This window comes from Pseudomonas sp. B329, assembly GCF_023127835.1.
Classification (GTDB): Bacteria; Pseudomonadota; Gammaproteobacteria; order Pseudomonadales; family Pseudomonadaceae; genus Aquipseudomonas; species Aquipseudomonas synxantha_A.
In genome coordinates this window covers 63048-120718 of record NZ_SPKP01000039.1, presented here as the reverse complement: position 1 = coordinate 120718, position 57671 = coordinate 63048, and the positions used below count along the sequence as shown (strand labels likewise).

Sequence of the window (57671 nt, the reverse complement as noted above, 5' to 3'; positions counted from 1 at the left end):
GTGGCCTGGCGATTCCCGTGGTGGAAGTTCCTGCCGGGCAGGCCAAAGACACCGTGACCCTGTTCCTCTCCGGTGACGGCGGCTGGCGTGACCTGGACCGCGATGTGGCCGGCGAGATGGCGAAGATCGGCTACCCGGTGGTCGGCATCGACACACTGCGCTACTACTGGCAGCACAAGAGCCCGGAGCAAAGCGCCAAGGACCTCACTGAGCTGATGCAACACTATCGGCAGAAGTGGGGCACCAAGCGCTTCGTGCTGACCGGTTATTCGTTCGGCGCCGATGTACTGCCGGCCATTTACAACCGTATGCCGGAAAACGAACAGCAACGCGTCGATGCGATCATCCTGTTGGCATTTGCGCGCACCGGCAGCTTTGAAATCGAAGTGGAAGGTTGGCTGGGCAACGCCGGCAAAGAAGCCGCCACCGGCCCGGAAATGGCCAAGCTGCCACCTGAGAAGGTCGTGTGCATCTATGGTGCAGAGGAAGTCGACGAGAGTGGCTGCACCGACAAGACCGCAGTGGGCGAAGCCATGAAGCTGCCGGGCGGGCATCACTTCGATGAGAACTACCCGGCGCTGGCCAAGCGCTTGGTGGATATTATCGTCAAGCACCAGGCCAAAGCCGAGTAGCTCCAGGCTGCACACAGGACCCAATGTGGGAGGGGGCTTGCTCCCGATAGCTGAATGTCAGTCAATGATTTAGTGACTGATGCACCGCTATCGGGAGCAAGCCCCCTCCCACATTTGTCTTGCATTGTCAGGAATATCTAACGTGGTTCGATGTGCGCAATCATCAGCTGCACAGTCTCATTGCCACGAAACTCATTCACATCCAGCTTGTAGGCCAACTCCACCCAACGCACCGTCGGGTTCGGCCACACCTCGCGGTCCACGCCGAAGGCGATGCCATCAAGCTTCACTGACCCGCATTCGCTCTTGAGCACCACCTTCAGGTGCCGCTCGCCGACCACGCGCTGTTCCACCAACTGGAACACCCCGTGAAACAACGGCTCGGGAAAGTGCTGCCCCCATGGGCCGGCATGGCGCAGGGCGCGGGCCAGCTCCAGGTGGAACTCTTCCACGGCCAAGGTGCCGTCGGAGAGCAGGCGGCCGGTGAGGTCCTCTTCACGCAGCTGCCGACGCACTTCGGCATCGAAGGCTTCGGCAAACAGCGGGAAGTTCGCCTCGGGCAGGGTCAACCCGGCGGCCATGGCGTGACCGCCGTACTTGCTGATCAGGTTGGGATGCTGGCTTGCAACAACCGCCAGCGCATCGCGGATATGAAAGCCTTGCACCGAACGCCCAGAACCCTTGAGCAGGCCGTCGCCCGCGTCAGCAAAGGCAATGGTCGGGCGGAAGTAACGTTCTTTCATGCGCGACGCGAGGATGCCGATCACCCCCTGGTGCCACTCCGGGTCGAACAAGCACAAACCGTACGGCATCGACTCCACCGGCAAGTCCTTGAGCTGGGCCAGGGCCTCGCGCTGCATGCCTTGTTCGATGGATTTACGGTCCTGGTTCATGCCGTCCAGTTGCGCAGCCATTTCCCGTGCGGCGCCAGCGTCGGTGGTGAGCAGGCATTCGATGCCCAGGCTCATGTCATCCAGGCGCCCGGCCGCGTTCAGCCGCGGGCCGAGGATAAACCCCAGGTCGGTGGAGGTGATGCGAGCGTGGTCGCGCTTGGCCACTTCCAGGATCGCCTTGATGCCAGGCCGCGCCCGACCGGCACGAATGCGCTCCAGGCCTTGATGAACGAGGATGCGATTGTTGGCGTCCAGCGGCACCACGTCGGCGACGCTGCCCAACGCCACCAGATCAAGCAGTTCACCGATGTTCGGCTGGGGTTTGTTGTCATACCAACCCAGGCTGCGTAACCGCGCGCGCAGGGCCATCAACACGTAGAAGATCACGCCGACACCGGCCAGGGCCTTGCTGGGAAACGTGCAGCCCGGCTGGTTCGGATTGACGATGGCGTCGGCGGCCGGCAGTTCATCGCCGGGCAAGTGGTGGTCGGTGACCAGCACCTTCAGCCCCGCCGCTTTCGCCGCCGCCACGCCTTCGACGCTGGAGATGCCGTTGTCCACGGTAATCAGCAACTGGGGCTCGCGCTGCAACGCCACCGCGACGATTTCCGGCGTCAGGCCGTAGCCGTACTCGAAACGGTTGGGCACCAGGTAATCGACATGGGCCGCCCCAAGCAAGCGCAGGCCCAGGGTACCTACGGTGCTCGCCGTGGCGCCGTCGGCGTCGAAGTCACCAACGATCAGGATGCGTTGGCGCTGCTCCAGGGCGGTCACCAGCAAGTCCACCGCCGCGTCGATCCCTTTGAGCTGCTGGTAGGGAATCAACCGCGCCAGGCTCTTGTCCAGCTCAGCTTCCGATTGCACCCCGCGCGCGGCATAGAGACGGGTCAACAGCGGCGGCAATTCACCGAGAAAAGGCAGGACGGCGGGCAATGGGCGGGGATCGATACGCATGGGGTGACGGGCGCTTCTCTTCTAATACATCGGTTAAACACAGATATTGAACGCAACAAAGATCAAGTGTGGGAGCTGGCTTGCCTGCGATGGCATCCACTCGGTGTGTCTGATGTACCGAATGGTATGCATCGCAGGCAAGCCAGCTCCCACCTTTTCAACCGCGCTCGCCAACCAGCCATTGCAGTTGCACTTCATGCTGGCCACGGTCGTCGGTCACGAAGATCGTACCTTCGCTGATCATCACATCCCACTTGATCACCCGCGGCATGTCCTTGGCCAGGGTCTCCAACACTTCCTGGGGCACGGCAGCGATGTGCACGTTCTTCAGGTTATTGGCCACCGGCACTACCTTGCCTTCCCACACACGCAGGCTGCCATAGGCCAGCAGGCTGGTGCGCTCGGTGCGGCGCGAGCACCAGGTCAGGCGATCGGCATCCGGCTGGCCGACTTCGATCCAGTGCAGGACCCGATCATCCAGGCTTTTTTCCCACAGGGCTGGTTCGTCTACATCCGACAGGCCACGCCCGAACGCCAGTTGCTCGTTGTACCAGAGGGCGTAGGCCAGCAGGCGCACGGTCATGCGCTCTTCGGTTTCCGAAGGGTGGCGGGCAATGGTCTGTTTGACACTCTCGTACACCGAACGGTCGAGGTCGGTGAGGTTGAGTTCGAACTTGTAGGTCGTGGACGGCTGGGCCATGAACGGGCCTCTAAAGACAAGGAAAGGCGGCCAGTCTAACCGATGGCGAGGTCATTCAACGAATACTGCGCTGCATCCGGGCGGCTCGCCTATGTTAAAAAGCAAGACACCATCGTCCCGCGCTTGTAAGGATCCCCATGTCGCTCAACGCCAAACCACTTGCCGGCCTGAAAGTCATCGAACTGGGCACCCTGATCGCCGGCCCGTTTGCCTCACGCATTTGCGCTGAATTCGGTGCCGAGGTGATCAAGGTCGAATCCCCGGACGGCGGCGACCCGCTGCGCAAATGGCGCAAGCTGTATGAAGGCACCTCGCTGTGGTGGTTCGTACAGGCCCGTAACAAGCAGTCGCTGACCCTCAACCTCAAGCACCCCGACGGCCTGGCAATCCTCAAAAAACTATTGGCCGACGCCGACATCCTGATCGAGAACTTCCGCCCCGGCGTGCTGGAAAAACTCGGCCTGAGCTGGGAAACCCTGCACGCTCTAAACCCCAAGCTGGTGATGGTGCGCCTCTCGGGCTTCGGCCAGACCGGGCCGATGAAGGATCAGCCAGGGTTTGGTGCCGTGGGTGAATCCATGGGCGGCTTGCGCTATATCACCGGCTTCGAAGACCGCCCGCCGGTGCGCACCGGGATCTCCATCGGCGACTCGATTGCCGCGCTGTGGGCGGTGATCGGCGCGCTGATGGCGCTGCGTCATCGCGAGGTCAACGGCGGCTTGGGCCAAGTGGTGGATGTGGCGCTGTACGAAGCCATCTTCGCCATGATGGAAAGCATGATCCCCGAGTTCGATGTGTTCGGATTTATTCGCGAGCGTACCGGCAACATCATGCCCGGCATTACACCGTCTTCGATCCACACCAGCGCCGACGGCAAGCATGTGCAGATCGGCGCCAATGGCGATGCAATCTTCAAGCGCTTTATGGCGACCATCGGCCGTGACGACTTGGCGAACGACCCGCAATTGGCCAGCAACGATGGGCGTGACAGCCGCCGCGACGAGCTGTATGGCGTGATCGACCGCTGGGTCAACTCGCTGCCGCTGGAGCAGGTGATTGAGCAACTGAACAGGGCCGAAGTACCCGCCAGCCGTATCTACAGCGCCGAAGACATGCTGGGCGACCCGCAATTTCTGGCCCGGGAGATGTTCCTCAAGGCTCAGCTCCCGGACGGCAAGGACTTCAAGATGCCGGGCATCGTGCCCAAGCTTTCGGATACACCGGGCAGTTGTGAATGGGTGGGCCCGCAGCTGGGTGAACACAACAATGTGCTGCTCAATGCCCTGGGCTACGACGCGGCAGCTATTGCGCGTCTGCGTGAGAATGGCGCGATCTGAGAATCGCAGGCAAAAAGAAACCCCGAGCAGTGGGGAGACAACTCGGGGTTAAACGTGGCCTTAACAAGGCACGCACAGCAAGCGACAAACACCGGAGCACAATGATTGCTCTTGCTGTTACGGACTCTGACTGACCGCCGCGTAGGAAGGTTCCGAAGAAAAATAATGTTTCATGCGAGTGCGCCGCCACGGGTTTGGGCAGCATTGCGCAAGGCAGCAATGACCGAGGGTTCCAGGCGCCCTTCGGCGATTTTCACGTCGCGAAGCAGGCAATCCGCGACATCCACCAGCGCACGCTTGTCGGACAATTGCGCGCGATCGACGTCGCGCTCGACCACAATCGCGCCGCCGGGATTCTTTACGGTTACCAGGCAGTCTTCCCGCACACCAGAAGTGGTCAGCGTAACCTGATAAGGGCTCAGTGCTTCACTGAGCAATAGGTGGATACTTTCCATCTCGATCACCACTCAATCATTCGAAAAAGGTTCGAAAAACAAAAATGTCACGAAGAGGCTGACATTCAAGTGACCCGTGCTCAAAGCAGAAAGTTCTACCTTTTGTGTAATCCACTGCTTGAGGAAAACGAGCATGCACGGAAAAGATGACAGAGAAAAAACACAGGCTCACACGCTAGAATCCCTGGATTACCTGGGAGCCTGCCTTGAGAGCTGCGTCTGAAACACCTTTGCGCGTCGTCATTGCCGACGATCATCCGATTTTCCTGATTGGCCTGCGCGCCGTGCTTGAGCGTGACCCGCACATCAGCATCGTCGGGGAGGCCAACTCGCCGCAGGCCCTCAATGCGTTGCTGCAAGACTGTGCCTGCGATGTGCTGGTGACCGACTTTATGATGCCTGCCGAGCCCCATGCCGACGGGTTGCGCCTGATCGACCAACTGCGCCGACACTACCCGGACCTGCCGATTGTGGTGGTCACCATGCTCAACAATGCCGGTTTGTTTCACTCGATTCTGACATTGGGCGTGATGGGCCTTTTGAGCAAGGCCAGCCTGGCCGATGAACTGCCGCAGGCGATTCGTCAGGTCCGCCAGCAACGCACCTACGTGGCCCAGACCATTCGCCAGGCGCTGAGCCTGGCCGGAGAAGCCGGTGCCGATCGCCTGCACTCCCAGGAACAGTTGTCACCCCGGGAGCTGGAGGTGATTCGCCTGTTGGCCACTGGCATGACGGTGGGCCAGATCGCCGCGCATCTGCATCGCAGCAAGCAGACCGTCAGTGCGCAAAAAGTCAGCGCCATGCGCAAACTGGGGCTGACCAATGATGCCGCCCTGTTTATTTATGTGCAGGAACACGGGCTGGCCTAGCCTGGAACGCAATCCACTGCTTGAGCGCCTCGGCCTCCATCGGCCGGGCAATGAAGCAGCCTTGCAGCCACGCCGCCCCCAGCTCACCCACAGCGTGGTAGTCGGCAGCACTTTCAACCCCGGTGACGACCACGGCGATATCCAGGCGCGCGGCCATGCTCATGGCCCCCGCCACCACCGCCGCCTTGCGATCGTCATCGGCCATTCCGCAGGCAAACGCTGGGGGGATTTTCAGTTCGGTGAAAGGCAACTCCAGCAAATGTTGCAAGTTGGTGCCACCCATGCCGAAATCCCCGATGGACAACTGGCAACCCAGCATCCGCAGGCGCAGCAAGCCAGTGAGGTGGGCACTGTCGGTTTTCAGCGTTGAGGTTTCCACCAGCTCCAGGGTGAGGCTATGGGCGGGTATGCCGTGAAGTTGCAGCAGCCCCTGCAATATCTGTGGGAAGTGTGTGCGCTCAAGCATACGTCCGGGAATGTTCACCGCCACCGGCAGCACCTGGCCGGTCTCGCCCATGACCTGGTTGGCCAGGCCAAGTGCCTGTTCCAGCACATGCCAGGTAAAGGCCTCTTCCATGCCGGCAAACTCCAACACCGGCAGGAACTCTTCGGGCAGCAGCAATTGAGCGTGCGGCAACTGCCAACGCGCCAGCGCCTCCACCCCTTGCAACACCCCGGCCTGGCTGACGATGGGTTGGTACCAGGCCCTGCCGCAGGCTGCGATAGTGGCCTGGCTGACATCCGCCGACGGTGGCAGTTGTTCTCGCGCGCTCAACCCCAGCAACTGGCGCACACGCTCCCAGGACAGCACCGCTGGCCCCGGGCGCAAGTGCCGCTGACAATCGGCCAACACCTGCCCGATCAGCGTTGCCGAAGCCGGCTTGGGCAAGCACGCCAGCACGTTGAGGCCCAATTGCCGGGCCATGTTCGCCACGCCTTCGAGCACATCGGGCTCAGCATTGCTGAGCAGAACCAGCACTTGAGCCAAACGGCGCTCGGCGAGTTCGCGGATCAACTCCAGCCCATCGCCCTGCTCCAGATACAGATCGCAGATGGCGATATCCACCGGGCCTTTGCTGTCCAGGGACTGGCGAGCCGTTTCAACATCTTCAGCAGTTAGTACATTAAACACGCCATTGGCATTGAGCATCTGGTGCAGTGCCATCAGCTGAAACGGGTTGTCTTCGAGGATCAGGACATTGAGAGAGCGCATGGGTCATGGAGTCGGTACTGGGAAAAGTCCTTCACAGTAGCCATAAGACGCGAAGCGTCCCATAGGACGTGTCCGAAATGCTGTCGAGCGGAGCGCACAACTTGGTTGACGCCACCGCTAACCACGATGCGAAGCAAGCCGATCTTGATCTTGACCTGCTTTTGATCTTAGGCGCCCCGTCAAACCACGCTGGCCGGAATTCGACAGGGATTTGGGGGGTAAACCGGCAGGGATGCCGGTTTTAGCCGCCCCGCGCCATGGATGGCGCGTGGCGGCGGCCCCCCAAATCCATGGCGGATTACGGGCACACCGAGCCCAGGCGAGGTGCCGAGTGGTGGGGCAAGGGCCCTTTGGTTACTTTGGGGCTTTTTTTTTCCAAAGTGACCCGCCGTAAGGGCGGAACCAATAGCAGCCGTTACCCAAATAACGGATATGTACTCGGTCTGATCCAGCATCCCAACCAACCCTGAGGCCGCCATCGGGGCAAGCCCCCTCCCACATTTGGGACCGATACCATCAGGTAGATACTCATCTGCTGCCAAGCCGTCACGGGAGCAAATCTCCTCCCACATTGCATCGCGTCAGCTATCAGTCCAGATAAGGCTGCAGATCGCGACGAAACACCTTCAACACCTCAGACAACCTCAACCACGGCTCCTCAAGCTCAGCCCCACGCTGCTCCCGCGCGCATTGCTCAAGCACCACACAAGCCTTGGCCAACGGCAGCGCATCCACCAGCGAACAAATACCCTTGAGCCGATGCAGCGCCGCATTCAAGCGCGCCACATCACGCTCGGCCAATGCGCTGGCCAATACCTCATGCTCGTGGTCCAGGCTTTTTGCCAGTTCTTGCAACATGCTATGCAGCACAGGCCCGTCAGCCTGGGTCATGGTACGCAGGGCCTGGATATCAAACGAACGCTGCGGCGCCACCCGCGCCAGCACGCGCGTCCAATCCTCCAGAGTCACCGGTTTGACCAGCAGCTCATCCATACCCGCGTCCTCGCAGCGTCTTTGTTCATCTTTCATCGCGTTCGCCGTGCAACCGATCAACGCACAACGGGGCCGTTGTTCTTCGGTTTCGATACGCCGGACCGCCTCGCTCAAGGCATAGCCGGACATACCCGGCATCTGGCAATCGGTCACCAGCACGTCGAAACGCTGCTCACGCCAACGCTGCAACGCGGCCTCGGCCGAATCCAGAGCAATCACCTGATGCCCCAGGAACTGCAACTGCTGCGCCAGCACCAAGCGGTTGGCCGCCAAATCATCCACCACCAGCACCGACAGGCTACGCCCCGCTGGGGGCAACGCTGGCGCTGGCGTGGCCGGCACATCGTCGGTGCTGACCCGATCAAGGCGCAGGTCGATGCACACCTCGGTGCCCTCACCCACCACGCTTGCCAAGTGAATGCGACCGCCCATCAACTCCACCAATTGCTTGCAGATACTCAGGCCCAGCCCGGTGCCGCCATGTTCCGCCGCGGTCAATGCGCTCACTTGGGTAAACGGCTTGAACAACCTTGGCTGCTGTTCGGCGCTGATCCCCGGGCCGCTGTCTTCGACGCACAGGTGCAGGTATTCGGTATCAGACTCATCCCGCTGGCAGGTGACGCTGAGCCGCACCCCGCCCTGCTCGGTAAACTTCAGCGCATTACCCAGCAGGTTGTGCATCACTTGGCGTAAACGCAGCGGATCGAACCAGTAATAGCCCTTGGCCGCAGGATCAAACGCCAGGGTCAAATGCAGGCCCTTTTTTTGCGCCGTGGCTTCGAACAGACGCTGGATGCCTTCGAAAAAACCCTTCAACTCGGTGGTTTGCGGAACCAGTTGCAGGTGACCGGCCTCGATCTTGGCCAGGTCCAGGCTGTCGCCCATCAGCGCGATCAGCTCGCGCGCCGAACGATGGGCCACCTGTAATGCTTCAGAGACGGGCTGGCCGCTTGCCAGGCAGCGTTCCTGCTCCAGCTCGAGCAAACCGATGATGGCGGTCATGGGTGTGCGAATTTCATGACTTAGCGCAGAAAGAAATGCACTTTTGGCGTAGTTCGCTTCGTCGGCAGCCTGGCGGGCATCCATCAGTTGGTGCTCCAGGTCTTTGCGTTCGTTGATATCGATCCAGCCGCCCAGCAGCCCCTGCAAGCGGCCCTGGGCATCGAAGAACGGAACCGTCCACTGGTAAACGTGAAAGCTGCCGCCGTTGAACTCCAGCTCGCGATCGACAAACAACGACTGTTGCGTGGCCAGTTGTTCCATATGGCCGGCGTGCAGGCGCGCCGCCGTGGCCTCGGGCATTACCCCACTTTCCAGCAGCGTCAGCCCCTGAATCAGCTCAAGCCGGGTCGCCAGTTGCTGTTCATAGCTTTTGTTGCAGGTCACCAGCCGCCCGGCCAGGTCGCGCACAAACAGCGGGTTGGGCATGCCGTCGAGTAACGCACGTTTGAACGCCAATTGGTCATTGAGCCGCTGCTCGGCCTCCAGCCGCTGGCGAATCTGACGCTTGAGCCGGCTGTTCCACACCAGCGATACCAGCACAAACAGCAGCGCCGTGGCCACCATCCAATACGCCCAGGGCGGCACCCGTTGCCAGGCCGGCAGGGGGATCGCCACAGCGCCGATCCAGCGCAGGCGCAGTGCGCTCAACTCGGCCACCGGCAAGGCTTCCAGGGCCTTGTTCAGGATACTCAGCAGCTCAGGCTGGTCCTTGCGTACCGACAAGCAATTGGATGACCACTTGCCGTCGACACTGCGGCCAATACGCAAGCCTTCCTGGGAGTAACTCTGGACCTCCACCTCAGTCTGCAACGTGGCAGCGGCCTCGCCCCGTTGCACCAGTTCGCGGGCCTGGGCGTAATTGTCCACCAGGCGCAGCTTGATCTGCGGGTGCATCTGGCGGATGTAACTCTCCAGCACATGGCGCGCCGGCAGCGCCAGGACCTTGCCTTCCAACTGCTTCAACCCAGTCAGCGGCGTGGCATCGGCGCGTTCGACGAACACCCAGCCGGAGCCGCCAAAGCCATGACTGAAGTCGAGCAGCGCCCTGCGCTCCTGATTCGACGCCAGGGTGGTGTTCATCTGCGCCCTGCCGGTTTCCAGCCATTCCAGGGTTTGCGCGGTGGAGTGCACCTCTTCGAAGACAAACTGCAAACCGGTCATGCGCGAAATGCGGTGCAGCAGGTCGACATTCAAACCCACCCAGTGACCGTCCTTGTCCTTGAATATGTAAGGTGACATCTGCTGCGCCACCACCACGACATGGGGATGCTGCAACAGCCAGGTGCGCTCCGAGGCCGACAATTCAACGCGCTCACCCCTGAAGCCGACGCCGAGCCCTGTGGTCCAGCGGCCCAGGATCTCCCGCTGCACCGACTCGTCAATGCTCGCCAAGGCGCGGTTCATCATCGCCCCCAGCAATGGGTCGGCCTGGCGGGTGGCGAAAGCAAAGCCGATGGGCGCCAGCCGACTTTGTTCCTTGATCTGCAACCCCAGGTAAGGCCGCAGCGATTTGTAGGCCCGCACAATCACTTCATTGCCGATAAACGCATCGGCATCACCTTGCTTGAGCGCCTCCAGGCCGCTGTAGAGGTTGGGCGCGAGCATGATGTGGCTATCGGGGTAGGCCGCCTGCACGTTGTGCACATTGGCGTAGCCATCGAGCAATACGACTTTCTTGCCCGCCAGGTCGTCCTCTTGAAGCTCATCGCGACGCAGCACCACCACTGACCGATCGGGCATGTAGTCCTGGGTGAACTGCAAGCCGGGCACATCGCGCTCATAGCCGTTGGCGCTGGTCAGGATATCGATGGATCCACTGCGCAGCGCCTCGACCGCCTGGGCCCGCTCGGCAAAGCCCAGCACCTGCATCGGCACCTGCAAGCGCGCGCCGACCAGGCTCAGGTAATCGGCACTGATACCCTGGTAGCGGTTGCGGTCGCGGGTGATATCGATCGGCTGATAGTCATCAATGGAAATACCCACCTTCAACGTCCGATGCGTCGCCAGCCACTGCTGCTCTGCGGGCGCCAGGGGCAAAGGCTCAAGCGGGATAAACGCCGGCACCAGCTTGAAAGGCAGGCTGACGGCCGCCAGGCTTACCGGTAGTTGGGTAAGCCACAGCATGCACATCAGCCGCACTGTCCATTGAATCAAAACCTGCACCGATTTGGCTTCCTTGATTGGGCGAAGGAACAAGTATGGCTCGCCAAAATAAAAAAGCCCGTCACGAGGACGGGCTTGGCCGACTGCAAAAAAGCTAACTGCCGGATGTAATCTGATCAACCGCGGGCATCAGAGCGGCTTGCCACGATTGCCATGCTGGCTGACAAACGCCTGCACCGCCTTCAGGTCGTTAGCCAGCACGGTGCAGCGCTCTTCACGCTCGAACAGGTCGGCCAGGTGCTCCGGCAATTCCAGTGCCTTGCCAACACCGGCCTTCTCCACCGCTTCGGGGAATTTGACCGGGTGCGCGGTACCCAGGATCACCATCGGAATATCCAGGCTACGGCGGCATTCGCGCGCAGCCTTCACGCCGATAGCTGTGTGGGGGTCGAGCACTTCGCCGGTCTGGGCATAGACCTCGGCAATGGTTTCGCACGTCTGCGCATCATCCACGGCCAGGGAGTCGAACAGCTTGCGGGTTTCGGTCCAGCGCTCTTGCTCGACGCTGAAACCGCCACCCTGCTTGAAGCTGCTCATCAACTCGGCCAGCGCCGCGCCATTGCGACCGTGCATGTCGAACAGCAAGCGTTCGAAGTTAGACGACACCATGATGTCCATGGATGGCGACAGTGTGGCGTGCAGGGTTTCCTTGACGTACTGGTTGCCGCTCATAAAGCGGTGCAGGATGTCATTGCGGTTGGTAGCAACGATCAACTGATTGATCGGCAGGCCCATGTTGCGTGCCAGATAACCGGCGAAGATGTCGCCGAAGTTGCCGGTCGGCACCGAGAACGACACCGAACGCGCCGGGCCGCCCAGCTGCAGGGAGGCGTGGAAGTAGTAGACGATCTGGGCCATGATCCGCGCCCAGTTGATCGAGTTCACCGCCACCAGGCGTGTGCCCTTGAGGAAGCTCTGGTCAGCGAAGCTGTTCTTGACCATTTCCTGGCAGTCATCGAAGTTGCCTTCGATGGCGATGTTGTGGATGTTCTCACCGAAGATGGTGGTCATCTGGCGACGTTGCACCTCCGACACGCGCTTGTGCGGGTGCAGGATGAAGATGTCGACGTTTTCGCAGTGCTTGCACCCTTCGATGGCCGCCGAGCCGGTATCACCGGAGGTGGCGCCGATGATCACCACGCGCTCGCCGCGCTTTTCCAGCACGTAGTCCAGCAGGCGCCCCAGCAGTTGCAGGGCGAAGTCCTTGAACGCCAGGGTCGGGCCGTGGAACAGCTCCAGCACCCACTCGTTGCCGTTCAGCTGGCGCAAAGGCGCGATGGCGCTGTGGGCAAACACGCCGTACGTCTCTTCCAGGATCTTCTTGAAGTCCGCATCCGGAATGCTGCCGGTGACGAACGGGCGCATTACCCGGAACGCCAGCTCGTGGTACGGCAGGCCGGCCCAGGAAGCGATTTCCTCCTGGGTGAAGCGTGGCAGGTTTTCCGGCACGTACAGGCCGCCGTCGGTGGCAAGGCCTGCCAGCAGGACGTCTTCGAAATTCAGGGCCGGTGCCTGGCCGCGGGTGCTGATGTAACGCATGACTGGCTCCTCAAAAACATTCTCGAACAGAGGCCGCCGAAGGTGCGGGGCCCCTGGAACAAATCGGTTAGTTCAAGTGCTCGACGCGAATGCGCACCACCGGGCCGACCACACCTTGCAGGGCTTCGAGGGCGTGGATGGCATCGTTGATATGCTGCTCGAGCACGCGATGGGTCAGCAGGATCATCGGCACCTGGCCGTTTTGCTCCTCGACTTCCTTCTGCATGATCGATTCGATGTTGATACCGCGCTCCGACAGAATGCTGGCGACCTGGGCCAGCACGCCCGGATGGTCCTGGGCCTGGATGCGCAGGTAGTAGGCGCTTTCGCAGGCTTCGATCGGCAGGATCGGGTGGGCCGACAGCGAGTCCGGCTGGAAGGCCAGGTGCGGCACGCGGTTTTCCGGGTCGCTGGTCATGGCGCGAACCACATCCACCAGGTCGGCGATCACCGACGAAGCGGTCGGCTCCATGCCGGCACCGGCGCCGTAGAACAGGGTGGAACCGGCGGCGTCACCGTTGACCATCACCGCGTTCATCACGCCGTTGACGTTGGCGATCAGGCGGTCGGCTGGAATCAGCGTCGGGTGCACACGCAACTCGATACCGGCCGGGGTGCTGCGCGCCACGCCCAGGTGCTTGATGCGGTAGCCCAGGGCTTCGGCGTAATTCACGTCGGCGGTGGTCAGCTTGGTGATGCCTTCGGTGTAGGCTTTGTCGAATTGCAGCGGGATACCAAAGGCGATGGAGGCCAGGATGGTCAGCTTGTGTGCCGCGTCGATGCCTTCCACGTCGAAGGTCGGGTCGGCTTCGGCGTAGCCCAGGGCCTGGGCTTCGGCCAGTACGTCTTCGAAGGTACGGCCCTTCTCGCGCATTTCGGTGAGGATGAAGTTACCGGTGCCGTTGATGATGCCGGCCACCCAGTTGATGCGGTTGGCAGACAGGCCCTCACGGATCGCCTTGATCACCGGGATACCGCCGGCCACCGCGGCTTCGAACGCCACGATCACGCCCTTCTCGCGAGCCTTGGCGAAGATCTCGTTGCCGTGCACGGCGATCAGCGCCTTGTTGGCGGTGACCACGTGCTTGCCGTGCTCGATGGCCTTGAGCACCAACTCGCGGGCCACGGTGTAGCCGCCTACCAGCTCGATGACGATATCGATCTCAGGGTTGGTGGCCACGGCGAATACATCGTTGGTAATCGCAATACCGGTCGTTTCGAACTGAGGCTTTGGCGAACGCGTGGCAATTTGCGCCACTTCAATCCCGCGACCTGCGCGGCGGGAAATTTCTTCAGCGTTACGCTGAAGTACGTTGAAGGTACCGCCACCGACGGTCCCTAACCCACAGATGCCTACTTTGACCGGTTTCACTGAAGAACTCCCCATGAAACGGCCGACGCTAGGTCGGCCGTGAAAACAGCCGCACAACTGCGGCTCTCAATTAATGACCCGTCGACAGTTCGGCGAGTCATGATCGTCAAAGGCTCGACGATTAATGCTTACTTGGCACCCAGTGCCAGTTTGGCAACTTGCGGCGCCGGCTGGTAGCCCGGAATCACCTGGCCGTCGGCCAAAACGATGGCCGGTGTACCGTTCACACCAATGGACTGACCCAGGGCGAACTGCTTGGAAACCGGGTTGGCGCATTTGGCCGATTTGATTTCCTTGCCGTCGACCATTTTGTCCATGGCGGCCTTCTTGTCGGCCGAGCACCATACGGCTTGCAACTGCTCGTCACCCGGCGAACCCAGGCCCTGGCGCGGGAACGCTACATAGCGCACTTCCACACCCAGCTTGTTCAGTGCCGGTATCTCGGCGTGCAGCTTGTGGCAGTACGGGCAGGTGGTGTCGGTGAACACGGTGATGTGGGTCTTGGTTTCGCCGATGGCGGGGTAAACCACGGTTTCAGCCACCGGGATGCCGTTGATCAGCTTGGACACGCCCAGGCGCTCGGCTTTTTCGGTCAGGTTGACCGGCTTGCCGTCCTTGAGCTGGAACAGGTAGCCCTGCACGATGTACTGGCCATCGGCACTGGCGTACAGCACACGGCTGCCCTTGAGCTTGACTTCATACAGGCCGGCCATGGGGCTGGCGCTGATGCTTTCGATCGGGGTGTCGAGCGCCAGGTTGGCCAGGCTCTTGCGAATGGTCTGCTCGGCCGCATCATCGGCGACAGCAAAGGTGGAAACCAACGCAATGGCTGCGGCGGCAATAATCTGGGTCAAGCGCATGGGAACTCCTGAAGGCAGAGGCAGGGACGGGAGCAGAATACTGATCTGGAACACAACGGGTGCCGTCCCCTTTGCGAACCGGCAAAGCCTACCACAGTTGGGCGGGAGGGCAGACCGCGACAAGTAAAATGGGCCATTTCTGACGTTTTTATCCGCGCGGGTGATGCTTGGCGTGCATATCCTGCAAACGTGCGCGTGCCACATGGGTGTAGATCTGGGTTGTGGATAAGTCGCTGTGCCCGAGCAGCATCTGTACCACACGCAAATCGGCACCATGGTTGAGCAAATGGGTGGCGAACGCATGGCGCAGTGTGTGAGGCGACAGGGCCTTGCCGATTCCAGCCACTTTGGCCTGGTGCTTGATGCGGTGCCAGAAGGTCTGGCGGGTCATCTGCTCGCCGCGCAGGCTGGGAAACAGCACATCACTGGGGCGCCCACCGAGCAATTCGTGGCGCGCATCGCGCATGTAGCGCTCGACCCACACAATCGCCTCCTCGCCCATGGGCACCAGCCGCTCCTTGCTGCCCTTGCCCATCACACGCAATACGCCCTGGCGCAGGTTGACCTGCTCCAGCGTCAGGCTGATCAGTTCGGTCACGCGCAGGCCGCAGGCGTAGAGCACTTCCAGCATGGCGCGATCACGTTGGCCGATGGCTTCGCTGAGATCCGGCGCAGCCAGCAAAGCCTCCACGTCAGCTTCCGACAAAGACTTGGGAAGAGGCCTGCCTAATTGCGGCATATCGACTTGTAGAGTTGGATCGGCCGCGATGAGTTTTTCCCGCAACAGGTAGCGATAAAAGCCACGCACGCCGGAAAGGAATCGTGCAGTAGAGCGTGGCTTATAGTTCTGCTCCAGGCGCCAGGCCAGGTGATCGAGGATCAGCTCGCGCCCGGCGTTGATCAGCTCAAGGTTTTTCTCCTGCAACCAGCCGTTGAACAGGGCCAGATCACTGCGGTAGGCCTGGCGCGTGTTGTCCGAGAGGCCTTTTTCCAGCCAGAGGGCGTCGAGGAAACGGTCGATCAAAGGGTGGTCGATGGCGGGCATGGGTACTCAAAGCGGCGCAGCATGGGGGCTGTGCGAATTATTTAGTGAACTGTGGCAAGGGCCGCTAGTCTTTCATAGCCCGCTACTTCAAGGAACAGGAAGCTTCAATGAATGAACAACAGATTTTGCTGGCCTTTGGTGGCATTGGAGTGGCGGCGCTGGGCTGCCAATGGCTGGCCTGGCGGCTCAAGCTGCCGGCGATCCTGTTTCTGTTATTGACGGGTATTTTGGCAGGGCCGGTACTGGGCTGGCTCGACCCGCAGGAGATGTTCGGCCCTCTGTTAATGCCGTTGGTGTCCCTGGCCGTGGCGCTGATCCTGTTCGAAGGCAGCCTGACCCTGCACCTGTCGGAATGGAAGGAAATCGGCAGCGTGGTGCATCGCCTGGTCACGGTTGGCGCCCTGTCGACCTGGGCAGTGATCACCCTGGCCACTCACTGGCTGTTGGGCTTTGACTGGATGCTCGCGCTGCTGTTCGGCACGCTGACCCTGGTGACCGGGCCAACCGTGATCGTGCCGATGCTACGCGTGGTGCGCCCCAAAGCCTCCATCGCCAATATCCTGCGCTGGGAAGGCATCGTCATCGACCCGATTGGCGCGTTGCTGGCGGTGGTGGTCTACAGCTTCATCATTGCCCGGGCTTCCGGCGACGGCTTGAGCCACAGCCTGCTGACCTTTGGCGGCGTCATCCTCTGCGGCAGTTTGTTCGGGATCGCCGGCGGCTGGGTACTGGGGCAGATCATGCGTCGGCAGTGGTTGCCGGAATACCTGCATAACCTCGCGACGCTGGCCGGTGTGCTGGGCATCTTTATCGCTGCCAACCAGGTGATGCATGAGTCCGGCCTGCTGGCGGTCACGCTGATGGGCATGTGGATGGCCAATATGAAGGGCGTGGATGTCAGGCATATCCTGCACTTCAAGGAAAACCTCAGTGTGCTGCTGATTTCCGGGCTGTTCATCCTGCTGGCGGCGCGCCTGGACCTGAATGCCTTGATCGCCCTGGGGCCATTCGTACTGATTCTGCTGGTGATCATCCAGTTTATTGCACGCCCACTGAACGTAGCGCTCTCAACCTTTGGCTCCGGACTGAACTGGCGCGAGCGCGCGCTGCTGGCCTGGATCGCGCCACGGGGCATTGTGGCGGCGGCGGTATCGGCGATCTTTGCGATTCGCCTGGACGAGGCAGGGCATGAAGGCGCGTTATTGCTGGTGCCGCTAACCTTTGCGGTAATCATCGGCACCGTGGTGCTGCAAAGTGCCACGGCGCGCCCCTTGGCGCGCCTGCTGAAAGTCGCCGAGCCTGCGCCCAGCGGTTTCCTGATCGTCGGCGCGAACGGCCCGGCGCGGGCACTCGGCAAGGCGTTGCAACAATTGGGCAGCCGCGTGTTGTTGACGGATTCCAGCTGGGAAAATATCCGCGCCAGTCGCATGGAGGGCCTGCCGACCTACTTCGGCAACCCCGCCTCCCAACATGCCGAGTCCCATCTGGATCTGGTCGGCCTGGGGCATTTGCTCGCGCTCTCCCCGTCCGGCGAGCTGAACGCCTTGGCGACCATGCGTTTTCGCCATGATTTCGGCCATCGCCTGTTCGCCCTGGCCAGCAGCCAGGAAAGCCGCCGCACCGACAAACACAAGGCCAGCCACGAACACCGCGGCCACCTGCTGGGCAGCCAACCCCTGAGCTATACCAAACTGGCCAGCCTGTTGGGTCAGGGCGCCGAACTGTATAGCACCAACCTCACCGACGGCTTTGGCTGGGAGCAGTACCAGGCGTTGCACGGGGAGCGCGCCACCTTGCTGTTTGCCCGGGACACCAGCGGCTGGGTGCATGTGGTCACGCCCGAGAGCAGCTTGAAGCCGGCGGCCGGCTGGACCCTGCTGGCGGTGATTCAGCCGGAGAACGGCAGCGCCACGTAATCAGTCGGCAAACCCAGGCAGTACCGGTACAGGGCGTTTGTCCGCGTCAATCGCGACAAAGCTGAACACGCCCTGGATCGCCTTTTCACGGCCATCAGCGCTCATGCTCTCGACAAACACTTCCACTTCAACCTTGAGGCTGGTGTTGCCGACTTTGATCACCCGGCCGATCAGCTCAACGATGGAGCCGGCCGGGATTGCGTGATTGAAGTCGATACGGTCGGTGGAGACCGTCACCAAAGGCAAGCGACAGAAGCGCGTGGCGGCGATGAACGACACTTCGTCCATCCATGCCAGGGCGGTGCCGCCGAACAGGGTGTTGTGGTGGTTGGTGGTCGGCGGGAACACGGCCTTGGTCACGCGGGTGACGGACAGGTCGGTGCGGCGCTGGATTTCTTCGAGACGGGTGGTCATGGTCAATACCGGCAAATGGACAAATTTCAGACACAAAAAAGCAGCCCGTAGGCTGCTTTTTTCTGCATCGGGAAGCTGGACTTAAGCCAGTTTTTCCTTGATGCGAGCTGCTTTACCGGACAGGTCACGCAGGTAGTACAGCTTGGCTTTACGTACGTCACCGCGACGCTTGACGGCCATGCTGTCGATTTGCGGGCTGTAGGTCTGGAAAGTACGCTCTACGCCAACACCGTTGGAGATTTTACGAACAGTGAAAGCACTGTTCACACCACGGTTACGCTTGGCGATTACCACGCCTTCGAACGCTTGCAGACGCGAACGGTCGCCTTCCTTCACTTTCACCTGAACGACAATGGTGTCGCCCGGGGCAAAGGTAGGGATCTCTTTGGTCATCTGCTCTGCTTCGAGTGCAAGGATGATTTTGTTAGTCATGCTGTGCTCCTAAGGTAAGTCAATGGACCTACCATCGATACGTTGTTAACTATCGTCCCGCGCGAGGATGTATTCCTCGAGCAGCTTCTTCTCTTCTCCAGAAAGCGAGCGGCTTTCCAGAAGATCGGCACGTCGTTCATAGGTCCGACCAAGGGACTGCTGTAAACGCCAACGCCGGATGTGTGCGTGATTGCCACTTAGCAATACGTCGGGAACACGCTGATCCGCATACACCTCCGGTCGGGTGTAGTGCGGGCAATCCAGCAAACCATCCGTGAAGGAATCCTCCTCCGCAGAGTCCACATGCCCTAAAGCTCCAGGCAGCAGTCGTGTAACCGCATCTATCAGGACCATTGCCGGCAGCTCGCCGCCAGACAATACATAGTCCCCAATCGACCACTCTTCATCGACATGAGCTTCAATAAAACGCTCGTCAATGCCTTCATAGCGACCGGCAATCAGGATCAAACTTTCCTCATTCGCCAGTTCGCGTACCGCCGCCTGTTTCAGCTGACGGCCTTGAGGGGACAGGTAAATTACCTTCGCCTTCTCCCCGGCGGCTGCCTTGGCCTGAACCAATGCATCTTCCAGGGGCTTGATCTTCATCACCATGCCCGGGCCACCGCCAAATGGGCGATCGTCCACAGTGTGATGTCGATCCGTCGTGTAGTCTCGCGGGTTCCAACAGGTGAGCTGCAACAGCCCCTGTTTCACCGCCCGACTGGTGATGCCGTACTCGCTGATGGCGGAAAACATCTCGGGAAACAAACTGATCACTTCAATGCGCAAATTAGCCACGCTTAGAAGTCCGCGTCCCATTCCACCTTCATCTCGCCCGCTGCCAGGTCGACGGCCAACACGCATTGCTCGGTATAGGGCAACAGGCGTTCGCGATCATCCAGGCTGCCAGCGCAAGGCTTGACCACCATTACATCATTGGCGCCGGTTTCCAGAAGATGATCGATTTTCCCCAGCAATTGCCCGAGTTGATCAATAACCTTCAGACCTTCCAGCTGGTACCAGTAGTACTCGCCGTCGGTCAATTCAGGGAACAGGTTGCGCGGCACGCAGATCTCGTAACCGGCCAGAAGACGAGCTTCTTCACGATCATCAAGACCCTTGAGCTTTGCGACCAGGAACTTGTCGCTCCCGCGTCCACTGACCAGCTCGACCTGTTTCACACTCCCTTCGCGCTTGAGCGTCCAGGTTTTGTACTGCAACAGGTTTTCAGTCGGATCAGTAAAGGAATACACCTTCACTTCGCCGCGAACGCCATGAACAGAATAAATCTTGCCGATAACGATCAAATCATCAGCAACAGCTGGCGTCGCGTTCATATTGCTCAGGCTGCGGCCTTAGCCGAGTCCTTCAACAGTTTTGCAACGCGCTCGGATGGCTGTGCGCCAACGCTCAGCCAGTAGGCTACGCGCTCTTGGTTCACGGACAGACGAACTTCTTGACCACGAGCAACAGGGTTGAAGAAACCAACCTGTTCCTTGTGCGAACCGTCACGCGGGTTGCGGCTGTCGGTTACGGTCAAGTGGTAAAACGGGCGCTTTTTGGAGCCGCCAAGGGCAAGACGGATTGTTAGCATGTGAACATCGTTCCTGTAGTCGGTGCTGCAAATCTAAATGCACAGCGGGCATAGGTGCCCGAAAGGCCGCATATTCTAAGGAATATCCGGACTTTTGCAAATGTCTTTTTCTGGCGCCTATCAGCGTGCCATTCAGATCTGCTATAGAGCCGTCGGTTAAAACGGCGAGTCAGCCCCCGCCAACGGCGGGTTTGCTGGAGATCCCACATCCCTGTGGGTCGGAGCAGGAGCTGGGCTCCCGCTCGAATACTTTACATTTTCGGCATGCCGCCGCCGGGCAACATACCGCCCATGCCGCGCATCATCTTGGCCATCCCGCCTTTGGCGGAGAATTTCTTCATCATCTTCTGCATCTGCTTGTGCTGCTTGATCAAGCGACCGATGTCCTGCACCTGGGTGCCGGAACCCATGGCGATCCGGCGTTTGCGCGAACCGCTGATCAGCTCAGGGTCGCGGCGCTCGGCCGGGGTCATGGAGTTGATGATGGCTTCCATCTGCTTGAACTGCTTCTCTGCCGCGCCTTGGGCATTGCCCATTTGCGCCAGGTTCACACCGCCGATGTTGGGCAGCTTGTCCATCAGGCCGCCGAGGCCGCCCATGTTCTTCATCTGTTGCAACTGGTCACGGAAGTCTTCGAGGTCGAAGCCCTTGCCCTTCTTCAGCTTCTTGGCCAGCTTGTCGGCCTTGTCCTTGTCGAGCGTGGCTTCGGCCTGTTCGATCAGGCTGAGCACGTCACCCATGCCGAGGATACGCGAGGCGATACGCTCAGGGTGGAACGGCTCGAGCGCGTCGCTCTTCTCACCCATACCGATGAACTTGATCGGCTTGCCAGTGATGGCACGTACCGACAGCGCGGCACCGCCGCGGGCGTCGCCGTCGACCTTGGTGAGGATCACGCCGGTCAGCGGCAGTGCGTCACCAAAGGCCTTGGCAGTGTTGGCCGCATCCTGGCCGGTCATGGCGTCGACCACAAACAGCGTCTCGACCGGATTGATCGCGGCATGCAGCGCCTTGATCTCGCCCATCATCTCTTCGTCGATGTGCAGGCGACCGGCGGTATCGACGATGACCACGTCGATGAACTTGAGCTTGGCTTCTTTAATAGCGGCGTTGGCGATGTCGACCGGCTTCTGGCTCAGGTCGGACGGGAAGAAGGTCACGCCTACTTCGCCAGCGAGCATTTCCAACTGCTTGATGGCCGCCGGACGGTACACGTCGGCCGACACCACCATCACGGATTTCTTCTTGCGCTCTTTAAGGAAGCGCGCCAACTTGCCGGCGGTGGTGGTCTTACCCGCACCTTGCAGACCGGCCATCAATACGACGGCTGGCGGCACGGCGCTGAGGTTCAAGTCTTCGTTGGCCGCGCCCATCAGGCTTTCGAGTTCGGCCTGGACGACCTTCACGAAGGCCTGGCCCGGGGTCAGGCTGCGGGACACTTCGGTGCCGACCGCGCGCTCTTTGACCGAGTTGACGAAATCCTTCACCACCGGCAAGGCCACGTCGGCTTCCAGCAACGCCATGCGCACTTCACGCAGGGTGTCTTTAATATTGTCCTCGGTCAGCTTGGCCTTGCCGGTAACGTGGCGCAGCGTCTGCGAGAGACGGTCAGTCAAGTTTTCAAACATGCGCGATCCTTTCAGGCCCTACTCATCGAAATGCAGGTAGACCGAGGTAATGGCGGCCCAGGCTGTGGTCAATCGCTATTAAAAACAGCGCTCGCCGAGCCTGCGGCGTGGGCAGGTCGCGGATTATAGCGAAGACTGCGCCCATGCACACCCGCTGTCTGGCCCGGGAGTCTTTCTTGCAACGCAGGTGTGTGCCAAACTCAACGCCTTTCGGGCTTGCCTACCAGGATTTATGCTCCCCTTGTCACCCAGTTTGCTACCCAGCCTCGCCGCCGCCATTCTGTATGCCGCTGCGACTCTCTATCAGGGCACTCGTCTGGCCCAAGGCGCCAAAGCGGACAAACGTCTGCTCGTCGGCCTTGGCGTGCTGGCCCTGCTGGCCCATGCCGCCAGCCTGTTCACTCACCTGATGACGCCGGTGGGCCTGGGCCTGGACTTTTTCAGCGCCGCCAGCCTGATCGCCGCGGCCGTCATCGCACTGACGTTGCTGGCCTGCTACCGGATTCCGGTGGAGAACCTGCTGGTGCTGCTATTCCCCCTCGGAATGCTGACGGTGCTGCTGGCGCAGTTCACCCCCACTGGCACCGTACAGGTGATCGACGAGGAGCCGGGCATCCTCGCCCACATCCTGCTGTCGATCCTCGCCTACGGCATGTTCACCATCGCGGTGTTCCAGGCCCTGCTCCTGTTGCTGCAGGATCACCAGCTCAAGCACAAGCACCCCTCAGGGCTGATCAAGAACTTCCCGCCGCTGCAAACCATGGAAAGCCTGCTGTTCGGATTCCTGTGGGCCGGTTGGACCCTGCTGTCGCTGTCGCTGATTTCCGGCTGGCTGTTCGTCGAGAACCTGTTCGCCCAGCACCTGGTGCACAAGACCCTGCTGGCGTGCCTGGCCTGGGTGGTGTTCAGCGTGCTGCTGTGGGGCCGCAACCGCCTCGGCTGGCGTGGGCACAAGGCAATACGTTGGACCCTGGCCGGGTTCTGCCTGCTGATGCTGGCCTATTTCGGCAGCAAGCTGGTTCGCGAATACATCCTGCATATCTGACGGGCAGCGATCATGGATAACTTGCCTTTGGAGCCGATGCTCGCCGTCATTGCCTTGCTGATTTTATGGGCGGCGCTGTTTACCGCCATCGAAGCAGCACAACAGCATCTGTTGGCCCTGCGCCCCGGTACCCGCCAGGGCGATAAGGCTGCCGCACGCCTGAGCTTCCCGCGCCATAGCCTGATTCTGTGCAACAGCCTGTGCCGCGCCGCCGTGGTGATCCTTTGCACGCTGCTGGCAATCTATGCCTGGGCGCAGAACGGCCCATGGCTGGGTTGGCTGGTCTCTTGTGCACTGCTGCTGATTCTCGCCGACTACCTGCCTCGCATCCTGGCCACCCGCCATCCGCAAGCGGTGTTGGGTTTCGGTAACGCCCTGCTGGGCGTGCCGCTGAAAATCCTCTACCCGCTGGCCTGGCTGCTCAACGGCATCAGCCTGTTGCTGCTGCGCCCGTTCGCGCGCAAGTCCGGTGTGGTGAAAAACAGCGATGAGCCGCTGCCGGACCATGACGACCAAGCCCCGCCCGAGGCCGACGAAGACCGCGCGCCCGGTATGCCCGGCATCCACGCGCTGGATAACATCACCGTCAACGACATCCTGGTGCCCCGCAGTGAAGTGGACGGCATCAACCTGGATGACTCGATCGACGAGATCATCGAGCAGCTGCGCAGTTCCCAACGCACGCGCCTGCCGGTGTTCCACAGTGATATCAACCAGGTCGAAGCGGTGCTCAACACGCGCCAGGTCCAGCACCTGCTCCCCGACGCCAGCCTGACCAAAGAGGCGCTGCTCGCTGCCTGTCACGAACCCTATTTCGTTCCGGAAAGCACACCATTGCAGCTGCAACTGCTGAATTTTCACAAGCAGCAACGGCGCCTGGGCATGGTGGTGGACGAATACGGCGAAGTGCTGGGCATCGTTACCCTGGAAGATATCCTGGAAGAAATCGTCGGCGAGTTCGAAAGCGATCAGGCTGTGGATAACCCCCACATCGAGGCCCAGCCCGATGGCCGCTACATCATTGACGGCGCCGCTTCGATCCGCGAACTGAACAAAAGCCTGGGCTGGCACCTGCCCAGCGACGGCCCCAAGACCCTCAACGGCCTGGTGACCGAAGCGCTGGAAACCATCCCCGATTGCGCGGTGTGCCTGAAGATCGGCCGCTATCGCCTGGAAATCCTCGAAACCGAGGACAACCGGGTGAGCAAGGTGTTGATCTGGCATACCAGCCATGTGCCCGTCGCTGCCTGACCTCAGCAGGCTCAACCCGGTCAATGTGGGAGCTGGCTTGCCTGCGATGCAGGCGACTCGGTCCTTCAGTTGAACCGAGGTGATGCTATCGCAGGCAAGCCAGCTCCCACATTGATCCAGTTCCAGGCCATAGATCCTCACCAGCCCCTTGTTGGATCCTTAGCCCCCTTCCTATAATCCATCCGGCTTACCCAAGCCCCGCCCGACCGCGTGCTACCCGCACTCAGCGTGTCCAGGCACCGCTTTATCATGTCCGACCGGTGTTTGCTCCCATCCCGAGCCGCCCCGCGCACAACCCTGATCCATGGGTGTTCGACCAATAATAATCCGCGTCCAAACGCGCAATGACCGTCAGGGATACTGCCATGAGCACCACCTACCAAGAGGCTGCGACCGCCGCCCCGACCAATTCGACCGCCCGCGTCGCCACGGCGAGCATCGTCGGCACCGCCATCGAGTTCTACGACTTCTATATCTACGCCACGGCTGCTGCGCTGGTCATCGGCCCGGTGTTCTTTCCCCAGAGCTCCGGTACGGCGCAGATGCTGGCGTCGTTCCTGACCTTTGGCATCGCCTTTATCGCACGCCCGCTGGGGTCGGCGCTGTTCGGCCATTTCGGCGACCGAATCGGGCGCAAATCCACTCTGGTGGCCTCGCTGCTGTTGATGGGTGTGTGCACCACCTTGATCGGCTTGCTGCCCGGCTATGACAGCATCGGCGCCTGGGCACCGATTCTGTTGTGCGTATTACGCTTCGGCCAGGGCCTGGGCCTTGGCGGGGAATGGGGCGGCGCGGCATTGCTGGCGACCGAGAACGCGCCCAAGGGCAAGCGCGCCTGGTTTGGCATGTTTCCGCAATTGGGCCCATCGATTGGCTTTCTGGCGGCCAACGGTTTATTCCTGATCCTGGCCATGAGCCTGAATGACGAGCAGTTCCGTAGCTGGGGCTGGCGTATTCCGTTCATTCTCAGCGCCGCACTGGTGATGGTGGGCCTGTATGCACGCCTGAAGCTGCATGAAACCCCAGTATTCGCCAACTCCGTAGCCAAAGAAGCACCGGTGAAGGTGCCACTGGTGGAACTGTTCAGCCAACATTGGCTGCCGGTGCTGCTGGGCGCTGCGTCGATGGTGGTGTGCTACGCGCTGTTCTACATCACCACGGCGTTTTCCCTGAGCTACGGCGTTTCCACACTGGGCTACAGCCGCGAGACGTTCCTCGGCTTACTGTGCTTTGCCGTGCTGTTCATGGGCTTGGCGACGCCGCTGGCAGCGCTGGCCAGTGATCGTTATGGACGTAAGCCGGTGCTGATCGTTGGGGCGATCCTGGCGATTCTCTCGGGCTTTACCATGGAGCCACTGCTGACCCACGGCTCGACCTGGGCCGTGGCGCTGTTCCTGGCGTTGGAGCTGTTCTTGATGGGCGTGACCTTCGCGCCGATGGGCGCCCTGCTGCCGGAGTTGTTCCCGACGCGTGTGCGTTATACCGGTGCTTCGGCGGCGTATAACCTGGGTGGGATTGTCGGGGCGTCTGCAGCACCGTTCTTCGCGACCAAGCTGGTGGCGATGGGTGGGCTCAGTTATGTCGGTGGGTATGTGTCGGCGGCAGCGTTGCTGAGTTTGATTGCGGTGCTGTGCCTGAAAGAGACGCGGGATAATGATTTGAACAAGGTCGCCTGATAAACCGCTATCGGGAGCAAGCCCCCTCCCACATTCGACCGCATTCCAAAGGTTATACGCGGTTAAATGTGGGAGGGGGCTTGCTCCCGATGCTTTTAGAGCTCTACAACAACCGCTTGGGAGGCCCGGGTCGCCTTGGCACGAGCCGCTTCAATCGACTCATCCCGCGCCAACGCCACACCCATGCGGCGCTGGCCGTTGACCTCTGGCTTGCCAAACAGACGCAACGCCGTGTCCGGCTCGCTCAATGCAACGCCGAGGTTGGCAAACGCCGTCTGGGTCGACTGCCCTTCCACCAGGATCACCGCCGATGCCGAAGGCCCGAACTGACGGATCAACGGGATCGGCAAGCCCAGGATGGCGCGAGCGTGCAGCGCGAACTGCGACAGGTCCTGAGAAATCAGTGTGACCAAACCGGTGTCATGTGGGCGCGGCGACACTTCGCTGAACCACACCTGATCGCCCTTGATGAACAACTCCACACCAAACAGACCACGGCCGCCCAGGGCTTCGGTTACCGCCTTGGCAACGCGCTCGGATTCGGCCAGGGCGATCGGGCTCATGGCCTGTGGCTGCCAGGACTCCTGATAGTCGCCCTTCTCCTGACGATGGCCAACCGGCGCGCAGAAGGTGGTGCCGCCAATGTGGCGCACGGTCAGCAGAGTGATTTCGTAGTCGAAATCGATAAAGCCTTCGATGATGACTCGACCCTTACCGGCACGCCCGCCTTCCTGCGCGTAATCCCAGGCTTTCTGCACGTCATCAGTGCTGCGCAACAGGCTCTGGCCCTTGCCCGACGAACTCATCACCGGCTTGACCACGCAGGGGAAGCCCAGGTCCTGGACGGCCTTGCTGTAGTCTTCGAAGGTGTCCGCGAAGTGGTACGGCGAGGTCGGCAGGTCCAGTTCTTCGGCGGCCAGGCGACGGATGCCCTCACGGTTCATGGTCAACGACGTGGCGCGGGCGGTCGGGATAACCGTGAAGCCTTCAGCCTCCAGTTCCACCAGAGTGGCGGTGGCGATGGCTTCGATTTCCGGCACGATGAAGTGCGGCTTCTCCGCCTCGATGACTGCACGCAGCGCCGCACCGTCGAGCATGTTGATCACGTGGCTACGGTGCGCCACCTGCATGGCCGGCGCGTTGGCGTAGCGATCCACGGCAATCACTTCAACGCCCAGGCGTTGCAGTTCGATCACCACTTCCTTGCCCAGCTCACCGCAGCCACACAGCAAAACGCGGGTCGCGGTTGGCGACAATGGAGTTCCGATTCGGGTCATCTCAGGTCCTCAGGGGAGCGGATCATGGGGAGAAAGGCCGGCATTTTACATGAACTGCAAGAATTGGCCTCAGTTGGCGACGGCACGCTTGCGCAGGCGCCAAGCCATGATCAACCACACCACCGTGACCCCGGCGAACTTCGACACCAGCGCCGTGCCCGCCACCGCCGGTGTGAGCGCACCGATCAAGCCGAAGAAAATAAAGGTGTCGAGGGGAATGCTCAGTGCCGAACTTATCCACAGGCGATCATGCAGCGGGCGTTTGGTGATGCTGAACACCAGCCAGTCGATGCACTCGGACACCGCGAACGCCGTAGCACTGGCCAGGGCGATGGACGGGTCGGAAGTGATATACGACAGCACCAGCGCCGCCAGCATGGCGATGATCGCGCCGTGGCCGAAGCGGGTTTGCACCATGTCGCGAAGGATAAATACCAGGCCACCCCAGGCGGACCAGATGACATCCAGGTGCGGGGCGGTGGAGAAGGCGAAGTTGATCAGCACGACGCTGCTGATGTAGGCGATCAGGAAAAACATGGATGAATGACCTGTGAACAAGGGACACAGGGTACTTCACAATTAGACATATGTCGTCTGGGAGGGCTTCATCGGGGGCAAGCCCCCTCCCACATTTTGATCTGTGAACACATTCAAGTGTGGGAGGGGGCTTGCTCCCGATAGCAATCGATCAGGCACCCGAGCTTTTGGGCGTCATCCATACCAACCCACCCGCCACCGCCCGCTCATGACACAACCCCAACACCACCCGGCGTTCGGCATTATCCATGCGGCCCCAACGCGTAATCTCGTCCACGTTGCGCTGGCAGCCGGTACAGATATCGTCCTCGTCCAGCGCGCAAATATTCACACAGGGCGAGGCTACAGGCCGTTCAACTGCACTCATTCTTCCTGCTCAACCAAGTCTCGGGCATAGCGCTGCGAATTGTGCACATAGTGCGCGGCGCTGGCTTCGAGCATACGTTTCTGCGCCTCAGTCAGCTCACGTACCACCTTGCCCGGCGAGCCCATGACCAGCGAGCCATCGGGAATTTCCTTGCCTTCACCGATCAGCGAGTTCGCGCCGATAATGCAGTGCTTGCCAATCTTGGCGCCATTGAGAACCACCGCGTTAATGCCGATCAGGCTGTAGTCGTCGACGCTGCAGCCGTGCAGCATGGCGTTATGGCCGATGGTCACGCCGGTGCCGAGGGTAAGCGGGTAGCCCATGTCGGTGTGCATTACGCTGCCGTCCTGCACGTTGCTGTTCTTGCCGATCAGGATCAGTTCGTTATCGCCGCGCAACACCGCGTTGAACCAGACGTTGGCGCCCTCCTCCAGCTGGACCTTGCCCACCAGCGTGGCATTGGGTGCGACCCAACTGTTGGGATGGGTCTCGACGCGGGCATCGCCCAGGCGGTATTTCATGGTTTTCCCTCACGGCTTGCCATTCATGCGATGGCTTAGATATTGATAAAACTCTTGGGCGGCTGGTGCAGGCTGATCTTGGCATCGTCATAGAGCAGGTTGATCAGCTCGACAATCATGATCGCCGTCAGCCCCCAGATCTTGTATTCGCCGAAGCGGTAGCTGGGCACATACCAACTTCGGCCCTGGTAATCGATGCGGTGGGTATGTTCGCGTGGGTCCTGTCGGAAAAACTCCAGGGGCACACTGAAGACGGCGGCGATTTCGGCGTCGTTGGCCAGGTATTCGACGTAGTCAGGGATCACGCCCACATAGGGCGTTACACGGATGCCGTGCAGGGAAATCAGCGGGCTCAACGGGCCTATGACCTCAACCAGCCCCGGCGGCAGGCCGATTTCTTCTTCGGCTTCGCGCAAGGCGGTAAAGATCAGGTCCGGGTCTTCAGGGTCACGCCGCCCACCAGGAAAGGCCACTTCGCCACCATGGGTCGACAGGCCGCTGGCGCGCAGAGTCAGGATCAGCTCAGGTTCGTCAGTGCGGGTAATCGGCACCAGCACTGCGGCCTCGGGGAAACGCCCGTCAGTTTCCAAGGTGTGAGGGGTGTGATTGCTTACCCGGCGAAGTAGCTCGTCCAGCATGAGTCATCTCGGTCTGTTGGCTACCTTGCATCATGCACCAAAGCGTGCGGGCGCCCAAGCCCAAAACCCGGTGCATGTCGCGAAACGACAACTTGCAGGAACGCCCGGCACCAAGCCAAGATGTGCCCATTCTCCAGGAACCCCAGCATGAATTTCTGCAGCCAGTGCGGTAAACCGGTTACCCAACGTATTCCCGAAGGCGACGCACGCCTGCGTTTTGTGTGTGATCACTGTTCGACCATTCACTATCAAAACCCCAATATCGTCGCCGGCACCGTACCGGTGTGGGGCGATCAAGTGCTGCTGTGCCGCCGTGCCATCGAACCGCGCCTGGGTTACTGGACCCTGCCCGCAGGCTTTATGGAAAACGGCGAGACCGTGGAACAGGCGGCCATGCGTGAAACCCTGGAAGAAGCCTGCGCCCGCGTGCGCAACCTGAGCATCTATACCCTGATCAATGTGTCGCACATCAGCCAGGTGCATATTTTCTACCGCGCCGAGCTGATCGACCTGGACTTTGCCGCAGGCCCGGAAAGCCTTGAAGTGAAGCTGTTCGATGAAGCTGATATCCCTTGGTCCGAGCTGGCTTTCCGCACGGTCGGGCGTACCTTAGAATGCTTTTTCGCTGACCGTCGCCAACAGGTGTACCCGGTGCGCAGCGAGTCGGTCCCGCCGATGACACGCCCAACCAAATAACCTTCCAGGCAGCACCTTTATCAGGGATACCGTTTCAATGCGTTGGTTGCTTGCTCTTATCTGCCTGTCGTTTGCCACGCTGTCCCCAGCCTCTACGGTGGAAACTCTCGGCGGTAAAACCGTCGAAAAAGTCCTGGTACTCAAGTCCGCGCACCAACTGCAACTGATCAACGACGGCAAGCCCCTCAAAACCTATCGCATTTCCCTGGGCAAGAACCCCAAGGGCCACAAGCTGATCGAAGGCGACCGCCGTACCCCCGAGGGTTTCTACTGGATCGACTGGCGCAAGACCAGCGACCGCTTCAACCTGGCCATGCACATCTCCTACCCGAACATCAGCGACGCCGCCCGCGCCCGCCGCGAAGGGGTAAAACCGGGCAGCATGATCATGATCCACGGCACGCCCGACACCGAAGACTACCCGGAACAGTGGTTTCACACCCTGGACTGGACCGACGGCTGCATCGGCATGCGCAACGTGGACATGCGCGAAGTCTGGAGCCTGGTCAAAGACGGCACCATGATCGAGATTCGGCCGTAATCTCGTACCGTTCGTAAATTAATTCGAAAATAATTCCTGCCTCCAGCAGCGCCTGCCGGTGAATACCAGTTCACCGCGCGGGACAGTGCACTTGTGCGCGACACAAAGACCTCTCTAATACCACTTGATACCAAGCCCCATTAAAGAGCCCTGAAACCGGGGCTTGCACCGTTTTGGTAGCATTGACATGGTATTTAAGTGGTATTAATTTCCGGCCATTACCGGGCGACAACACTCCAATAACGCATCGGAAACCTGACAGATGAATCCCATCCTGGCCCTGCGCCCCGACGACAAGCAATCCACGCCGCTGTACCTGCAACTGGCTCGCAGCCTTGAAGCCGCGATCCATGCCGGCCAGTGGAAATCCGAGCAGGCCCTGCCCTCGGAGCGTGCGCTCAGCGAGCAGTTGAGCATCTCGCGGGTCACTGCCCGTAAAGCGCTGGAAGTGTTGCTTGCCCAGGGCCTGATCCGCCGCAGCCAGGGCTCCGGCACCTTTATCACGCCGCGCCTGGAACAACCCTTGTCGCGCTTGTCGGGGTTCAGCGAAATGCTGCGGCTCAAGGGCTTTGTGCCCACCTCCCAGTGGCTGGAGCGCGACATAACCCCGCCGACCCACGAAGAGCTGATCCGCCTGTGCCTGTCACCCACCGACAAAGTGGCGCGCCTCAAGCGTCTGCGCAAAGCCGATGACACGGTGATGGCGATTGAAATGACCGCCATGCCCGCCTCGGTGTTGCCGCACCCGCAAGCCATCGGCAATTCGCTGTACGAATACCTGGAAGGCATCGGCAAGCCCATCGTGCGCGCCCTGCAGCATATCCAGGCGATCAACGCCTCGGACGAGTTCGCCAAGCTGGTGGGCATCGCCCCCGGCACCGCCATGCTGCTGATGACCCGCGTGGGCTACACCGCCGACAACACGCCGATTGAAATCACCGACACCTACTGTCGCAACGACTACTACGACTTTGTCGCAGAGCTGCGCCGTCATGACTACTCCGCCGAATTGCGAATTTAGAGAACTGCCCATGTCAGAAGACAATATCCTCACGCCCAACGGCTGGATGCGCGGCCGCCTGGTGCACGAACACGGCAAGGTGGTTGCCATCGAAGGCACGCCTTGCGACCCGGCTGACAACGACCTGCCCTACCTGCTGCCAGGCTTTATCGACCTGCATGTACACGGCGGTGGCGGTGCCGACATCATGGAAGGGGCGCAGGCCTTCGAGACCATTACCCGCACCCACGTGCGTTTTGGGACCACCTCGCTATTGGCGACCACCATGACGGCGCCGGTGGAAGAAATCACCAGCGTCCTCGGTGAACTCGGCAGGTTCTGCGAGCAACGCCCGACAGGCAGCGCCCGGGTACTGGGCGTGCACCTGGAAGGCCCCTACATCAACCCGGGCAAACTCGGCGCCCAACCCAACTTCGCCCACACCGCATTGATGGCCGAAGTCGAAGACTACCTGCGCCTGGCGCCGATCCGAGTGATCACCATCGCCCCGGAAATCGCCGGCCACGACGGCCTGATCCGCGCCCTCAGCCAACGCGGCGTGCGCATGCAGATCGGCCACACCCTGGGCAGTTATGAAGAAGGCGTAGCCGCCCTCGCCGCCGGCGCCACCAGCTTTACCCATTTGTACAACGCCATGAGCCCACTGCATCACCGTGAGCCCGGCATCGTCGGCGCCGCGCTGGCCCACGCCCAATACGCCGAGCTGATTCCGGATCTGCTCCATGTGCATCCCGGTGCCATGCGCGTGGCCCTGCGCTCGATCCCATGCCTGTACTGCGTGACCGACTCCACCGCCGCCGCCGGTATGCCCGATGGCGAATACAAGCTGGGCAGCCACACCGTGACCAAATGCCTGGGTGGCGTACGCCTGGCCGACGGCACCCTGGCCGGCAGCACGCTGACCATGGACCAGGCGCTGCGCAACCTGGTGAAAATCGGCCTGCCCATCAGCGAAGCCTCACAACGCCTGTCGCAATTTCCTGCGGACTACCTGGGCCTGGAAGAACGCGGCCGCCTGCAACCCGGCAGCTATGCCGACTGCGTGCGCCTGGACCGCTCCCTGACACTCACCGACGTAATGGTCGAAGGAGAAACCATTGACTTCAAAAATGCTTGAAGAGGCCCTGGCCTCCTGCGACGCCGTTGCGGCACAACTGCAACGCCTGAATCCGCTGCTGGAAGAAGTGGCCGGTCGCCTGCGTCGCCAGCCGCCGCAAGTGGCGATGACCATTGCCCGCGGCAGCTCCGACCACGCCGCCAGCTACTTCGCCTACCTGGCCATGCAGCATGTGGGCATCCCGGTGGCGTCGTTGCCGATGTCGGTGGTGACCCTGTTGCAGGCGCCGATGAAAGTCAGCGGCCAGGTGGCGTTTGGGTTCTCCCAGTCGGGGCAGAGCCCGGACCTGGTCAACAGCCTGCGACTGCTGCGCAAGCGCGGCGCCCTGAGCATCTCGCTGGTGAACGCCGAAGACTCGCCGCTGGAAGCCGCCTGTGAATTCCATGTGCCGTTGTGCGCCGGCCCGGAACAAAGCGTGGCCGCGACCAAGAGCTTTATCGCCACCCTCAGCGCCAGCGCGCAATTGATCGGCCACTGGAACCAGGAAACCGAGTTGCTCCAAGCCTGCCAGGCGCTGCCCGACGGTTTGCGTGAAGCCGCCAAGCAGGATTGGACCCAAGCTATCGATGCCCTGCGCGACTGCCAGCAATTAATGGTGATCGGCCGTGGCGCCGGGTTTGCCATCGCCCAGGAAGCCGCGCTCAAGCTCAAGGAAACCTCGGCGATCCAGGCCGAAGCCTTCAGCAGCGCCGAGGTACGCCACGGGCCGATGGCCTTGATCGACGAAAACTACCCGCTACTGGTGTTCGCCCCACGCGGCGCCGAGCAGCCCGGCCTGTTGAGCCTGGCCGCCGATATGCGCCAACGCGGCGCCCGCGTGCTGCTGGCCGCACCGGACGATATCGCCGAACGCGACCTGACCCTTAGTCGCGCCGAACACCCGAGCCTGGACCCGATCCTGGCGATCCAGAGCTTCTACGTGATGGCCTCAGGCTTGGCTGAGGCACGGGGCATGGACCCGGACCAGCCGCGCCACCTGAGCAAAGTCACCCGTACGCACTAAAGCGGCGTTTTCCTGATGAGTACCGTGCCCATGCCCAACAACAATAATCCATTGACCTTAAGCGCCCCCTTGAGTGGGCCGGTGCTGGCCCTGAACAGCGTCCCCGACGAAGTGTTCGCCAGCGGCGCCATGGGTGACGGGATTGCCATCGACCCGTTGAACGATTGCCTGCATGCGCCCTGTGACGGCGTGATCATCCATGTCGCCCGCACCGGTCATGCATTGACCATCCGCGCCGACAACGGTGCCGAAGTGCTGATGCACGTGGGCATCGACACCGTGGAGCTCAATGGCGAAGGCTTTGCCTTGCTGGTGAAGGATGGCGCACGGGTGAGCGAGGGCCAGCCGTTGGTGCAGTTTGACCTGGACCGCATAGCGCGCCAGTGCAAAAGCCTGGTGAGCCTGATCATCCTGACCAACAGTGACCGCTTCGAACTGCAACCCATCGCGAGCAAGACCGTGAAGCTCGGTGAATCACTGATGCGGATTGCCCTGCGCACATCCGCGCCGGTTCAAACCGCTGTGGATAACTCGGTCGCGCAAGTGAGCGCCACGGTGCGCATCACCCACCGTGGCGGCTTGCATGCGCGCCCTGCCGCGCTGATCCGCAAGACTGCCCAGGGCTTCAGCAGCCAATCGCAGCTGCACTTCGGTGATAAGACCGCGGCTTGCGACAGCCTGATCGGCCTGATGGGGCTGGGTATTGGCGAAGGTGACGAGGTACGGGTGACCTCTCGCGGCAAAGATTGCGAGGCGGCGTTGCAGGCCCTGGTCGCCGCGTTGTCGGTGGCGGTTCACGAGGAACACCACGCACCAGTCGCCGCCACGCCACGCCGGGCGAATACCGAAGCCAATGTGCTGCAAGGCGTATGCGCGGCACCCGGTCTGGTATGTGGGCCATTGTTCCGCCTGACGGGCATCGAACTGCCGCAAGACAGCGGCAATCATAGCGTCGACGAACAACTGCAACGCCTGGATGCCGCCCTTGAGCAAGTGCGCGGCGAAATCCGCAATACGCTGGACCAAGCGCGCCAACGCAAAAACGTCGAAGAAGAAGAGATCTTTGCCGCCCACCTCGCCCTGCTGGAAGACCCGGCATTACTCGACGCAGCCACCGCTGCCATCGAACAAGGCAGCGCCGCCACCCACGCCTGGCGTGATGCGATCCAGGCCCAATGCGCCGTGCTGCTGGCGTTGGGCAAACCACTGTTTGCCGAGCGCGCCAATGACCTGCGAGACCTTCAACAACGGGTGCTGCGTGCGTTGCTGGGTGAAGCCTGGCATTTCGAATTGCCGGCGGGGGCGATTGTCAGTGCCCATGAGCTGACACCTTCGGACTTGCTGCAACTGAGCGCGCAACACGCCGCTGGCATCTGCATGGCCGAAGGCGGTGCGACCTCCCATGTGGCGATTTTGGCCCGGGGCAAAGGCCTGCCGTGTCTCGTCGCCCTGGGCAATGAAGTGCTTGATGTGCCCCAAGGCCAACGGGTAGTGCTCGATGCCGCCAACGGCCGCCTGGAACTGGCCCCCAGTGAAGCGCGCCACGCCGAAGTTCACCAGATTCGCGAAACACAGAAATTACGACGCCAGCAACAACAGGCCCAAGCCCGGCAACCGGCACTCACCACCGACGGCGTGACGGTTGAAGTCGCGGCGAATGTCGCCTCCAGCGCCGAAGCCCAAATGGCGTTTGACAACGGCGCCGATGGCGTCGGCCTGCTGCGCACTGAATTTCTGTTCGTCGACCGCCGTACCGCGCCGGATGAGCAGGAGCAACGCCAGGCTTATCAGGCCGTGCTGGATGCCATGGGTGACAAGTCGGTGATCATCCGCACCATCGATGTGGGGGGCGACAAGCAGCTCGATTACCTGCCGCTGCCCGTCGAGGCGAACCCGGTGCTGGGCCTGCGCGGTATTCGCATGGCCCAGGTGCGCCCGGAACTGCTCGACCAGCAACTGCGCGCTCTGCTGCAAGTTTCGCCGCTGGCGCGTTGCCGCATTCTGCTGCCGATGGTCAGCGAGGTGGATGAACTGCTGCAGATTCGCCAGCGCCTGGATGAACTGTGCGTGGAGCTGGAGCTGACGCAGCGCCCCGAGCTGGGCGTGATGATCGAAGTGCCCGCCGCCGCGCTGATGGCCGAGCAGTTGGCCGAACACGCGGACTTTTTATCCATCGGCACCAATGACCTGTCCCAGTACACCCTGGCGATGGACCGCGACCACGCAGGCTTGGCCGCCCGCGTTGATGCGCTGCATCCTGCCTTGCTGCGGCTGATCGCCCAAACCTGCACCGGTGCGGCGAAACACGGGCGTTGGGTCGGCGTGTGCGGTGCCTTGGCGTCTGACCCACTGGCCACGCCAGTACTGGTCGGCCTGGGGGTCAGTGAGCTGTCGGTAAGCCCGCCGCAGATCGGCGAAATCAAGGACCGCGTCCGCCACCTGGACGCGGCGCAATGCCGGCAACTGAGCCTTGAGCTGCTCGACCTGAGCAGTGCCAAGGCCGTTCGCCAAGCCTGTCAACACCACTGGCCGCTGAGCTGAAAACAACAAGAATAGGGAGACACGCCATGTACCAACACTTTATCGAAGGCCTGCAACGCCTGGGCCGCGCACTGATGCTGCCGATTGCGATCCTGCCAATCGCCGGCTTGCTGCTGCGCCTGGGCGACACCGACTTGCTCAACATCGCGGTGATGCACGATGCCGGGCAGGCGATCTTCGCCAACCTGGCGCTGATCTTCGCCATCGGCATCGCCGTGGGCTTTGCCCGCGACAACAACGGCACCGCCGGCCTGGCCGGGGCGATTGGCTACCTGGTGATGATCTCGACCCTCAAGGTGATGGATACCACCATCAACATGGGCATGCTCGCCGGTATCGCCAGTGGCCTGATGGCGGGCGGGCTGTATAACCGCTTCAAGGACATCAAGCTGCCGGAGTACCTGGCGTTCTTTGGTGGGCGACGGTTTGTACCGATTGTCACCGGTTTTTCGGCGGTGGGCCTGGGCGTGATCTTCGGTCTGATCTGGCCGCCGATCCAGCACGGCATCAACAGCTTTGGCGTGTTGTTGATGGAAAGCGGCAGCCTGGGTGCGTTCGTGTTTGGCGTGTTCAACCGCCTGCTGATCGTCACTGGCTTGCACCATATCCTCAACAATATGGCGTGGTTCGTGTTCGGCACGTTTACCGACCCGGCAACCGGCGCGGTGGTGACCGGCGACCTGACCCGCTACTTTGCCGGCGACCCCAAAGGCGGCCAGTTCATGACCGGCATGTTCCCGGTGATGCTGTTCGGCCTGCCGGCTGCGTGCCTGGCGATGTACCGCAATGCGTTGCCAGAGCGCCGTAAAGTCATGGGCGGGATCTTTCTGTCGATGGCGCTGACTTCGTTTTTGACCGGGGTGACTGAACCGATTGAATTTGCGTTCATGTTCTTGGCACCGTTCCTGTACCTGATTCACGCGCTGCTCACCGGCCTGTCGATGGCAGTCACCAACATGCTGAACATCCACCTCGGGTTTACCTTCTCCGGTGGGTTTATCGACATGGTGCTGGGCTGGGGCAAGTCCACCAATGGCTGGCTGGTGGTGCCGGTGGGCCTGGCCTACGCGGTGATCTACTACAGCGTGTTCAGCTACTGCATCCGCCGCTTCAACCTGAAGACGCCGGGGCGTGAAGATATCCAGGTGGTGCAGGCTGAAGCGATGAGTGATAACCAGCGTGCTACGGCTTATATCCAGGCGTTGGGTGGTGCTGAGAACTTGCTGAGTGTGGGTGCATGCACCACGCGGCTGCGGTTGGACATGGTGGATCGCAACAAGGCGGTGGATGCTGAACTGAAAGCACTGGGCGCCATGGCTGTAGTGCGCCCGGGTAACGGCGGGAGTTTGCAGGTGGTGGTCGGGCCGATGGCCGATAGCATTGCTGATGAAATTCGTTTGGCCATGCCAGGGTTTGTTGCAGCGCCTGTAGCGGTTGCACCTGTGGATAAGCCCGTGACGGTGAATGTGCAGGAGGCCGAGCAATGGCTGAATGCGTTGGGTGGCCGAGGGAATTTGCGCCAGCTGGAAGCTGTGGCGATGACCCGGTTGCGGGTGGAGTTGGGGGATGATTCGCGCTTGTCTGAAGCTCAGCTCATTACACTTGGTTGCCAGGGTGTGAGTCAGCTTGAAAGCGGTGTTTGGCACTTGTTAATTGGTGACAAGGCCTCTGGCTTGGGTGAGGCGTTGGAGCGGTTGGTCAGTGAGGTCGGCGCCAGGGTTTAGAGCGGTAGTGGCTTTTCTGGCCTCATCGGGGGCTTGCTCCCGATTGGCCCTCACAGGCGCCTGATTACTTCTGCTCAGGCACCTCAACTAAATCCAGCACCCGATCCACCATCAACTGAATACCCTCCACCATCCGATGAATCCCCAGCACGGCATCACGCTGCGGACCGTCGACATCAAAAGCCAGATGACCCGCCAGTGCCTGCACGGATGCCAGGTCTTGGGAAGCATTGGCGAGCAGGGTTTCGATGTTCAGACTGGGTATTACGGTGAAGATCTGGTCGGACGGTAAATCACCAGCTTGGCGGGACTCGGCTTGAGATGAGATTGAACCAGTTAGCAAGTTGTCGCTGATCATCATTAAACTCCATATGGAATAGGCTCCTAGTGATTTTTCAGGCTTGCAGTCCCGGTCACTGAATTGGCAGCGACTCGAGAAGGTTAGTTGTGCGAGTTCCGACGGACAACCTGAAAGGCTTGTCGGAAAGGTCTGAGGCGCTTGCACCGACGCCATCGCAGGCAAGCCAGCTCCCACATGGGATTGATGTACGGTCTGACAACGGGGTCAAATGTGGGAGCTGGCTTGCCTGCGATTGGCACTTACAGCCAACAAAAAACCCGCTGACCAAACTGGCCCAGCGGGTTTCTTGTTTATGCAGCCAGCCGATCAAAAATCCGCCAACTGCCACACCTCATACGCTGGAGTCTCATACGGGTGGCTAAGTTTGAGAGCAGCCACAACAGCCACAATCAACTCATCCGCCACCACCAGCTCAACCTTCCATTCCTCAACCACTTCAACCTGGCCGACCTGCCCGATAAACGGCTGACTGCCGTCCAACGCGCGGAATTGGCCCTGGCCCAGCACTTGCCAGGCGCAGCTGTCGTAGTCGCCGATGCGCCCGCCGCCGGCTGCGAAGACGGCGGTTTTCACCGTCTCCACATGGCTGTCGGGCACGAAGAAGGCGAGCTTGTACACGGCCTTAGTTCACCCACACACGCGCGTTGCGGAACATGCGCATCCAGGCGCCGTCTTCGTTCCACTCTTCCGGGCGCCACGAGTTCTGCACGGCGCGGAATACGCGCTCCGGGTGCGGCATCATGATGGTCACGCGGCCGTCGCGGCTGGTGAGGCCGGTAATGCCGCGTGGCGAGCCGTTCGGGTTGGCCGGGTAGCTTTCGGTGACCTTGCCGTGGTTGTCGACGAAACGCAGGGCCACGGTGCCGGACAGGTCGGCTTCAAGCAGCGCTTCTTCGCTGGCGAACTCGGCATGGCCTTCACCGTGGGCGATGGCGATTGGCATACGCGAACCGGCCATGCCTTGCAGGAAGATCGAGTTGGACTCCTGCACCTGCACCATGGCGACACGGGCTTCGAACTGCTCGGAACGGTTGCGCACAAAGTGCGGCCAGAACTCGCTGCCCGGGATCAGTTCGCTGAGGTTGGACATCATCTGGCAACCGTTGCACACACCCAGGGTGAAGCTGTCGTTGCGTTCGAAGAAGCCCTGGAACGCGTCGCGAGCACGGCTGTTGAACAGGGCCGACTTGGCCCAGCCTTCACCGGCACCCAGCACGTCGCCGTAGGAGAAACCACCGCAGGCCACCAGGCCTTTGAACTCGTTGAGATCAACGCGACCGGCGAGGATATCGCTCATGTGCACGTCAATCGCATTGAAACCGGCGCGATCGAACGCCGCGGCCATTTCCACCTGACCGTTGACGCCCTGCTCACGCAGTACGGCAACCTGTGGGCGAATGCCCTTCTTGATGTAAGGCGCGGCGATGTCCTGGTTGACGTCGAAGCTGAGCATGGTGCTCAGGCCCGGGTTGTCTTCTTCCAGGATCACGTCGAATTCCTGCTCGGCGCAGTCGGCGTTGTCGCGCAGGCGCTGGATCTGGTAGCTGGTCTCGGCCCACTGGCGTTGCAGCAAGCGGCGCTGACCGGTAAAGACCGTGTCGCCGTTGAACGAGATATTGACTTCGCCGTTGTTGATCGGCTGGCCAATCACCGCCACGCATTCGGCAAGGCCGGCAGCGCTGAATTGTGCGAGTACGTCCGGAGTCGCGTCCTGGCGAACCTGGATCACGGCGCCCAACTCTTCGTTGAACAGGATGCCGTTGATTTCCGCAGCATCCTCGGCAACGCTGTCGAGCACGATATTCAGGCCGCAGTGACCGGCGAAGGCCATTTCGACAACGCTGGTCAGCAAACCACCGTCGGAACGGTCGTGGTACGCCAGCAGGTGGCCGTCGGCGTTGAGGCCCTGGATCACGGCGAAGAAGGCTTTCAGGTCTTCGGCGTCATCGACGTCCGGTGCCTGTTTGCCCAACTTGCCATGGGTCTGCGCCAGGATCGAGGCGCCCATGCGGTTCTGGCCACGGCCCAGGTCGATCAGGATCAGGTCGGTGGTGCCCTTGTCCATGCGCAGTTGCGGGGTCAGGGTCTGGCGGATGTCGGTGACCGGCGCAAAGCCGGTAACGATCAGCGACAGAGGCGAGGTCACGCTCTTATCGGTGCCATCTTCGTTCCAACGCGTGGCCATGGACATGGAGTCCTTGCCCACCGGAATGGTGATACCCAGTTCCGGGCACAGCTCCATGCCGACGGCTTTGACCGTGTCGTAGAGGCGCGCATCTTCACCCGGGTGGCCGGCAGCGGACATCCAGTTGGCCGACAGTTTGATGTCGGACAGCTTGCCGATACGCGAGGCGGCGATGTTGGTGAGGGTTTCACCAATGGCCATGCGGCCCGACGCCGGTGCGTCCAGCAGGGCCAGCGGCGTGCGCTCGCCCATGGCCATGGCTTCACCGGTATACACGTCGAAGCTGGTGGCGGTGACGGCAACGTCGGCCACCGGCACCTGCCATGGGCCAACCATTTGGTCACGGGCAACCAGGCCAGTGATGGTGCGGTCGCCGATGGTGATCAAAAAGCTTTTGCTCGCCACGGCCGGGTGGTGCAGCACGCGCTCAATGCTGTCGGCCAGCTCCAGCGTGCTTGGGTCGAAATCATCGCCCAGTTCGTTTTCACGTACCGCCGAACGGTGCATGCGCGGGGCTTTGCCCAGCAGCACTTCCAGCGGCATGTCTACCGGGCTGTTGCCGAAGTGGCTATCGGTAACCGTCAGCTGCGGCTCGGCAGTGGCTTCGCCGACCACGGCAAACGGGCAACGCTCACGTTCGCAGATGGCCTGGAAGCGTGCGAAGTCTTCAGGGCCGACGGCCAACACGTAACGTTCCTGGGATTCGTTGCTCCAGATTTCGTGCGGGGCCATGCCCGGCTCGTCGTTTGGAATGTTGCGCAGTTCGAAACGGCCACCGCGGTCGCCATCGTTGACCAGTTCCGGGAAGGCGTTGGACAAACCGCCGGCGCCGACGTCGTGGATGAAGCTGATCGGGTTCTTGTCGCCCAATTGCCAGCAACGGTCGATGACTTCCTGGCAGCGGCGTTCCATCTCAGGGTTTTCGCGCTGTACGGAAGCAAAGTCCAGGTCTGCCGAGCTGGTGCCGGTGGCCATGGAGGAAGCCGCGCCGCCGCCCAGGCCGATCAACATCGCCGGGCCGCCAAGCACGATCAGCTTGGAGCCGACCAGAATCTCGCCTTTCTTGACGTGTTCTTCGCGGATGTTGCCCATGCCGCCGGCCAACATGATCGGCTTGTGGTAACCGCGCACTTCATCGCCACGCGGGGTGGTGATGGATTGTTCGAAGGTACGGAAGTAACCGGTCAGCGCCGGACGCCCGAATTCGTTATTGAACGCGGCGCCGCCCAGGGGGCCTTCGATCATGATGTCCAGCGCGGTGACGATGCGCTCAGGCTTGCCGTACGGCACTTCCCACGGCTGTTCGAAGCCCGGGATCTGCAGGTTGGACACGGTAAAACCGGTGAGGCCCGCCTTGGGCTTGGCGCCACGGCCGGTGGCGCCTTCGTCACGGATTTCGCCGCCGGAACCGGTGGCTGCGCCCGGGAACGGGGCAATCGCGGTCGGGTGGTTGTGGGTTTCAACCTTCATCAGGATGTGCACCGGCTCCTGCACCGCGCCGTACTGGCGGGTTTCCGGGTCCGGGAAGAAGCGACCGGCGACGGAGCCGACGATGACCGAGGCGTTGTCCTTGTAAGCCGACAGAACGCCTTCGCTGTGCATCACGTAGGTGTTCTTGATCATGCCGAAGAGGCTTTTTTCCTGGCTTTGGCCGTCGATATCCCAACTGGCGTTGAAGATCTTGTGACGGCAGTGCTCGGAGTTGGCCTGGGCGAACATCATCAGTTCGATGTCGTGGGGGTTGCGCTTCAAGCCGGTGAAGGCGTTGACCAGGTAGTCGATCTCGTCTTCGGCCAGGGCCAGGCCCAGCTCGGTGTTGGCCTTCTCGAGGGCGGCGCGGCCGCCGCCGAGCACGTCAATCGCGGTCAGCGGCTTGGGCTCAGCGTGGCTGAACAGGCCGGCAGCCTGCTCCAGCTGGCTGACGATGATCTGGGTCATGCGGTCATGCAGGCTGCTGGCGATCAGCTCGGCTTCGGCATCGCTGAACTGGCCAGCGACGTAAAAGGCGATCCCACGCTCCAGGCGCTGGATTTTATCCAGGCCGCAGTTGCGGGCGATGTCACTGGCCTTGCTCGACCAGGGCGAGATGGTGCCGAACCGCGGCAGAACCAGGAACAAGCGGCCAGTCGGCTCTTGAACGGGAACGCTTGGGCCGTACTTCAGAAGGCGTGCCAGCACTTGCTGTTCGTCGGCGGTCAAGACGCCGGTAACGTCGGCGAAGTGAGCAAATTCAGCGTACAGGCCTGTAACAGCTGGAACCTTCTGGCTCAGTTGCTCAAGGAGTTTGCTGTGGCGAAAGGCAGAAAGGGCAGGAGCGCCGCGCAGGATCAACATCTTCGGGACAGCCTCGGGAAGGGGTGTGCTTTGAGGCCGTGCATTCTAGCGTAAACCTTCGCCAACGGCACCCGAAACGGCACCGGTGGCCGCTGCCGAACGTCAGTTGGCAGGGTTTGCACGGCATCGGCAGGAAATCCGCGGTGTCGAGGGCAGTTATTTTAACCGTCACAATGGCGCTCCAGGCCGCGTTTCTGCGGGCTGCAGCACAGTTTTAACCGCGCTAGCAGACAAGTGCAGCGCTGTCGAGATATGGCGCCACGGGCCGTTTGCGTATACTGCGCAGATGTTCTCCCCAACTGTTTTGCGCCCGCGATGGGTCAAATGGCTCATCGCCACCCTGCTCTTCCTGACGCTCAGTGCCTGTGTTGATAAGCCCAGCACGCTTGAGCGAATCAAGGAGGATGGCGTATTGCGGGTGGTCACCCGGAACAGTCCGGCCACGTATTTCCAGGACCGTAACGGTGAGACCGGGTTCGAATATGAACTGGTCAAGCGTTTTGCCGACGAGCTGGGCGTGAAGCTGGAGATCGAGACCGCCGACAACCTCGATGACCTGTTCGGTCAGCTGGGCAAACCCAACGGCCCGGTTCTGGCCGCCGCCGGTTTAGTCAGCAGCGAGCAGCGCCAGCAGCAGGTGCGTTTTTCCCACCCGTACCTGGAAGTGACCCCGCAGATCATCTATCGCAACGGCCAATCGCGCCCCACCAATGCAGCCGATCTGGCGGGCAAGAAGATCATGGTGCTCAAGGGCAGCACCCACGCCGAACAACTAGCGGCGCTGAAGAAACAGAATCCTGCAATCGAATACGAAGAGTCCGACGCCGTTGAAGTAGTCGACCTGCTGCGCATGGTCGACGAGGGGCAGATCGACCTGACCCTGGTGGACTCCAACGAAGTCGCCATGAACCAGGTGTACTTTCCCAATGTGCGCGTGGCGTTCGACCTCGGCAATGCCAGCAACCAAAGCTGGGCCGTGGCGGCAGGCGACGACAACAGCCTGCTCAACGAAATCAACAGCTACCTGGACAAGGTCGAGAAGAACGGCACGTTGCAGCGTCTGAAAGACCGCTATTACGGACATGTCGACGTACTCGGCTATGTGGGCGCCTATACCTTTGCCCAGCATCTGCAACAACGCCTGCCCAAGTACGAGAAGCACTTTCGTGCCTATGCCAAGGCAGAGAAAGTCGATTGGCGGCTGCTGGCAGCCATCGGCTACCAGGAATCGCTGTGGCAACCGACGGTCACCTCCAAGACCGGCGTGCGCGGCCTGATGATGCTGACCCAGAACACCGCTCAAGCCATGGGCGTGTCCAACCGCCTGGACCCCAAGCAGAGCATCATGGGCGGCGCCAAGTACCTGGCCAGGATCAAGGATGAGCTGGACGACAAGATCGCCGAGCCCGACCGCACCTGGTTTGCCCTCGCCGCCTATAACGTCGGCACCGGTCATCTGGACGATGCACGTATCCTGGCCAAGAAAGAAGGCCTGAACCCGAACAAGTGGCTGGACGTGAAGAAGATGCTGCCGCGCTTGTCGCAGAAGCAGTGGTACAGCAAGACCCGCTATGGTTATGCGCGTGGCGGGGAGCCGGTACATTTTGTAGCGAACATCCGGCGTTACTACGACATTCTTACCTGGGTGACCCAGCCGCAGCTGGAAGGCAACCAGGTGGTGGAAGGCAACCTGCATGTGCCGGGTGTGGACAAGACCAAGCCGCCGCAGGACAGCCCTCAACTCTGACCACGACAGCCCGCACACCGCAAATCCCTGTGGGAGCCGGGCTTGCCCGCGATGGCGGCCTGACAGTCAAGGTATTCGGCGCCTGACACACTGCTATCGCGGGCAAGCCCGGCTCCCACATTTGATCATCGTAGCCTTATAGGCCGGTGAGCAGATGGACCACGCCGCCCGGCAGTACCATTACTGCGGGTACACCGGCAGCCTTCAACGCCGACTCATCCAACCCACCCACCTCCTTCAATTGCACCCTCACCCGCGTGAGAGCCACGCGCTGCTGTGACGTAACGTTCCCCTCCCCGCCCAATGCACTCAGCACCTCGGCCGACAACAGTCTCGGTGTCGGCGCGGCAACTGCCTCGGCCACCAGGTCCGGGGTCAGGGCTTTCCAGAACGCCCGCTGCAATTTCTCGAACATGCTCAGTGCTCCACGACAGATGAGGTTTCAACGGTGGCCGCGTGGTACAGGCGCAGGGCCTCACGCACTTGATTGGCTTCTTCCAGGCCCAGCACCTGGCGGGCGATGATCTGGCAGTCGTGCAGGTCCAGCTCACGCACGGTGGCCTTGATGGTCGGGATCAGCGGCACGCTGACCGACAGCTCATCCACGCCGAGCCCGATCAATACCGGCACTGCCACTGTTTCGGAGGCCAGCGCACCACATACCCCCACCCACTTGCCGTGGGCATGGGCCGCTTTGACCGTGATGTCGATCAGGCGCAGTACCGCCGGGTGGAAACTGTCGGCCTGGCTGGCCAGACGCGGGTGGTCGCGGTCCATGGCGAGGGTGTATTGGGTCAGGTCGTTGGTGCCGATGGAAAAGAAATCCACATGAGGCGCAAACACATCCGCCATCAGCGCCGCGCTGGGGACCTCGATCATGATGCCCAGCTTCGGTAACTCGGTCAGCCCAAGCGCCAATGCCTCTTCTTCGAGCATCTTGCGCGCCAGGTGCAGCTCCGACAGCAGGCTGACCATCGGCAACATGATATGCAGCCGCGCCAGGCCTGCGCTGGCAAGAATCGCGCGCAGCTGTTCACGCAGCAACTCGGGGCGCTCCAGGCACAGGCGAATACCGCGCAGGCCAAGGAACGGGTTGGTCTCGCTTTCCATCGGCACATAGGCCAAGGGCTTATCGCCACCCACATCCAAAGTGCGCACTACCAGGTTGCGCTCGGTACCCAGGGCGCGGGCGATGGCGCTGTAGGTGCCAGCCTGCTCTTCGGCGCCAGGGGCGCGGTTGCGGTCCAGGTAGAGGAACTCCGAACGCAGCAGGCCGACGCCTTCCCCGCCCAGGGTCAGGGATTGCTCCACTTCCTGCAACGAAGCCACGTTGGCCGTGACTTCGACATGATGCCCATCGCGGGTGACCGCCGCCCGTGAGGCCTGCGCCACTTCACGTTGCAGCCGCAGTTTTTGCTGTTGGCGAACTGCCTGCAATTGTTCGATTTCAGCCAGGTCCGGCTCCAGGTGCAGTTCGCCTTTGTCAGCATTGAGCAGCACCCGCTTGCCGTTGGCCAAGGCCAATACCTGGCTCGGCACCCCGCAAATCGACGGCAGGCCGAGCGCCCGGGCGAGGATTGCCACATGGCTGGTCGCGCCACCGGCGACCGTGACGAAGCCTAAAACTTTACTGGCATCCAGGCCGGCGGTTTGTGAGGGCGTCAGCTGTTCGGCGACCAGGATGGCGCACTCCGGCAGCTCCATTGATCGCTCGGGCACGCCCAGGATCAACTTGAGTACGCGCTGGCCAACATCGGCCAAGTCCGCCGCACGCTCAGCGAGCAGTGCTTTACCCAGGCCCTCGAAGAGTTGAGCAGTCGCCACTGTGGCGCGGTTCCAGGCAAAGGCGGCACTCTTGCCCTCGGCCAGCAGGCTATAGGCTTGTTCCAGCAGGGTGGGGTCTTCGAGCAATTCTTGATGGGCGCGAAAGATTTCAGCCTGGGCACTGCCGGCCGCCTTGGCTTGCAAGCCTTGCAGCGCCTCGGTTGCCGCCCGCAGGCCACGCGCCAATGCGGCCCGCTCAAAGGTTTCTCCGGCGCCAGCTTCGGGAATATCGAGCGCCTGCTCCGCCACTTGGACAACCTGGCCAAACGCCGAGCCCGGTGATGCGCAGACACCCCGCAGCACGGTCGCCGAAGACGCCGGCGCAGCGGGCCTGCTGATCTTCTCGACCGCTACCGGCAAGGTCTCGCCACAGCCGTCGAGCAACAACGCCACCAGCGCCTGGATCGCCGCCTCGGCATCCTCGCCCGCCGCGCTCACCTGCAGGCTATCGCCCTGGGAGGTCTGCAGCGCCATGATCGCCACAAGCGACTTGGCATTCGCGCTCAAGGTTTGCTTGTGCAGAAAGATGCTGGAACTGAACCCCTTTGCCGCCTGGGCAAACACTGCCGCAGGTCGGGCGTGCAAGCCGTTGGCATTGGGCAGGGTTACTGGCTTGGAGAACAGCGCATTGCCCTCCTCTTCGTCCACCTCAGTGGCCATCTGCCCCGGTGAAACCTGCAACAGTGGCTGGCCGGACTCGACCAGCACCTGATCGGCCACCAACGGCACAAACGGCTCGCCGCTCACAATGAGCATCAAGGTCAACAGGCTGCGTGCATTGAGCGCCACATCGTCGGCATCGAACTCGATCAGCGGCTGCCCGGCTTCCACCCGTTGGCCGTCCTCGACCAGGCGGGTGAAGCCCTGGCCTGCCAGGTTCACGGTGTCCAGGCCAATATGCAGCAGCACCTGCACACCGTTATCGGCGGTGACACTGACCGCGTGGCCGCTGTCCTGAATGTTGCTGATCACCCCGGCCAACGGTGCGCAGAGGGTCTGCGAGGTGGGGTCGATGCACAGGCCATCGCCAATCACGCGGCCGGAAAATACCGGGTCGGGCACCTGATCCAGCGCCAGCAAAACCCCGGACAAGGGTGCCAGCAGTTCCAGGGGTTGAGATGTGGTCATGACTTCACCTGTTTGTGTTGTTCTTTAAAAATCATTGAGTCGATGCAAGGTTGAGGATGACGAAGATCAAAGGTGGGAGCCCGGATTACTTCCACCAATATTCGACCTGCACACCGACGTTCGAACCATGCCGCGCCGTGCCATAGGCGCCGGTATCGGATAACGCCGAGCCCGCCGCCAGCTCATTGGCCGCACGCTTGGCCGCCTGGTTCCAGGACGCATAGGTGTAATACAACCGCACTTCCGGCCGAGCCCAGAACTCAGGACCTTTGGGCGACCAGGTCGGAGCGAACGTGAATTTGCTCAACTTGCGCGTGCCCCCCGTGGCGTCAACCTGATCGTGACCCAGCTCAGCGACCAGTTTGAATTGCTCGCTGATGGCATACGCCGGGCGCACGCCGAGGGAGATCCAATTCTGGTCCTGGCGCCCTGGGCGCACGTCTTTCTGGTACACCGCTTCAACTTGCCCGCCGAAACGCGGGGTCACCTGCCAGTCGAAGAACTCCACTACCCGGTAGCTTTTGCTGCTCCTGTCCAACGCGGTATTGCCGGTATAGCCCAGGCCGGTGCCTGGGCCTTCGCCGTACTGGAGGGCAAACTTGTTCTTGCCCCCCAGGAATGCAGCTTGTACATGCTGCGCGGTCAGCGCCCATCCGCTGTTGGCGTCACGCCCGCCAGCCTTGGCGATGTAGCTCAAGCCAAGCTCCAGCTCGCCGCCAGGGTTGGTATTGAAACCTGCGACGTTGAAGTCGTGACGGGTGGCGTATTCCTTCTGGTACAGGTTGTCCTTGCGTGACAGCGCGTAGCTGTATTTCAAGCCGCCGATCAGCACGTCCTCGATTCCCCCTCCGGTGGCGCTCTGGTTCCAGTAGTAGAAGTCGGAGATATGGATGTCGTTACGCTTGTAGTAACGCCGCCCGGCCCACAGCGAACCGCCATTGAGGCTGGGCAGGTTGGACCATTGCGCGTACATCTGCGGCATACGCGCCGAACCGTTGTTTTCGCCCTGGAATTTCAGGGCACGGTCGTACTGGTTGTAGAGGGAAGCCATGGCATCGACGCTGAACACCGACCCGTCATCGAGGGTCAGCAGGTCCTGGCGCAATTCCAGCTCAGCGTATTGCTCGCATTCGTTGCCCAAGCGGTACTTGGTTTGCGCCCCCGGTAGTTGGAAGCATTGCTGCTTGCCACTGCCCGTCGATGTGCCTGCGCCGCTGCGCAAGTAACCGGCGAATTCCAGAGCCTGGGCGCCAAACGGCGCAGCGAGGCAAGAGGCGATAAGACCCAGCTTTATTTTTGTTTTCATGAAGCGCTCCTTTTATTTTTATTGTTATTTCTTACTGTCTTGCGTGACGCGATCGCCCGTAGGGCGGCTTAGCCCTTGAGGTGCAGCACAAACGATTCGTAAGGGCGCAACACCACCGTGCTCGTGCGCACCGGGCAGTCGGGGTAGTTGCTGATCAGCAAACGTTGTTCGCACGCCGCGTAGATCACCTGATCGGGCAATTGGATTTCGCACGGCGTGCCGTAGAAGTTGTTGAGCACCAGCAGGCGCTCGCCCTGGCCTTCACGCAGGTAGGCCCAAACCTTGGGATGGTCTTGCAGCAGCGGGCGATAAACGCCTTGCTGGATCAGAGGTTCGCGGCGCCGCAGGGCGATCAATGCTCGGTAGTGATGCAGCACCGAGTCCGGGTCATCCAGCTGACTTTCGACATTGATGCGCGCGGCGTTGTCCGGGATGCCAATCCAGGGCTCGCCACGACTGAAACCGGCATTGGCCTGGCTGTTCCACTGCATCGGCGTACGCCCGTTGTCGCGGGACTTCTGCATGATCGCCGCCATGCTCGATGCTTCGGACTCTCCCGCATCGCGCTTGAGTCGGAAGATATTCAGGGTTTCTACATCGCGGTATTGTTCGATCCTGTCAAAGCCCGGGTTGGTCATCCCCAGTTCTTCGCCCTGGTACACATAGGGTGTGCCCTGGAGGAAGTGCAGCGCGGTGGCAAGCATCTTGGCCGAGACCACGCGATATTCGCCGTCATCACCAAATCGCGAAACCACTCGTGGCTGGTCGTGGTTACACCAGAACAGCGCGTTCCAACCGCCACCGGCCTGCATGCCTGTCTGCCAATCAGAGAGAATCTGCTTGAGTTGCAGGAAATCGAAATCGGCCTTTACCCACTTTTGCAGGTTGGGGTAATCGACTTTCAGGTGATGGAAGTTGAAGGTCATCGACAGCTCTTTCGAGGCCGGATTCGAGTAGCGAATGCAGTGTTCCAGGCGGGTGGACGACATCTCGCCCACGTTGATCAGGTCATGGCCGTCGAAGACTTCGCGGTGCATTTGCTGCAGGTACTCGTGCACATGCGGGCCGTCGGTGTAGAAGCGGCGGCCGTCGCTGGTGTCTTCGGGGAAATCGGCGGGCTTGGAGATCAGGTTGATCACGTCCAGGCGGAACCCACCCACGCCTTTGTCACGCCAGAAGCGCATCATCTTGAACACTTCGGCGCGCACCTTGGGGTTGTCCCAATTGAGGTCGGCCTGGGTGTGGTCGAACAGGTGCAGGTAGTACTGGCCAGTCTGCGCTTCGTATTCCCAGGCCGAGCCGCCGAACTTGGACTCCCAGTTGTTCGGCTGGTCGCGCCAGATGTAGAAGTCGCGGTAAGGGTTGTCGAGGCTGCTGCGTGCCTGCTGGAACCACTCGTGCTCGACGGAGGTGTGGTTGACCACGATGTCGAGCATCAGCCTGATGCCGCGCTTGGCCGCTTCGCTGATCAGCAAGTCGCAGTCGGCCATGGTCCCGTAGCTGGGGTCGATGGCGTAGTAATCGCTGATGTCGTAGCCGTTGTCGCGCTGGGGTGAGCGCAAAAACGGGGTGACCCACAGGCAATCCACGCCCAGCCAGTGCAAGTAGTCGAGCTTGTCGACGATGCCCAGCAGGTCACCGGTAGCGTTACCCGCGTGGCTGTGGAAGCTTTTGGGGTAGATCTGGTAGATCACCGAGTGTTGCCAGGTTTGCATGGTGGGTTCCTTCAGTAGAGTTGGGTGCTGGCCCTTCTGGCCTCATCGCAGGCAAGCCAGCTCCCACAGTTGAAATGCGTTCAACCTGTGGGAGCTGGCTTGCCCCCGGTGGCGATTGATCAGGCGACCCGGTAGCCAGGCCGAATGATCTTCATGCTCAACAGGCAAGTCAGCGCAAACGGCACGACCATCGCCACGATCATGCCGATCACAAACATCGGAATCGCACTCGGCACGATCGAGATAAACCCGGGCAAGCCACCGACGCCGATGGCCGAAGCCGTCACCTTGTTCAGCGACAGGAAAATGCTGCCCAGCGCCGAGCCCAGCAGAGCGGCGTAGAACGGGAACTTGAAGCGCAGATTCACCCCGAACATCGCCGGCTCGGTGATGCCGAAATAAGCCGAAATTGCCGAGGTGGACGCCATGCTTTTGTCCCGCGCATTGCGGGTCATGTAGAACACGCCCAATGCGGCGCTGCCCTGGGCCAGGTTGGACATGACGATCATTGGCCAGATAAAGGTGCCGCCCTGGGTCGAAATAAGCTGCAGGTCGACGGCCAGGAACATGTGGTGCATACCGGTGATCACCAATGGCGCATACAGCAGGCCGAAAATCGCCCCGCCAATCATGGGTGCAATCTCAAACAGGGTGACCAGGCCTTCGGTAATCAGGATGCCTAGGTGGCGGGTGACCGGGCCGATGATCGCCAGGGCCAGCACGCCGGTGACAACGATGGTGGTGATCGGCACGACCAGCAATTGAATCGCATTCGGTACCCGCGCCCTTAGCCACTTCTCGATCACGCTCATGACGAAGGCGGCCATCAGGATCGGCAGGATCTGCCCCTGGTAACCCACCTTCTCGATCTGGAACCAGCCGAAGATATCGAAGTACGGCAGGCTCTGGCCGTCGAGGCCGGCGACCGCCTTGCCGTAGTTCCAGGCGTTGAGCAGGTCGGGGTGCACCAGCATCAGGCCCAGCACAATGCCGAGGATTTCACTGCCGCCAAAACGCTTGGCTGCCGACCAGCCCACCAACGCCGGCAGGAACACGAACGAGGTGTTTGCCATCAGGTTGATCAGGCTCCACAGGCCATCCAGGTTCGGGTAGGCCTCCAGCAGGGTCTTGCCTTCGATGAACATGCCCTTGGCGCCCATCAGGTTGTTCACGCCCATCAACAGGCCGGCGATGATCAGCGCGGGCAGGATCGGCATGAACACATCGGAAAACACCCGCACCAGACGCTGCATGGGGTTGGTCTTGTCGCCGCCGGCTTTCTTCACGTCGGCAATGGTTGAGGCGGCCAGGCCGGTCAGTTCGCGCAGGGCGGCATAGACCTTCTCCACTTCGCCGGGGCCGATCACCACCTGGAACAGGCCGCCGGTAAAGAACGAGCCCTTGACCAGATCGACCTGGTTCAACGCATTGCCGTTGACCAGGCTTGGGTCCTTGAGCGCCAGGCGCAGGCGGGTCACGCAATGGGCAGCTTGCTCAAGGTTATCGCGGCCCCCGAGGTGCTCGAGAATCTCGCGGGCAGTAGACGAATAGTCGTGGCTCATGCTCGTTTTCCACTGTGATTGTTTTTATGGGTGGCAGTCATTGGCAGCACGCCGAGGAGGGAAAAGTACTCGTCTGTACGAGTTAAATCAACAACTCGTCTGTACGAGTTACACTTTTGTTTATATGTGGGAGCTTACTGTCAGACTTTTCCCTCGCCTGCACGGCTATCCAATGGACAAACCCCACCTCTGCCACTAAGGTTCCTGCCTTGAATGCAAGCCAGGCACAGAGCCATCTCATGAGCAAATACAACCAGATCTATACGGATCTGCTTGCCAGCATCACCACCGAACGCCTGCAACGCGGTACGCGCCTTCCCTCCGAAACCGAACTGATGGACGCCTACCAGGCCAGCCGTGGCACCGTGCGACGCGCCATCGAGCAGTTGCAGGAGCGTGGCTTTGCGCAAAAAATCCATGGCAAGGGCACCTTTGTGTTGTCGCCCAACCCGATCGAGTTCCAGTTGGGCGGCATCGTCAGCTTTCACGAGACCCACGCCGACCTGGGCGATGACGTACGCACTGACGTCGTCGAGTTCACCCAAATCCCGCTGGAAGGTTCTTTGCTGCAACACATCGAAGCCGAGCCCGGCACGCTGATCACCCGCGTCAAACGCGTACGACGTATCGGTGGCAAGCGCGTGATCCTGGACATCAACCACTTCGTTGCCGACCTGATCCCCGGCCTGGACCACTCGATTGCCGAGCAGTCGATCTACGCGTTTATCGAGCAAACGCTGGGGCTGCAGATCAGCTATGCACAGCGCACCATCGAAGCCCTGCCGCGCAGCAAAGACGACCAGGCGCATCTGGATCTCGATGGGCAGAGCCATGTGATTGTGGTGAGCAACCAGACGTTTTTGCAGGACGGGAGGCAGTTCGAGTACACCGAGTCGCGGCATACGCTGGATAAGTTTTACTTTTCGGATATTGCGCGGCGCTGAGCTGGACACAACGATGAATATTCCACACAAATGGCGTGAACAATTCCCCTGTGCGCTCATTGAACAACAGGCCATTGGCGAATCGCGGGCCGACGTCTTTCGTCTGCGCCAGAACGACGTTACAGATCTGTTCCTGAAGTCCGAGCCCCTCGAGGAACTTGGTGAGCTTGCAGACGAAATCGATCGACTGCGGTGGCTGCGGCAAATGAATCTGCCTGCGCCTGCTGTCGTGGATGAAGTCACAGAAAGCCATCGCCATTGGTTGCTGATGACCACCGTACCGGGACGGGACTTGGCCAGCGCCCACGAGCTTTGCGCCGAGCAAATCATCAACATCCTGGCAACAGCGCTACGCACCCTGCACCAGCTACCGGTCGCCCTCTGCCCATTCGATCACGCCCTTGAGCGGCGCATCACACGTGCACAGGAGCACGTCAGCGCCGGCCTGGTGGACGAGACGGATTTCGACGACGAACGACTAGGCCAAAGCGCTGAGGATGTGTTTGCTGAACTGGTGGCGACTCAGCCAAGCACTCATGATCTGGTAGTGACCCACGGCGACGCCTGCCTGCCGAACTTCATGGCGGCAGACGGTCACTTCAGCGGTTATATCGACTGCGGACGCCTGGGGGTCAGTGACCGTTATCAAGACCTTGCCCTGGCTGCGCGAAGTATTGAACGCAACCTGGGGCAGGCATGGATGAAACCCTTTTTTGAGGTTTATGGTGTTGAGCCCGACGAGCAGCGTATGAAGTTCTATTGTCTGCTGGATGAGTTTTTCTGACGCTGAGCGTACTGTCGATACGCATCTCTAAGTTCAAGTCGGTAACACCGTCACTTAAGATTCAGGAAGGGCACAAAGCAACCCTGCGGCGAGGGAGCTTTCTCCCGCTGGGCCGCGAAGCGCCCCCTCTTCTTCTGGCGAAGCAGCTTGTTACCGTTGAGTAACACAGCGGCCTGACAAACAGATTCAACCTTACGTAGAATGCCTCCGTGGCTATGGAACACCTTCCTTCTAACCTCCTATGATCTAGGGGTTTCGCTCTCCACACTACGCCTGCTACTTGCAGGCGTTTTTACATCAGCTGTAGCACGACGCTACAACTCGTCCACGCCGGCGGCCAAGGGAGAAAATCAAGCATGAATCAGGGGTTGTTCCTGCGTCGCCGTTGCAAAGTTTACGTTCCGGTGGGCACTGGCGGTGCTTCGCGCGCTCAGGTCGCGTCGGCTATCCGGGAAGTAGCGGCGTTCCGATGTGTATTGTCAGAATCTCTGATTGAGCAAATCGGCAAGTTATCAGCGACAGAACTCAAGTACTGGCTGCGCGAAATTGTTGGGGTCCTTCGGCGGGAAACTGGCGCTCATGTACATCACAGGCCGTTTTACCCTGGCTTTCCAGAGCAGGTTATGATGACCTCAGAGGCCGAGTTGTACCTTAACGCCGTCATTCACTACTTCACGCTTCTACGTTTACCACCGACCGAATACTCCCGACCTGCGATGCTTGAAGGCAACTTCATATCTCGCGTTATCGAACCGGGAAGCGTCTCTGAGTTCGAGTCACTCCTTGAACCGCTGATTGCATCGCGCACCTCGCTGTCCGAAGAGGAAACTGCCGATGTCGTCTGGTTTATCCGAAAGTACAAAAGCGATGTGTTCCGACTGTTGCCTGAGACCGTACCGTTTCGGGAAATCCGTGCGCAGGTTGGCGGCGCACTTTTCCAGCATGTACCCGGCGATGCACGGGCTGAGGCATTTCTGGAGCGGAACGTCGACACTGCGACTGACGTACTACGACTCGCGGTCGCGCTAAATGGAGGAGACGTGTCACTTGCGACAGCGTTGACACGTTTCACTGCGATGAAGCGCTCAACGCGCCGCCTGCTGTTGCGCCTGCTCGACCGGATACCCAACGCTGCAGAAGGTGTGATGCGGCATGCTGAGCAATGGAAACGCCTGGCTGAAGTACTGCATCCGGGCGACTACGCCGGTAAGTACCCTCAAGCATTAGCCGCCATCACGGCAGCACGTCGCAACGAAGCACCAGCTTCATTTGGATCACGCGTCGAAACATTACTTGCCCAGCGTCACATCACCACGCTTACACCCATACTCCAAAGCCGTCCTGGCGAGTTCGCACGACGGCTGGACGTGACCCTGCGGCGCGCGACGGAACCAGAATCGGTTCTCGACGCGTTCGAGGCGGTTGCGACACAAGTGTCCTCACCTGTTCTGCTGCAGCTACTGGCCCAGGTACGGGCTCCGCGCCCCCTGCCTCTGCGAGCCTTCACACCGAAGGGTGCATTCGCCAAAGTCTATGGCATCAAGGATCGACGCGAACCTCTCGCCCCCGATGTGTTGGCACGTGCGACTAGAATCTGCGAGGACGCTCTAGTATCGCGTTTTGCGTCGCTACCGCCACTAGGCCGTTGTTTCATCGATTCAGCATTACGCGAATACAGGGTACCGCTGGCGCAGCGTGCTTCATCGAAGTCACTACGTACGCTGGTGCGAGGCAGTCGGTTGCCTATACCTGACACACGCTTCATTCGGCTGTTCCTGTGGTGGAAGAACGGCCGTGAGCGCACGGATATCGACTTGTCCGCCGCTTTTTTCGACGCCAACTTTGTGTTCATGGAAACGGTCGCCTACTACAACCTAAAGAGTTTAGGCGGCTACCACAGCGGCGACATCGTCGACGCGCCCGACGGGGCTTCGGAGTTCATCGACCTAAACCTTGATGTCCTCGTCGAGAAGGGTGTTCGCTACGTTGTCACGTCTATCAACTCATACACCGAGCAGCCGTACTGCGATCTTCCAGAATGCTTCGCGGGCTGGATGGCCCGCGCCGACACGGCGTCGGGTGAAGTATTCGAGCCGTGCTCCGTGTTCGACCGTATCGATATCGCGTCCGACACAAGGATCTGTCTGCCATTCGTGATGGACTTGCAGGAACGGGGCATGATTTGGGCCGATCTGGGGCTCACTTCATCTCCGCGGTGGAACAACGTGCAGAACAACCTCAGTGGGGTATCGTTGATGCTGCGAGCTTTGGTACATACACCAAGGCCGGACTTGGAGACGCTGTTCGATTTACATGTTCGAGCACGGGGAGAACGAGTGGCTTCACCGCACCAGGCACAGCAGGTGTTTGCGCCGGATCAAGGGATAACACCGTTCGATACGAATTTGATTCGATCACAGTTTCTTTAATAGCTACGTCAGCCTTTGCCGCTCATTGAAGCAACAACTCTTGCTTCGAAGCTTTTTATCCAAAAACAAAAAAGCCAGTCAGTCATAACTGGCTGGCATTGGCTAAGCCCCTTCCTGCGCTAGTCCGAATTTAGCGCTGTACTCTAATCAGTGAAGGCACCCTATCACTCCCACTCGAATATAAACAGTCAATACTAACCCTGCCCCACGGACAATTCCGCCCAAGTACGGAGTTTTATTTGCTTACTGTAGATCAAGCGAGCGTCTGCGCTTTTTCTGTCGATGAGAGTGGTAGAGCAACCGGATCGATTTTCGGCACGATTCGTGAGATAACGTAGACTGAGTTTTGCGAAAGGACGCTCAAGATCAATGTTTCCGTACGTTGCCACCTACCTGCTTTTCGCCTGCATGCTCGCGGTCCTGGACCGTCTCAGTGATCGCCCGTTGTTCATTCGAACTCACCTCAAGCATTTGCCATGGAAGCTTAACTACAACTTCAGATGGTGGAGAACCCAAGAATATTGTGCGGCATTGATTCAGTTATCAATTGCCGGACTGCTCTTTCTTTTGTTTTGGAACACTCTCGGAGGAGCAAAATACACCCGTGTGGCGCAAGGTCTGTTTGTCTTGATTTGCGTGAGCTCGTCTGTACTTTCTATAAAGCAGTTTCAGTTGATAAAGAGATTCAAGGCTCACGTGTGGTGGATGACAGGCCTAGCAGCCTTGGGAACAGTTGCACTGAGCATCGTAGCAAGTGCGTATGCAGATTCATTGATAGTCAACTGGACCCGCATCGAGGCCGCACAGTTTCCTCTTGCCCAAAAGGCGTTATCCGCCTTAATCCTTATAGCTCTATGGGGTTACGTCGTGACCGTCCTGATCAGCTTAAGCGTAGGAATTGTTGCTTTTTCAATGACCGTGACACAACCCGCTTTCATGCTGGAAACCAAGAAAAAGCACTTGAAGTTCAAAAATTGGAACCAGTACAAACCCGGTTTGGAGCAACGAAGACATTCCAGGCTGCTCGTGACCATTTGGAGTGGGGCAGCTTTTACCGTGGCCATCCTGTTGAATTCTTGGGTTTCTATCCTGGGTCACGCAGAAGAAGGCCTCCAAGACGTAATGATCTTTGCCTCATTTCACCTCCATCCTGAAGACTGTGGAATTCAGGGTAGAACCGCAGACACCTGGGCTGCCCTTGTCGCCGAAGGTCGAACAGTGATCGCAACACCTGCCGCTAATGGTTACTCGTACGAAACCATGGGGTGCAAAATACAGCCTGCGAAACTCGTTACTGCAGTACAAAAGAAGTGAAGTGGATCCACAACGAACGCAAAAAGGGGACTTGTTTATTTCTCGCACGCTAAATCAGTCCCCTTTTCTTTG

Annotated in this window: 47 protein-coding genes (1 of these 47 only partly in view); 19 read left to right on the top strand and 28 right to left on the bottom strand. The window is 60.6% G+C overall.

The features are described 5' to 3' along the window. Positions 1 to 632, top strand: the 3' portion of a protein-coding gene (locus tag E4P00_RS18680) for an AcvB/VirJ family lysyl-phosphatidylglycerol hydrolase (RefSeq protein ID WP_122733563.1). Its footprint begins 649 nt before the window's first position; the window shows 632 of its 1281 coding nt (coding positions 650-1281); its start codon lies off the left edge, out of view; the stop codon is at positions 630 to 632. Positions 633 to 769: 137 nt separating this feature from the next. Here E4P00_RS18680 and recJ read toward each other — a convergent pair whose 3' ends face one another. Both recJ and E4P00_RS18670 read right to left on the bottom strand, forming a co-directional pair. After that, entirely contained in the window at positions 770 to 2479 is a 1710-nt protein-coding gene (recJ, locus tag E4P00_RS18675) for a single-stranded-DNA-specific exonuclease RecJ (RefSeq protein ID WP_248132462.1), read from the bottom strand. A gap of 157 nt (positions 2480 to 2636) precedes the next feature. Beyond that, positions 2637 to 3179 (bottom strand): YaeQ family protein, encoded by a 543-nt coding sequence (locus tag E4P00_RS18670; protein ID WP_003193952.1) that lies wholly within the window; start codon positions 3177 to 3179, stop codon positions 2637 to 2639. A gap of 137 nt (positions 3180 to 3316) precedes the next feature. On the opposite strand from E4P00_RS18670, the gene E4P00_RS18665 reads away from it, so the two are divergent. After that, positions 3317 to 4516 carry a CaiB/BaiF CoA-transferase family protein gene (locus E4P00_RS18665; protein WP_078822229.1) on the top strand — a complete coding sequence of 400 codons (1200 nt, stop codon included), beginning with the start codon at positions 3317 to 3319 and terminating at the stop codon, positions 4514 to 4516. A 170-nt stretch (positions 4517 to 4686) separates the two neighbouring features. Here the strand turns inward: E4P00_RS18665 and E4P00_RS18660 are convergent, their stop codons facing one another. After that, complete coding sequence (locus E4P00_RS18660; protein ID WP_032803962.1) at positions 4687 to 4971, bottom strand: DUF3509 domain-containing protein; 285 nt, start codon at positions 4969 to 4971, stop codon at positions 4687 to 4689. Between the two features lie 206 nt (positions 4972 to 5177). Here E4P00_RS18660 and E4P00_RS18655 point away from each other — a divergent pair, with 206 nt between their 5' ends. Next, entirely contained in the window at positions 5178 to 5840 is a 663-nt protein-coding gene (locus E4P00_RS18655) for a response regulator transcription factor (RefSeq protein WP_216092061.1), read from the top strand. Here E4P00_RS18655 and E4P00_RS18650 read toward each other — a convergent pair. The 6 genes from E4P00_RS18650 to xerD form a co-directional block, all read right to left on the bottom strand. Next, the gene (locus tag E4P00_RS18650; RefSeq protein WP_248132460.1) at positions 5809 to 7053 is read right to left on the bottom strand and encodes an EAL domain-containing response regulator; all 1245 of its coding nucleotides are present in this window, start codon (positions 7051 to 7053) and stop codon (positions 5809 to 5811) included. The genes E4P00_RS18655 and E4P00_RS18650 overlap by 32 nt on opposite strands. A 588-nt stretch (positions 7054 to 7641) precedes the next feature. Beyond that, entirely contained in the window at positions 7642 to 11211 is a 3570-nt protein-coding gene (locus E4P00_RS18645) for a transporter substrate-binding domain-containing protein (RefSeq protein WP_248132458.1), read from the bottom strand. A gap of 129 nt (positions 11212 to 11340) precedes the next feature. Continuing rightward, a complete protein-coding gene (gene thrC / locus E4P00_RS18640; RefSeq protein WP_122733557.1) occupies positions 11341 to 12750 on the bottom strand; it encodes a threonine synthase in 1410 nt (469 codons plus the stop codon). Between the two features lie 67 nt (positions 12751 to 12817). Further along, entirely contained in the window at positions 12818 to 14122 is a 1305-nt protein-coding gene (locus tag E4P00_RS18635) for a homoserine dehydrogenase (RefSeq protein WP_005791086.1), read from the bottom strand. Positions 14123 to 14250: 128 nt separating this feature from the next. After that, the gene (locus tag E4P00_RS18630) at positions 14251 to 14982 is read right to left on the bottom strand and encodes a thioredoxin fold domain-containing protein (protein ID WP_005791088.1); all 732 of its coding nucleotides are present in this window, start codon (positions 14980 to 14982) and stop codon (positions 14251 to 14253) included. A 148-nt stretch (positions 14983 to 15130) separates the two neighbouring features. Beyond that, positions 15131 to 16027, bottom strand: a complete 897-nt coding sequence (gene xerD, locus E4P00_RS18625; RefSeq protein WP_248132456.1) for a site-specific tyrosine recombinase XerD — start codon at positions 16025 to 16027, stop codon at positions 15131 to 15133. Positions 16028 to 16134: 107 nt separating this feature from the next. On the opposite strand from xerD, the gene E4P00_RS18620 reads away from it, so the two are divergent. Further along, on the top strand, positions 16135 to 17943 hold the full coding sequence (locus tag E4P00_RS18620; RefSeq protein ID WP_032879635.1) for a sodium:proton antiporter: 1809 nt from the start codon (positions 16135 to 16137) through the stop codon (positions 17941 to 17943). Here the strand turns inward: E4P00_RS18620 and E4P00_RS18615 are convergent, their stop codons facing one another. The 6 genes from E4P00_RS18615 to ffh all read right to left on the bottom strand — a co-directional run bounded on the left by E4P00_RS18615 (position 17944) and on the right by ffh (position 22011). Further along, on the bottom strand, positions 17944 to 18357 hold the full coding sequence (locus E4P00_RS18615) for an acyl-CoA thioesterase (protein WP_005791095.1): 414 nt from the start codon (positions 18355 to 18357) through the stop codon (positions 17944 to 17946). Between the two features lie 81 nt (positions 18358 to 18438). Next, positions 18439 to 18789 (bottom strand): 50S ribosomal protein L19, encoded by a 351-nt coding sequence (gene rplS, locus E4P00_RS18610; protein ID WP_003175895.1) that lies wholly within the window; start codon positions 18787 to 18789, stop codon positions 18439 to 18441. A 45-nt stretch (positions 18790 to 18834) separates the two neighbouring features. Next, positions 18835 to 19608 (bottom strand): tRNA (guanosine(37)-N1)-methyltransferase TrmD, encoded by a 774-nt coding sequence (gene trmD / locus E4P00_RS18605; protein WP_173664496.1) that lies wholly within the window; start codon positions 19606 to 19608, stop codon positions 18835 to 18837. Next, positions 19590 to 20126, bottom strand: coding sequence for a ribosome maturation factor RimM (gene rimM / locus E4P00_RS18600; RefSeq protein WP_003175898.1), 537 nt, complete (start codon positions 20124 to 20126; stop codon positions 19590 to 19592). Before rimM ends, trmD begins: the two co-directional genes overlap by 19 nt. Positions 20127 to 20131: 5 nt before the next feature. Beyond that, positions 20132 to 20383 (bottom strand): 30S ribosomal protein S16, encoded by a 252-nt coding sequence (rpsP, locus tag E4P00_RS18595; RefSeq protein WP_003175899.1) that lies wholly within the window; start codon positions 20381 to 20383, stop codon positions 20132 to 20134. A 251-nt stretch (positions 20384 to 20634) separates the two neighbouring features. Beyond that, positions 20635 to 22011, bottom strand: a complete 1377-nt coding sequence (gene ffh / locus E4P00_RS18590; RefSeq protein ID WP_017139724.1) for a signal recognition particle protein — start codon at positions 22009 to 22011, stop codon at positions 20635 to 20637. Positions 22012 to 22252: 241 nt separating this feature from the next. On the opposite strand from ffh, the gene ccsA reads away from it, so the two are divergent. The 3 genes from ccsA to E4P00_RS18575 all read left to right on the top strand — a co-directional run bounded on the left by ccsA (position 22253) and on the right by E4P00_RS18575 (position 25983). Continuing rightward, positions 22253 to 23056, top strand: coding sequence for a cytochrome c biogenesis protein CcsA (gene ccsA / locus E4P00_RS18585; RefSeq protein ID WP_019817239.1), 804 nt, complete (start codon positions 22253 to 22255; stop codon positions 23054 to 23056). A 12-nt stretch (positions 23057 to 23068) separates the two neighbouring features. After that, positions 23069 to 24307 (top strand): transporter associated domain-containing protein, encoded by a 1239-nt coding sequence (locus E4P00_RS18580; protein WP_248132454.1) that lies wholly within the window; start codon positions 23069 to 23071, stop codon positions 24305 to 24307. A gap of 365 nt (positions 24308 to 24672) precedes the next feature. Next, positions 24673 to 25983 (top strand): MFS transporter, encoded by a 1311-nt coding sequence (locus tag E4P00_RS18575; protein WP_005791128.1) that lies wholly within the window; start codon positions 24673 to 24675, stop codon positions 25981 to 25983. Between the two features lie 95 nt (positions 25984 to 26078). On the opposite strand, the gene purT is transcribed toward E4P00_RS18575, so the two are convergent. The 5 genes from purT to E4P00_RS18550 all read right to left on the bottom strand — a co-directional run bounded on the left by purT (position 26079) and on the right by E4P00_RS18550 (position 29323). After that, the gene (gene purT, locus E4P00_RS18570; protein ID WP_068967660.1) at positions 26079 to 27260 is read right to left on the bottom strand and encodes a formate-dependent phosphoribosylglycinamide formyltransferase; all 1182 of its coding nucleotides are present in this window, start codon (positions 27258 to 27260) and stop codon (positions 26079 to 26081) included. Between the two features lie 69 nt (positions 27261 to 27329). Beyond that, the gene (locus E4P00_RS18565) at positions 27330 to 27797 is read right to left on the bottom strand and encodes a preQ0 transporter (protein WP_078822237.1); all 468 of its coding nucleotides are present in this window, start codon (positions 27795 to 27797) and stop codon (positions 27330 to 27332) included. A gap of 151 nt (positions 27798 to 27948) precedes the next feature. Further along, positions 27949 to 28164, bottom strand: coding sequence for a DUF1289 domain-containing protein (locus tag E4P00_RS18560; protein WP_078822238.1), 216 nt, complete (start codon positions 28162 to 28164; stop codon positions 27949 to 27951). After that, positions 28161 to 28685 carry a gamma carbonic anhydrase family protein gene (locus tag E4P00_RS18555; protein ID WP_078822239.1) on the bottom strand — a complete coding sequence of 175 codons (525 nt, stop codon included), beginning with the start codon at positions 28683 to 28685 and terminating at the stop codon, positions 28161 to 28163. Before E4P00_RS18555 ends, E4P00_RS18560 begins: the two co-directional genes overlap by 4 nt. A gap of 35 nt (positions 28686 to 28720) precedes the next feature. Beyond that, complete coding sequence (locus E4P00_RS18550) at positions 28721 to 29323, bottom strand: CoA pyrophosphatase (RefSeq protein ID WP_078822240.1); 603 nt, start codon at positions 29321 to 29323, stop codon at positions 28721 to 28723. Positions 29324 to 29470: 147 nt separating this feature from the next. Between E4P00_RS18550 and E4P00_RS18545 the strand changes: the two genes are divergently transcribed. The 7 genes from E4P00_RS18545 (at position 29471) to nagE (ending at position 37966) form a co-directional block, all read left to right on the top strand. After that, positions 29471 to 30019 (top strand): NUDIX hydrolase, encoded by a 549-nt coding sequence (locus E4P00_RS18545; RefSeq protein WP_148852654.1) that lies wholly within the window; start codon positions 29471 to 29473, stop codon positions 30017 to 30019. 37 nt (positions 30020 to 30056) lie between these two features. Further along, positions 30057 to 30560, top strand: a complete 504-nt coding sequence (locus tag E4P00_RS18540) for a L,D-transpeptidase family protein (RefSeq protein WP_103734891.1) — start codon at positions 30057 to 30059, stop codon at positions 30558 to 30560. 262 nt (positions 30561 to 30822) lie between these two features. After that, on the top strand, positions 30823 to 31581 hold the full coding sequence (locus tag E4P00_RS18535; RefSeq protein WP_005791139.1) for a GntR family transcriptional regulator: 759 nt from the start codon (positions 30823 to 30825) through the stop codon (positions 31579 to 31581). 10 nt (positions 31582 to 31591) lie between these two features. Then, positions 31592 to 32698: an N-acetylglucosamine-6-phosphate deacetylase gene (nagA, locus tag E4P00_RS18530; protein ID WP_216092065.1), complete on the top strand. Its 1107-nt coding sequence runs from the start codon at positions 31592 to 31594 to the stop codon at positions 32696 to 32698. Further along, positions 32679 to 33701 (top strand): SIS domain-containing protein, encoded by a 1023-nt coding sequence (locus tag E4P00_RS18525; RefSeq protein WP_248132452.1) that lies wholly within the window; start codon positions 32679 to 32681, stop codon positions 33699 to 33701. The genes nagA and E4P00_RS18525 overlap by 20 nt, the downstream gene beginning before the upstream one ends. Before the next feature lie 30 nt (positions 33702 to 33731). Then, complete coding sequence (gene ptsP, locus E4P00_RS18520; protein ID WP_248132470.1) at positions 33732 to 36242, top strand: phosphoenolpyruvate--protein phosphotransferase; 2511 nt, start codon at positions 33732 to 33734, stop codon at positions 36240 to 36242. Positions 36243 to 36268: 26 nt separating this feature from the next. Beyond that, entirely contained in the window at positions 36269 to 37966 is a 1698-nt protein-coding gene (nagE, locus tag E4P00_RS18515; protein WP_248132450.1) for an N-acetylglucosamine-specific PTS transporter subunit IIBC, read from the top strand. Between the two features lie 64 nt (positions 37967 to 38030). Here the strand turns inward: nagE and E4P00_RS18510 are convergent, their stop codons facing one another. The 3 genes from E4P00_RS18510 to purL all read right to left on the bottom strand — a co-directional run bounded on the left by E4P00_RS18510 (position 38031) and on the right by purL (position 42846). Beyond that, entirely contained in the window at positions 38031 to 38324 is a 294-nt protein-coding gene (locus E4P00_RS18510; RefSeq protein ID WP_248130152.1) for a DUF6124 family protein, read from the bottom strand. 309 nt (positions 38325 to 38633) lie between these two features. Then, positions 38634 to 38945 (bottom strand): NIF3 1, encoded by a 312-nt coding sequence (locus tag E4P00_RS18505; RefSeq protein ID WP_003193986.1) that lies wholly within the window; start codon positions 38943 to 38945, stop codon positions 38634 to 38636. Positions 38946 to 38949: 4 nt separating this feature from the next. Next, entirely contained in the window at positions 38950 to 42846 is a 3897-nt protein-coding gene (gene purL, locus E4P00_RS18500) for a phosphoribosylformylglycinamidine synthase (RefSeq protein ID WP_005791147.1), read from the bottom strand. Between the two features lie 286 nt (positions 42847 to 43132). Between purL and mltF the strand changes: the two genes are divergently transcribed. Next, positions 43133 to 44593, top strand: coding sequence for a membrane-bound lytic murein transglycosylase MltF (mltF, locus tag E4P00_RS18495; RefSeq protein ID WP_005791148.1), 1461 nt, complete (start codon positions 43133 to 43135; stop codon positions 44591 to 44593). A 136-nt stretch (positions 44594 to 44729) separates the two neighbouring features. On the opposite strand, the gene E4P00_RS18490 is transcribed toward mltF, so the two are convergent. From E4P00_RS18490 to treP, 5 genes are all read right to left on the bottom strand, one after another. Beyond that, the gene (locus E4P00_RS18490) at positions 44730 to 45008 is read right to left on the bottom strand and encodes a PTS transporter subunit EIIB (protein ID WP_248132448.1); all 279 of its coding nucleotides are present in this window, start codon (positions 45006 to 45008) and stop codon (positions 44730 to 44732) included. Positions 45009 to 45010: 2 nt separating this feature from the next. Then, a complete protein-coding gene (gene ptsP / locus E4P00_RS18485) occupies positions 45011 to 47545 on the bottom strand; it encodes a phosphoenolpyruvate--protein phosphotransferase (protein ID WP_078822250.1) in 2535 nt (844 codons plus the stop codon). Between the two features lie 85 nt (positions 47546 to 47630). Continuing rightward, positions 47631 to 48851: a carbohydrate porin gene (locus E4P00_RS18480; protein WP_078822251.1), complete on the bottom strand. Its 1221-nt coding sequence runs from the start codon at positions 48849 to 48851 to the stop codon at positions 47631 to 47633. Between the two features lie 68 nt (positions 48852 to 48919). Further along, positions 48920 to 50566 (bottom strand): alpha,alpha-phosphotrehalase, encoded by a 1647-nt coding sequence (treC, locus tag E4P00_RS18475; RefSeq protein ID WP_248132446.1) that lies wholly within the window; start codon positions 50564 to 50566, stop codon positions 48920 to 48922. A 119-nt stretch (positions 50567 to 50685) separates the two neighbouring features. Beyond that, a complete protein-coding gene (gene treP / locus E4P00_RS18470; protein ID WP_032879618.1) occupies positions 50686 to 52128 on the bottom strand; it encodes a PTS system trehalose-specific EIIBC component in 1443 nt (480 codons plus the stop codon). A 239-nt stretch (positions 52129 to 52367) separates the two neighbouring features. On the opposite strand from treP, the gene treR reads away from it, so the two are divergent. The 4 genes from treR (at position 52368) to E4P00_RS18450 (ending at position 57599) form a co-directional block, all read left to right on the top strand. Then, entirely contained in the window at positions 52368 to 53072 is a 705-nt protein-coding gene (treR, locus tag E4P00_RS18465) for a trehalose operon repressor (RefSeq protein ID WP_032879617.1), read from the top strand. A 13-nt stretch (positions 53073 to 53085) separates the two neighbouring features. After that, complete coding sequence (locus E4P00_RS18460; protein WP_248132444.1) at positions 53086 to 53856, top strand: APH(3')-II family aminoglycoside O-phosphotransferase; 771 nt, start codon at positions 53086 to 53088, stop codon at positions 53854 to 53856. A gap of 356 nt (positions 53857 to 54212) precedes the next feature. Then, on the top strand, positions 54213 to 56285 hold the full coding sequence (locus E4P00_RS18455) for a TerD family protein (RefSeq protein WP_248132442.1): 2073 nt from the start codon (positions 54213 to 54215) through the stop codon (positions 56283 to 56285). A gap of 369 nt (positions 56286 to 56654) precedes the next feature. Beyond that, positions 56655 to 57599 (top strand): hypothetical protein, encoded by a 945-nt coding sequence (locus E4P00_RS18450; protein ID WP_228308936.1) that lies wholly within the window; start codon positions 56655 to 56657, stop codon positions 57597 to 57599. The last annotated feature ends 72 nt before the right edge of the window (positions 57600 to 57671 follow it).

Bases quoted from the DNA above. Each gene is read 5' to 3' on its own strand.
- recJ (WP_248132462.1), bottom strand. From the start codon at position 2,479: ATGCGTATCGATCCCCGCCCATTGCCCGCCGTCCTGCCTTTTCTCGGT.
- E4P00_RS18670 (WP_003193952.1), bottom strand. From the start codon at position 3,179: ATGGCCCAGCCGTCCACGACCTACAAGTTCGAACTCAACCTCACCGAC.
- E4P00_RS18665 (WP_078822229.1), top strand. From the start codon at position 3,317: ATGTCGCTCAACGCCAAACCACTTGCCGGCCTGAAAGTCATCGAACTG.
- E4P00_RS18660 (WP_032803962.1), bottom strand. From the start codon at position 4,971: ATGGAAAGTATCCACCTATTGCTCAGTGAAGCACTGAGCCCTTATCAG.
- E4P00_RS18650 (WP_248132460.1), bottom strand. From the start codon at position 7,053: ATGCGCTCTCTCAATGTCCTGATCCTCGAAGACAACCCGTTTCAGCTG.
- thrC (WP_122733557.1), bottom strand. From the start codon at position 12,750: ATGCGTTACATCAGCACCCGCGGCCAGGCACCGGCCCTGAATTTCGAA.
- E4P00_RS18630 (WP_005791088.1), bottom strand. From the start codon at position 14,982: ATGCGCTTGACCCAGATTATTGCCGCCGCAGCCATTGCGTTGGTTTCC.
- xerD (WP_248132456.1), bottom strand. From the start codon at position 16,027: ATGCCCGCCATCGACCACCCTTTGATCGACCGTTTCCTCGACGCCCTC.
- E4P00_RS18620 (WP_032879635.1), top strand. From the start codon at position 16,135: ATGAATGAACAACAGATTTTGCTGGCCTTTGGTGGCATTGGAGTGGCG.
- E4P00_RS18615 (WP_005791095.1), bottom strand. From the start codon at position 18,357: ATGACCACCCGTCTCGAAGAAATCCAGCGCCGCACCGACCTGTCCGTC.
- rplS (WP_003175895.1), bottom strand. From the start codon at position 18,789: ATGACTAACAAAATCATCCTTGCACTCGAAGCAGAGCAGATGACCAAA.
- trmD (WP_173664496.1), bottom strand. From the start codon at position 19,608: ATGGGACGCGGACTTCTAAGCGTGGCTAATTTGCGCATTGAAGTGATC.
- rimM (WP_003175898.1), bottom strand. From the start codon at position 20,126: ATGAACGCGACGCCAGCTGTTGCTGATGATTTGATCGTTATCGGCAAG.
- rpsP (WP_003175899.1), bottom strand. From the start codon at position 20,383: ATGCTAACAATCCGTCTTGCCCTTGGCGGCTCCAAAAAGCGCCCGTTT.
- ffh (WP_017139724.1), bottom strand. From the start codon at position 22,011: ATGTTTGAAAACTTGACTGACCGTCTCTCGCAGACGCTGCGCCACGTT.
- E4P00_RS18580 (WP_248132454.1), top strand. From the start codon at position 23,069: ATGGATAACTTGCCTTTGGAGCCGATGCTCGCCGTCATTGCCTTGCTG.
- E4P00_RS18575 (WP_005791128.1), top strand. From the start codon at position 24,673: ATGAGCACCACCTACCAAGAGGCTGCGACCGCCGCCCCGACCAATTCG.
- purT (WP_068967660.1), bottom strand. From the start codon at position 27,260: ATGACCCGAATCGGAACTCCATTGTCGCCAACCGCGACCCGCGTTTTG.
- E4P00_RS18565 (WP_078822237.1), bottom strand. From the start codon at position 27,797: ATGTTTTTCCTGATCGCCTACATCAGCAGCGTCGTGCTGATCAACTTC.
- E4P00_RS18560 (WP_078822238.1), bottom strand. From the start codon at position 28,164: ATGAGTGCAGTTGAACGGCCTGTAGCCTCGCCCTGTGTGAATATTTGC.
- E4P00_RS18555 (WP_078822239.1), bottom strand. From the start codon at position 28,685: ATGAAATACCGCCTGGGCGATGCCCGCGTCGAGACCCATCCCAACAGT.
- E4P00_RS18550 (WP_078822240.1), bottom strand. From the start codon at position 29,323: ATGCTGGACGAGCTACTTCGCCGGGTAAGCAATCACACCCCTCACACC.
- E4P00_RS18545 (WP_148852654.1), top strand. From the start codon at position 29,471: ATGAATTTCTGCAGCCAGTGCGGTAAACCGGTTACCCAACGTATTCCC.
- E4P00_RS18540 (WP_103734891.1), top strand. From the start codon at position 30,057: ATGCGTTGGTTGCTTGCTCTTATCTGCCTGTCGTTTGCCACGCTGTCC.
- E4P00_RS18535 (WP_005791139.1), top strand. From the start codon at position 30,823: ATGAATCCCATCCTGGCCCTGCGCCCCGACGACAAGCAATCCACGCCG.
- nagA (WP_216092065.1), top strand. From the start codon at position 31,592: ATGTCAGAAGACAATATCCTCACGCCCAACGGCTGGATGCGCGGCCGC.
- ptsP (WP_248132470.1), top strand. From the start codon at position 33,732: ATGCCCAACAACAATAATCCATTGACCTTAAGCGCCCCCTTGAGTGGG.
- nagE (WP_248132450.1), top strand. From the start codon at position 36,269: ATGTACCAACACTTTATCGAAGGCCTGCAACGCCTGGGCCGCGCACTG.
- E4P00_RS18510 (WP_248130152.1), bottom strand. From the start codon at position 38,324: ATGATCAGCGACAACTTGCTAACTGGTTCAATCTCATCTCAAGCCGAG.
- purL (WP_005791147.1), bottom strand. From the start codon at position 42,846: ATGTTGATCCTGCGCGGCGCTCCTGCCCTTTCTGCCTTTCGCCACAGC.
- mltF (WP_005791148.1), top strand. From the start codon at position 43,133: ATGTTCTCCCCAACTGTTTTGCGCCCGCGATGGGTCAAATGGCTCATC.
- E4P00_RS18490 (WP_248132448.1), bottom strand. From the start codon at position 45,008: ATGTTCGAGAAATTGCAGCGGGCGTTCTGGAAAGCCCTGACCCCGGAC.
- ptsP (WP_078822250.1), bottom strand. From the start codon at position 47,545: ATGACCACATCTCAACCCCTGGAACTGCTGGCACCCTTGTCCGGGGTT.
- E4P00_RS18480 (WP_078822251.1), bottom strand. From the start codon at position 48,851: ATGAAAACAAAAATAAAGCTGGGTCTTATCGCCTCTTGCCTCGCTGCG.
- treC (WP_248132446.1), bottom strand. From the start codon at position 50,566: ATGCAAACCTGGCAACACTCGGTGATCTACCAGATCTACCCCAAAAGC.
- treP (WP_032879618.1), bottom strand. From the start codon at position 52,128: ATGAGCCACGACTATTCGTCTACTGCCCGCGAGATTCTCGAGCACCTC.
- treR (WP_032879617.1), top strand. From the start codon at position 52,368: ATGAGCAAATACAACCAGATCTATACGGATCTGCTTGCCAGCATCACC.
- E4P00_RS18460 (WP_248132444.1), top strand. From the start codon at position 53,086: ATGAATATTCCACACAAATGGCGTGAACAATTCCCCTGTGCGCTCATT.
- E4P00_RS18455 (WP_248132442.1), top strand. From the start codon at position 54,213: ATGAATCAGGGGTTGTTCCTGCGTCGCCGTTGCAAAGTTTACGTTCCG.
- E4P00_RS18450 (WP_228308936.1), top strand. From the start codon at position 56,655: ATGTTTCCGTACGTTGCCACCTACCTGCTTTTCGCCTGCATGCTCGCG.